This is a genomic window from Picosynechococcus sp. PCC 11901 (assembly GCF_005577135.1).
Lineage (GTDB): Bacteria > Cyanobacteriota > Cyanobacteriia > Cyanobacteriales > MRBY01 > MRBY01.
The window spans coordinates 1,488,570-1,546,240 of the sequence record NZ_CP040360.1 but is presented as its reverse complement, the minus strand read 5'-3'; the positions used below and the strand labels follow the sequence as shown (position 1 = coordinate 1,546,240).

Below are 57,671 nucleotides of genomic sequence, written 5' to 3'. Positions count from 1 at the left end.
GGGACAATAAATGGAATCGACAGCGTGGGGGATGGCCTCTAGGTATAGGTCTGGCTCGTTAAGGCCAAAAAATTTCACCGTCTGGCTGAGGTTTTGCCCCAGATCATTGAGGGTCGGGTCGTCGCCATTGACGATAATCGTGGTTTCCGGCGGGAGGGGGGCGATCGCCTGTTGCCAACGCTGACTAATGGTATCGACTTCGCCGTAACGGTCGAGTTGGTCACGGAATAAATTGAGGGCGAGGATATGGGTCGGGGAGCAGGTTTTGAGGAGGATCGGAATAATATTTTCATCCACTTCTAGGATCGCGTAGTCAATGTCGAGCTGGCCGAAAAGATTCGCGTGTTCCAGGAGGGCCGTCGTTAAACCATTGATCAAATTTGCCCCGGTAGCATTGTGGGCGAGCTTATAGCCCTGGGCCGTGAGGATTGCTTTGATTAAGAGTGAAGTCGTGGTTTTGCCATTTGTGCCCACCACTAAAATGACGCCTTTTTTCGCCTGTTGGAACAGATCCGGCAGAATCTCTGGAAAAATGCGTCGGGCGATCGCCCCCGGTAAGACACTGCCCGCACTAAGCTTGAGGCCCCGTACCACCGCTGTAATTGTTTTGCCTAAACCACAGGCGATCGCCAACCGTATACTGCGCAAAATAGCCATTCCCTTCGGCTGTCTCCCAGACTGTCTAAGTCCTTAAACATAACAGAACTTGCAGTCCCTGCCTATCTCTGGGCGAGGTCTGAATGACAACTAACCAACCGCCTGGGGTAACCCTTGCCAGCCCCCATGGGCATCCGGTGAGTGATAGGTCAAATTAGCCAGCACCGGACGATCGATTCCCGGTAAATACGCTAAATTTTCTGGCTCGAGCAACACATTCCGCAGGTCTGCCCCTTCTAATTTTGCCCCGACGAGCTTTGCTCCCCGTAGATCTGCCTCGACTAGACAGGCGAGCTTTAGATTGGCTTCGACGAGATTACTCCCCTGGAGATTCGCCTGCCGGAGATTAGCGCCATAAAGTTTCGCCCCTGAAAAATTTAGCCCTGCTAAATCCATGCCCAGCAAATTCACATCCCGTAAAAAAGCGCGGCTAAAATTGCCATGGTGTAAATTAGCGTGCTGGAGATCCGCATGGCCGAGGCGTGCTTCCTGGGCATTGACCCAAGCTAAATTTGCCTGATTTAAGTTTGCCTGGCGTAGGTTCACCCGGGCGAGATTCGCGCCGCACAGATTAGCCCGCCGGAGATTCCCACCCCGTAGATTGGTATGGTCTAGGCTGGCTCCACACAAACGCGCTTCGACCAATTGAGCGTTGACCATAAAAGCCCCGTCTAAGGTCGCTTTCGTTAAATCTGCACCAACAAGCTGGGCATCGTTTAGTTTGGCATGGGCGAGGTTTGCCCAATTTAATGCCGCCCCAGACAAATCTGCTTTTAGTAAAAATGTTCGACTCAGATTCGCACCCATGAGGTTAGCCCCTTGAAAGTTGACGCCAATTAATGCCTCACCCCGGAGATCGGCTCCCTGCAGATTAATCCCGGCAAAGTTTCGTTCCCCATGTTCGTAGGCGCGTAGTAATTGTTGAACATTCATGGATTTCGACCCACAAAACAAAAAAATAGCGCTAATTCCATGCCATGACTGGACAGAATCACGGTGATGGGCTGCTATTTCAATTCACGTTTATTCTATATCTTAAAAAATTCTTAAAAGGGAATCTCCGGGGCGATCGCCAAAAAAATTCACGAAGATTTTGGGAAACTTAATAACTTTCTCTGGGGTTGGAAATGCCTTAAAAACTGAGATCTACTGTTACATTTCTTCTTAAAGAAATATTGATTTTTCACTAAGCAAAAGTCATCAACAAGCCTTGAAAAATCGTTTTTTAGCTGGGTTTAACTGTAAAGAGATAAAGCCTTTTGTGATTTCTGGGAGGAGAATTAATCGCCCCTCCATCGGAACGTCACGCAGCATTTTTCTGAGAAAATAAATGGCAAGCGTAATATATCGCAACGGCGACTAACGCACCATTGCGATCCTGATCAGAACTAATTTAATTAATTACGAGAAAGAGTCCAGGCTTTTAAAAAGATACCCTTGACGCTTCATCTCAAAAAATCTAAGGAAGGGCAGGCTCAAATTCAATGCGTTCGGCATGGCCCCAGAAGGCTTCGAGGTTATAAAATTCCCGTTCCTGGGGCAGGAAGATGTGTACAATCACTTCGCCATAATCTTGGAGAATCCACATCCCTTCGCTTTTGCCCTCCATCCGTAGGGGCACTTTGCCATATTTTGTTTCTAATCTTTCTTCGATGGCATCGGCGATCGCCCGCACCTGAGTCCGCGAGAATCCTGTCACCACAACGAAAAAATCCGCCAGATAGGAAATTTGATCTACCTTCAAAATCGTAATATCTTCGGCTTTCCGGTCATCGGCCGCAGCCGCGATATCCCAGACTAAACGTCCATTTTCATGGGCTTCAAGGGTTTTCGGTAGAGTCATTAACGGTTCTGTTGTGAATATCAATAGAGCAAAAATAATTGTTCTTCTAGCTTACCGTGGAATCTCCCCCACAGCACCCCAGGGAGAACAAAGGCACTTTCCCTCGATTGTGCAAAATATCTTGCCGTTGATCGATCAAACTAAATATTCCTATGTTATGATGCAGCAGTTGAGAATAGTTCTTAATTGATTGGCGATCGCCTCTGGGAATTGTCTCAAGGCCCTGCCATTAGAGTCACCGTTAAACCCCCATGAATGATTCCCCCATCCTACGCGTCGAAAGTCTTTGTAAACGTTTCAGTGCCCAAGATCTACCAGCGGTCAAAGATATTCAGTTTCAACTCAAACAGGGGGAAATTCTCGGACTTTTAGGGCCTTCTGGTTGCGGTAAAACGACGTTACTGCGCTTAATTGCTGGGTTTGAACAGCCCAGCGCAGGACAAATTATTCTCAACGGCGTACCCGTTAGTACCCCAGAAAATTGCCTTCCCCCAGAGCGACGGAATACCGGGATGGTTTTCCAAGACTATGCCCTGTTCCCCCACCTCACCATCGCCGATAACATTGCCTTTGGGTTGCGCCACCGTGAACGCAAATTTTCCCGCCAGGAAATTCGCCAACGAATCCAAGAAATTTTGCATTTAGTGGGACTTGCGGGTCTAGAAAAGCGCTATCCCCACGAGCTATCTGGGGGGCAACAGCAACGGATCGCCCTCGCCCGCGCCCTGGCACCCCGTCCTTCGTTGATTTTGTTAGATGAACCCCTGAGTAATTTGGATGTGCAGGTGCGCCATCACCTCCGCCATGAGATTCGCCAAATTATTAAAGCGGCGGGAATTTCAGCGATTTTTGTCACCCACGACCAAGAAGAAGCACTGGCCATTTCGGATCGGATTGCGGTGATGCGCCAGGGAAATTTGGAGCAGTTGGGCACACCGGAGGAAATTTATACCTGCCCGGCCTCTCGGTTTGTGGCGGAATTTGTCACCCATGCGAATTTTCTACCAGCCCAGTGGATTGGTGGGGTTTGGCGCACGGAGATCGGTGAATTTAAAGTGGCGATCGCCCCCCCAGAACAGGCCGCCGAGGGAGAATTAATGGTGCGGGAGGAGGAATTGGAATTGATTCCCCAGCCAGAATCCCCAGTAATTGTGAAGGAGCGGCAATTTTTGGGCCGGGAATACCGCTATTGTCTCCAGACAGATTCGGGGAAATGTCTCCATGCCCGCATGGGAGTCAACCAATTGGTTCCCGTCGGGTCGCGGGTCAAAATTAAGATCCAATCGGCAACCCCCCAAGTATTTGCTGCGTCCTAAAAATTTGGGCTAGAGCTTAAAAGAATAAAGAATTTCCCCGTCAGGCGATCGCCGGGTCGTGCCGTTAAATTCCTTGGCCCTGGCGTCGAGATATTTTTGCGCTTCTTTGCCGGAAAGTTGGGTACTTTGGGCGAAACGAAGCACCGTCACTTCGCCATTGGTCTCACTGAGGGTTTGGTAGAAATTTTGTCGCAGCCAGTCGGAGTCAAACTTTTCTTTCCGCACTTGGCGATTTAACCGCCACAGCATAAATGAGCCTGTTCCAGTAAAGGGAACCCCGAAAATAATAAAGGCGGCGATCGCCCCTTCGCGGTCCTCCTGGGAGACATTTTCATTGACCCCTTCCACAAGACCATAGATCGCAATCGGCAGCCCCATAATTAGCAAAGACACCCCGATAAACCGTTGCACAGCACGGAACAGAAACTTCGCCCAGTGGGTTTTGGGGGGAGCGGCGAGGGGCGCTTGTCCTTGAATGTTTTGACCCAAGCCACCACTCACCACCGTTGCGGGCACTGCTGCTTCCTGCAAATTCGTTTTTTGGAGATTAATGGCTGGCTTGGCGACGGGTTGGGCAGCCCCCGTCAGGGATTGGAGAGCGGCTTTTACGGCCATGGCCGATGGATAACGACTGCGGAAATCGAAACAAATCATTCGGTCTAGGATCGCCGCAAATTCTGGGCTCACCTGGGCATCTTGACGCCAAAGAATCTCTGCAGTTTGGGGATCTTCGTAGAGCTCGTCGCCACTACGATAACCCATGGGGGGCAGCTTCCCAGTCAGGGCCTGGATAATAATCAAGCCTGTGGCGTAAATATCACTACTGAGTTTAGGTTTGCCCCGGCCTTGCTCATTGGCCATATAGCCAGGGGTGCCAATGATGGTGCCGACACGGGTTTGACCCGGAGCATTGATTTGGGTGCCTGCCAGTTCTTTCACAGCGCCGAAATCGATCAGAACAATTTTGCCGTCCTGTTTCCGCCGAATCAGGTTTGCGGGTTTAATATCCCGGTGAATCACGTTCTGGCTATGGATAAAACTGAGGGGTTCGAGGATACTTTTTAACAGGGCGATCGCATAGGCTTCACTGAGTTTTTTGCCGACGGTGATTTCCCGCTCTAGGCTGTGGCCTTCAACAAAATCCTGAACCAGGAAAAATTCTTGATTGATTTCAAAATAGGCGAGCAAGTGGGGAATTTGATCATGATCGCCCAGGCGATTGAGCAGTTGGGCTTCCGCTTCAAAAAGCCGCCGCGCTACCTTCAGGGCTTCGGGATCAGAAAAACTGGGTTTAAACTGCTTAACGACACAGGGCTTGTTGAATTGTTTGATGTCCTCGGCGATAAAAGTTTGCCCAAAGCCCCCCGCCGCCAAGGATTTGACGATGCGATAGCGGCCATCGAGTAACTGCCCAATCATAATCTCTGTAATGCTTGGCTCACACCTAAACTGATGTTCCCATTATGGAACAGGTTCGGCGAAAACATTTAGCCAATCAGGAATTGGGCGTGGTGCCGGACATGGTCAAGCATAAAAGTGGCAATGAAAAAATAGCTATGGTCATAGCCGTCTTGGTAGCGGAGGGTGATGCTGGTGGGCATGGGACAAAGGGCAAAAGGAAAACTAAATTACTGTAAACGGGATTGCTGTTGGGGATCTTGTTTGAGGTGAAGACAAGCAATAATAACTATTTGCGTTTCTGCGATGATGTAAAACAGAGCGTAGGGAAAGCGGCGGATAATTTTGCGGTGGATGTCTTTTCTAACGACAGGGTGAGCTTCGGGATAACGTTGAATTTGGGCGAGGTTCGCATCGATGATCCGGATAAATTCTGACCCAAGTCCTTTGCTCCGCTGTTCATACCAATCATAGATTGTTTCTAAGTCTTGTTCTGTTTGAGGAGTTAGAACAACAGGTCGTTTCATCGGTCTAAAATGCGCTGCTGTACTTCTGCCCAAGGGGAAACGTCTGTCGGATGGGCTTGGTATTGCTTTTGACGGCGATCGAGATCTGCTATTTGAAGTTGAGTGAGGGGAAGGTCATCTGTTGTGGTGGCAATGTCGTCCCACAGGTCTTGTACGAGTTGAATTTTTTCAGCAAGACTTAATTCTTGGATTTGTTGTTGGAGAATACTCATCGTATTTCTAGGAGAAGGATTAGGAGCGTGCAACTTCCACAATTTTACTCTGGTTGGTATTTGAGGTTGTTCATCAGCACAAAATTTGAATCCTGCCACTAATAGAGACAGCATAGCTTGTCAACCAAGCTACTCTACCACGCGGCCCCAAGGTAATTTTTGGATGGGATTGCTCTCATCGCTGGATTTAGGCTGGACTCCCCACTAGGCACGCTCAATACATTTATACATCTATTGATTTTGGCAAATCTTGGGAGCACTGGAGCCGACGCAAGCCACCCGAAAACCCCAGTACCTGTAAGAGCTACCAGGGAAATCATTGAGGCGAGTCGCCGAGCGGCAGCCCCCCGGAATGAAGTCCCAAGAACCGCCCCGCAGTACACGAAGTTTTTTATCGCTAGACGACCATGTAATGCTGTCATTCTCTTTTGCTTCCTTCGGTTTGTCCTTATAGCTCTCGTGCCAAGCATCGGCACACCACTCCCATAGGTTCCCGTGCATGTCATATAGCCCAAATTGATTCGGCTTCTTTCGTCCTACTGGATGACTTCGACAATTGTTCGAGTTAATTTCGTCCCAATAAAGACTCCCCTCTGTGTGCTTTTGCCAAATTCCTAAACTATCAAGTATTTGATCGCCACTATTGTCTCCAAACCAAGCGTAATCCCTTAGCTCTCTGTCTTCATTACCAAAACAATATTTTGTGCTGCTTCCTGCCCGACAAGCATATTCCCATTCCGCTTCACTCAGTAATCGATATCTCTTCTTCGTCTTTTTGTTAAGTTTCTTGATGAACTTTTGACAGTCATTCCACGACACAGAATCCACAGGGTAGTTATCACCATTCTTAAAATACGAAGGGTTTTCACCCATTACTGCTTGCCATTGCCCTTGGGTGACCAAGAATTTCCCCATGTAAAAGGGTTTTGGGATTGTGACTCGATGTTGTGGACTTTCCCTCCTAATCCCATCAGAACTATATTCCTTGCACAGTTTAGTGATTTCATCATACGGTGTCCCCATCATGAAGCTTCCCGCTGGGATCAATATCATTTCTAGCTTGACCCCATTACCCAAGTCCTCCGTGAAAGAAGATGGCATTGAGGGCTGATTTCTAGCAGAGGATACCTGTGGCATAGTAATCTGCTGTGGTTGATTCTTGTTTGTGTTTAAGACTGATAAAACTTCCGTTGCTGCAGCAAAGCGCTCCTTTGGACGCAGGCTCAACATTTTCAAAAGTATCTGCTCTAGTTCTTTGCTTAGAGAAATCCGATTGCGCCGACACCAATCCCCAAAGACCCATTCACAATTAGGAATGTCATAGACTTCATCTTCGATCAAGCCATTGACCTCTTGCGCAAACCTCCCCGTTAATAACCGAACTGTTGTCGCCGCTAAAGCATAGAGATCAGAAGAATAATCCACATACCCTCGCATTTGTTCTGGTGGCGCATACCCCGTAGTTCCCGCACTCGTCCCTACCTGAGTTAAAATACTGCCTACCTGCTTCGACACCCCAAAATCAATTAGTACATATTGCTGTTTTTCCGTTTGATAAATAATATTTTCCGGCTTAATGTCTCGGTGAATCACCTTTTGTTCATGGACAAATTCTAAAACCTTGAGCAGACTAGCCAAAAATTCCCGGATCTTTGCCTCAGGAAAACGCCCTTGAGACAGTACTAGATCTAGTAGATTTTTGCCTTCTATATATTCTTGAACGATATAAAGCTTGCTCTCTTCTTCAAAAAATGCCAACAGATCAGGAATTTGGGGATGTTTGCCCAACTCTTTCAACTGCTTCGATTCCCGTTTAAACAATTCTTTCGCTTTTTCGAGCACCGCACTGCCAGATGCTCCTCCCAAGTTCGGCAAAAACTGCTTAATCACGCAGGGTGTGTCCCAGGTATCCGAGTCGATCGCCAAAAATGCTCTTCCAAAACCACCTTCCCCTAAAAACTGCACCGAACGATAGCGATTTCTTAGGGTCAACCTTTTACCGCAACGCTGGCAAAATTTATGATCATAGGGATTGATAGTTTGACAATCGGGAGCTAGACACTGACTTTGGTGGTAGGTCATGGTGTAAGAACTTGCTGGGATTGGAAAACAGTGAAACTTACAGAATTTTCGTGGTGTATTCTGACAATTTTAAACAAAAAAATGCGATCATTTTAGGCGATCGCCGTGGAGATGACGGTTGAGAGTTTTAATCGCGACGGGTTGATTCTTTTCGAGATTAAAGGCGCGGTAGGTCAGCCCACAGCCGCTGGGGGTCAAGCTTGCATCGATACGATAACGGTTTTTGAGGACTTGTTGGGGGCTGACAAATGGTCATAACAACGGGAGAACACTTACACCAATCTTATAAAGTTTTGGCTTAATCAGGGTATATGAACAGTGAGTTGCTGTTTGATGTCCTCGGCGATAAAGGTTTGCCCAAAGCCTCCCGCCGCCAAGGATTTGACGATGCGATAGCGGCCATCGAGTAACTGCCCAATCATAATTTCTGTAATGCTTGGCTCACACCTAAACTGATGTTCCCATTATGGAACAGGTTCGGCGAAAACATTTAGCCAATCAGGAATTGGGCGTGGTGCCGGACATGGTCAAGCATAAAAGTGGCAATGAAAAAATAGCTGTGGTCATAGCCGTCTTGGTAGCGGAGGGTGAGGGGTTGACCGACTTTTTCACAGGCGATCGCCAATTTTTCTGTCAGTAATTGTTTCTCCAAAAAACCATCGGCGCTGCCTTGATCCACCAGGATTGGGTACTTTAAAGGGCCATTTTTTTGTAAGAGAGCCGTCGCATCATAATTTTCCCAGAGGGTTTTATCCGTACCTAAATAAGCAGTAAACGCTTTTTCTCCCCAGGGGCACTGGCTCGGCGCAACAATCGGCGCAAAGGCAGACACCGACTGGTAGAAATTAGGCTGCCGGAGGGCACAAACGAGCGCCCCGTGACCTCCCATGGAATGGCCAAAAATTCCCCGTTTCGCCGTCACGGAAAAGTTCGCTTCGATGAGTTGGGGCAGTTCCTCGATGATGTAACTGTACATTTGGTAATGGTTTGCCCAGGGCTGTTGGGTTGCATCCACATAGAAACCGGCGCCACTGCCAAGATCCCAATCTTTATCCTCGTCGGCGATGCCCGTATTGCGAGGGCTAGTATCGGGGGCCACGAGCATTAAGCCATAGTCTGCGGCATATTTTTGGGCGCCCGCCTTCGTGGTGAAATTTTCCTCAGTACAGGTCAAACCTGATAAGTAATAGAGGGTTGGTATGGGTCGAGTTTCGGCTTGGGGCGGCACAAATACCGCAAAATTCATCGGCAAACCGCACACCTCGGAATTGTGCTGGTAATACTGCACTTTGCCGCCAAAACAGAGGGTTTCTTTCGTTAAAACAAGGTTTGTCATCATTAATTTGATCGTGCTGTGGGGGCTTACTATGGTAAACCCCTACCAATTTTGAGGATCTAAAAGGTGACCACGCTGCGGATAGATTCTCCGGCGTGCATCAGGTCAAAGGCTTCGTTAATTCTTTCAAGGGGCATGGTGTGGGTAATCAGATCGTCGATGTTGATCTTGCCTTCCATGTACCAATCGACAATTTTCGGCACATCGGTGCGGCCCCTCGCGCCCCCGAAGGCTGTTCCTTTCCAGACACGCCCCGTCACCAACTGGAAGGGTCGGGTACTAATTTCTTGGCCTGCGCCTGCTACCCCAACAATAGTAGAAACCCCCCAACCTTTATGGCAGCTTTCCAACGCCTGGCGCATCACGTTGACATTGCCAATACATTCAAAGGTGTAGTCCGCACCGCCTTTTGTTAAATCCACTAAGTAGGGAACGAGATCACCCTCGACTTCCTTGGGATTGACGAAATGGGTCATGCCAAATTTTTCGGCGATCGCCTTTTTGTCGTCATTAATATCGACCCCGACAATCATATCTGCCCCCACCATGCGACAGCCTTGGATCACGTTCAGGCCAATGCCCCCCAGACCGAAGACAATTACCTTTGACCCCACTTCAACTTTCGCCGTATTGATCACCGCCCCGATCCCCGTGGTGACACCGCAGCCGATGTAGCAAACCTTATCAAAAGGGGCATCTTCGCGGATTTTTGCCAGGGAAATTTCTGGCACCACGGTGTAGTTAGCAAAGGTGGAGGTGCCCATGTAGTGAAACAGCGGCTCACCATTAATCGAAAAACGTCCGGTACCATCGGGCATCACACCCCGGCCTTGGGTAAGTCGGATTGCCTGACAGAGATTTGTTTTAAAACTGAGGCAATATTCGCACTCGCGGCATTCTGGCACATAGAGGGGAATAACGTGATCGCCCGGCTTTAGGCTTTTGACCCCAGGCCCCACTTCAACCACAACCCCAGCCCCCTCATGGCCCAGGATCGCCGGGAATAGCCCCTCTGGATCAGCCCCAGATAAAGTGTAGGCATCGGTATGACAAACCCCCGTCGCCTTGATTTCTACCAGCACTTCTCCAGCTTTGGGGGGTTCGAGTTGGACAGTTTCTACCTTGAGGGGTTCTTTTGCTGCATAGGCGATCGCCGCTTTCACATCCATGGGGTCAATCCTTAAATTTTGGTTTTAGTCGTTACTATTCTAAAGACAAATACCGGGGGGACAGATTTTTGCTAAATCTAGGGTTCATCGGCAAACATAAGGCTTTTAAAATACGAGGCGACAACATTGCGATCGCCACAGGGCCTGCACCAACAAATCTAACCGCACAGGCTTGGTAATATAATCATCCATCCCAACCTCCAAACAAGCCAAGCGATCATGCTGCATAGCATTGGCCGTCAGCGCAATAACATAGGGATGTGGCTCCAAATTTAGTTTAAGTAATGCTTTGGTGGCGTCTAAGCCGTCCATTTCAGGCATCTGAATATCCATCAAAATCACATCATAAATTTGCTTTTCAACTGCCTCTAGGACTTCTAAACCATTACTCACAATGTCCACCTGATAACCTAAATTCTTTAGGATTTTTGCGACAACCTTTTGATTCGTTAAATTATCTTCCGCCAAGAGGATCTTCAGGGGCAGTTTCGTCGCTAACTCTCGATCAAAAACAAACAAAGGATTTTGCTTTTTTTCAAGGGAGTCACTAGGTTTATTGACAATTTGAGTACAGATCATAAACTCAAATTTACTACCGACGCCCGGCTGACTCGTCACCGAAATTTTGCCGCCCATCATCCGGACAATTTCTTGACTAATGGCGAGACCCAAACCAGTCCCTTGGGTTTTAAATTTGGCTTTACCAGTTTGTTCAAAAGGCAGAAAAATTAAGTTGAGTTTATCAGGCTCGATACCAATCCCAGAGTCTTCAACTTCAAAATTGAGCAATGTATAGGTCTCACTCAAATCGGGAAAAGAATGAAGTTTTAAGCGAAAAATAATCTGGCCTTTTTCTGTAAATTTCGCCGCATTATGCAAGAGATTTAACAATACTTGCTTAAGCTTTTTTTCATCAATGCTCACCACTGCTGGCAACTTGGGGGGAAATTCACAAATAAATTCAATGGCATCGGTATTGATTTGCGCTTGAATAATGCCCTTAATCCCTTGGAGAAATTTGGGAAAATCTACTTCTTGAAAATGAAGTTCGACTCTTCCCGCTTCAATGCGAGAAATATCTAAAATGTCTTCAATGAGATGGAGTAGGTGAATCCCTGAGTCACTGATGGTTTGTAAATCTCCCCGTTCATATTCGTCTAAATTATCAGAATCTTTGAGCAGTTCCACTAACCCTAAAATGGCGTTTAAAGGGGTGCGCAACTCATGGCTCATACTAGACAGAAACCGCGTTTTGGTGCGATTCGCATTTTCTGCTGCTTGTTTGGCTTCGATGAGCTCTAAGTTTTGTTGCTCTAATAAAAAGGCATTTTCTTTCAGGATTATTTTGCTTTGTTCAAGTTGTGATGATTTTTCTTGGAGGTGGAGTTTAGATTGGCGCAAATTGTTAAAGGCTTCTTTTTTTTCTCTTAAAGTCGCCATTAAGCTCAAATTAGTCACCACGATGACCACGGTGAATAACTGCAAGCGTAGTAAAGATTCGTTAATATCTTCACTGGCAAAGGAACCCAGTCCCCGCACAGTGCCGAGTGCCGCTAACATTGTCACGAGGGAAATAAGATTTGTCGCGCCAAATTGACCAAAACGAATCACGGCCCACACCAGACAGGGAATGAGCATATATTCCAAATGGAGATCTTGAGAAAAGGAAATATAACTAATCAACAAAATAATTGTAAGTAGGCTCAGGGCCTCAACAAATCTTGTTTCAAGCAATAATTTCCAGGCAAGTTTAGCGGGCTTTTTAGAATGTTTGTTAAAAGTGAAAATTGCTTTTTGAATGAGACGATTTAAGGTTTGTGGTTGAAATAGCTCATACCAACTAATTAGGGCCGGGGTAAAAATGTAGATTCCAGAAACGTTAGAAATCCACCAAGTTAACCAAGATGCTCCAAAGTTTGCCCAAGTGACTGTATTGCCGATGGCAAGGGCAAAAACTCCGGCTGTGGCATTGATTGCCGGGGTTAAAATACCGATCAATAGAAGAAACTTGCAGAGATCGTCAAGCTTTTTGAGGGGATTTTTGCGCTGAATTTTGGTATCTAGTAAGTATTTCCCCAAGCCCATACCGCTTGTGGTGCCTAGGGCGATCGCCAATACCTGCACGATTGAAGTGAGGGCTTGATTGAGATTTCCCCCCTGAAAAAAAGCCCAAATATTCGCTAAAAAAGAGCCAAGAAATACCCCTGGCAATACTTGATAGCCATAGATAAATGTTGCTGCCAGGGCAATGCCATCGGGGGGCCATATAGGGGTAACGGATTGGGGAGTCGAAGCAACCTGGCGAGAAATTTCTGCGGTCCCGTAATAGACTAAGGCAAGCAAAATAATGAGGATAAACCGTCGGGATAGTTTCAAGGGCGGTTGCGGGAAATGGAACATGACGATCCTGATGGAGCTTGGACAGATTTTGGCAGGTGAATCACAATGGATAGCTGTAATTTAAATTGGGAAATGTCAACTGGCACAAAGAGCTCTAAGGAACTAAGTCCTACTATTCTATTATTGTCGAAAAACCACAACTACCCAAGCATACAATTTTGCTTTAGCGTGCCCTAGCTCCCTAAATTTTCTCGGACACCGTTTGCTTGTAGGCCAGGGGCAAACCTGTAACAATAAGTAGGTAATTTGGCTGCATTTGTTGAAATCCCCTATGTATCCTTCTTTTTTACCGCCTCTGGTTAATCAGCTTACGGAACTTGATGCGATTCGCCTCGCCCAGCAGCTCCAACAGGTGGCGATCGCCACTCCGCTTCAGACAAATCCCATCTTGACGAGCTTTGTCCAACAGGGCAGCGGCGACCAAGACATTCTCCTCATCCATGGCTTTGATAGCTCAGTTTTAGAATACCGCTATCTTTTACCCAAATTAGCCCAGCGGCATCCTGTTTGGGCCGTGGATTTGCTCAGTTTCGGTTTTACAGAGCGACCAGAACAGCTTCCCTTTACCCCAGAAACCATCAAAACCCACCTCTACCAGTTTTGGCAACAGCAAATTAATCGCCCGGTAGTGATTGTTGGTGCCTCCATGGGTGGGGCGGTGGCCCTCGATTTTGCCCTGAGCTACCCCGACGCGGTCAAGCAAATTGTCCTCTTAGATAGTGCTGGTCTGGCCCCAAAACCCCTCAGTCGCTTTGCGATGGTACCGCCTTTGGATCGGTGGGCTACACAATTTTTAGGGAGCATGAATATCCGCCGAAAGATTTGCCAGAGTGCCTATTTTGATAAAACAAAAGTCACAACAGATGCGGTGCTCTGTGGCGCGATGCATGTCCAGTGCGATCGCTGGCAGGAAGCTTTGATTCAATTTACAAAAGGCGGTGGCTATGGCTCTTTTTATCCCAAATTGAAGCAGATCCAGCAATCTACCTTAATTCTCTGGGGTGAACAAGACCGAATCCTTGGCACAAAAGCAGCCCGCCGCTTTCAACAAGGCTTACCCAATAGCACCCTCCACTGGATTCCCAATTGTGGCCACCTCCCCCATGTGGAGCAAACAACCCTCGTCGCCGAACACATTCTTCGCTTTTGCCAAACTTTAATCCCAATCACATCTAATCATTAGCTTGAATCCTTGAGTTGACAAGAAATATTTTTTAATGGACTCAAGATGATCAAGATGATATTTTTTGATTTTAATTAACTGGTGGAAGCCGAAATATTGTTTTTACTGTTATTAAACATTGGTAATCTCACAGTAAAAGTCGTTCCTTTATTGATTCGACTGGACACATGAATATTGCCTCCAAGGAGATCCACAAACTGTTTAACGATACTTAGCCCTAGTCCTGTACCAGGAATATTACTGGTATTACAACCCCGATGAAACGGTTCAAAAAGATATTTTCGATCTTTTAAGGCAATGCCAATCCCTTCATCTTGGACTTTGATAATTAGTATTTGTTTCCACTTTCTTAAGCTCAAAGTGATTGCGCCACTCGCGTGGGTGTAACGAATCGCATTGGCAAGTAAATTTCCTAAAATTGAGTAGAGTAAGCGTTCGTCAAGCTCAGTGATAATCGAATGGCTGGGGCAAATCAATTTAATGGGATCAGACTGACGAATAAACTCTCCTTCCTCTAATAACCGACGGCAAAATGCCACTACATCAACTTTTGTTCGGTTAACTTCTAAAACTTTGGCTTCAATCCTACCAATCACTAAAATATCGTCAATGATTTGAGTCATGCGCTCAACATTCGCATTAATACTAGAAAGATAACCTGCTTTTTCTGCTAAAGAAAGATGGGTGTCATAACGTTTCAGGGAAGAAACAGACAGGGTGATGTTATTAAGGGGATTACGAAATTCATGACAAACCATGGTGATGAAGCGTGAACGCATTTCGCTAAGTTCCCTTAGCTGTTGATTAGCCCGTTGCAACTTTTGGGTCCGCTCTTGAATTTTTTGCTCTAAATCTTCATTGGCCTGTTCAAGAATTTTTTCTGCCCAACGCCGCTGACTAATATCTTGAAATGTGACAACCGCCCCAATTAAAGTGCCATCTTCATCTTTCATGGGGGTGCTGATATATTCCACCGGAAAACTGGTGCCATCTTTGCGCCAAAATACATCGGAAATCACGCGATGGGTACTACCATCTTTGAGGGCGGCATAAATTGGGCAATCTTCACGGGGATAGGGCGAACCATCCACATGGGAATGGTGCAATACCGTATGCATTGACTTGCCGACCAACTCTGTCACTGGCCAGTCAATCATCTTGGCGGCAGCGGGATTAATAAAGGTCACATTGCCATCTAAATCAAGGCCATAAACCCCTTCGCCAACGGCATTTAAAATGAGTTGGTGCTGGCGACGGAGCTGTTTTAATTCTTGGGCAAATGGTTTAGACAAGAAACGTTATTATCCTCGACATCAGTACAGTAGAAAGTATTATGACTGACTCTATCACTCGGCTGCCGTTACCCATTGAGTCAACTCAGGCTGATGTGAATCAATGGGCTGATTACCGCTTGCAGATGATGGGAACGCTGAAAATTTTGTATTTATTCAGGGGAATTAATCAATCCGGGATGATCGAGGGGGCGATCGCCAGGGGCATCCCAAAAAAAGCGGCGCTCAGATTCGGCAATGGGTTTGTCGTTAATACTGGCTTCTCGACGACGCATTAAACCATTTTCGTCAAACTCCCAATTTTCATTGCCATAGGCGCGATACCATTGCCCTGCATCATCTTGCCATTCGTATTGAAAGCGTACCGCAATCCGGTTTTCGTCGAAGGCCCACATTTCTTTGACGAGACGATAATTTAGCTCTTTATCCCACTTGCGGCGCAGAAATTCACGGATATTTTCCCGACCTTGAAAAATTTCAGCACGGTTGCGCCAAAAACTATCTTCTGTATAGGCCATGCACACTTTATCTGGATCGCGACCATTCCACGCATTTTCTGCCATCCGCACTTTGGCGATCGCCGTTTCTCGATCAAAAGGAGGGACTAACTTTTTTGGAGTCGATGTCATATTCTCAAGTCTCAACACAAATTCTTTCGAAAAAGAGGCTGCCAGCCAATCACTAACAGCCCCATCCCATTCAAACAAACCTAATTATTTGTCGAAGCATTACCTACCATTTCTTGTAGGGCAAGAACTTACCACACATAATAATCTTGACGCGATCGCCTTTCGGATCTTCTTCACGCTCAACATCAATCGAAAAATCAATCGCACTCATAATGCCATCGCCAAACTGCTCATGAACAACCGCTTTCACCGGCATACCATAAACTTGCATGATTTCGTAAAAACGATAAATGAACGGATCAGTAGGAACCACCGGATCCAAACCCCCCTTCACCGGGCATTCAGTCAAAGGCTCAATTAAAGACTCATCCGCACCGATCGCCTCAACAATCTTTTTTGCCTCCTCAGGAGAAGCACTCGCCTGACGATAGACCACAGACGCGATCCACACTTCATCACAACCGACTTTCGCTTCCAGCTCTGCAAAAGAAATACCAGCAGCCTTCTTAGCCGCTAAAAGCTTTTCTGTAACATCAGAAATTGCCATTGTTTAAATCCTCTAAAAAATCAAAAAAATTACAACGTAAAAAATCTTCGTTAGTCGATTAACGGCTGATTCTTGCCGCCTCAACCGCACGGGTTTCGCGAGAAAGATGACTCTCCATCTCAACCTTCAGATCATGATATTCCGGATACTGATCCAGCTCCTCACGATTACGAGGACGAGGGAAAGGCACATCCAAGATTTCGTCCACACCAGCAGCCGGGCCACGGGTCATCATAATGATGCGATCAGAAAGCAATAAAGCCTCATCAATACTGTGGGTAATCATGATTACCGTTTTCCGTTCCCGCTCCCAGATGCGTTCAATCTCATCCTGCAAGAACCCACGCGTTAGCGCATCCAATGCTCCGAACGGCTCATCCATCAATAAAATTTGGGGATTAATCGCCAGAGCACGGGCAATACCGACCCGCTGTTTCATGCCACCAGAAATCTGATGGGGATGCTTTTTCTCCGCACCCGTTAGACCCACAAGCTGAATATGCTCTTTAATCGTGCGCTTAATTTGCTTTTTCGGCATATCCGGATAAACCGTTTCCACCGCAAAGTAGAGATTTTCCTCCACTGTCATCCAAGGCATCAGCGCATAACTTTGAAACACCATGCCGCGATCAGGCCCTGGCCCAGTAATCGGTACGCCATTGAGACGAATCTCACCAGAAGTGACAGGCGACAAACCCGCGATCATATCCAGTAACGTGGACTTACCACAGCCCGAAGGCCCAATAATCGACACAAAAGTGTTCGGCTCAATATCGAGGCTAATATCCTCGATCGCCACATAATCTCTCGATTTTTTACCAGTAACCTTACCCAATAAACTTTGTTTACCGTGGAAGACTTTGGTTAAATTACGAATTGAAAGTTGAGCCGTATCCGAAAAAGTATCTTCCGGCGTTAGGGGAGTTGCGTAATTCACAGGAGTAACACTCATTATTTTCGACCAAATGCAACAAATTTTTCGACAGCCGCAAAGCAACTATCCAGAATGAGACCAACTAAACCGATGATCAGAATCGCCACCAAAATGTTCGGAATATAAAGGTTATTCCACTCATTCCAGATGAAGTAGCCTAACCCAGTACCCAGCAACATTTCTGCCGCCACAATGACCAGCCAAGCAATCCCCATACTGATCCTTAAACCCGACAAGATGTTGGGTAGAGCAGCAGGAATAATCACTTTGAAAATAGTGCGAAAACTTGAAGCCCCCAGGGTTTTTGCCACATCCAAATATTCTTTACTAACATTTGCCACACCGAAAGACGTGTTGATCAAAGTTGGCCAAATACTGGAAATGAAAATAATAAAAACGCCAGTTTGCTCAGAATCGCGCAAGACATATAAACCAAGAGGTAACCACGCTAGAGGAGATACAGGTTTTAACAACTGAATGAATGGGTTAAAACCTTTTCTGGCGATTGGTGAAATACCAATCAAGATTCCGAGGGGAACAGCGACACAAGAAGCCGCAAGATAGCCGATCGCCACCCGTCGCAAACTGATTAACAAATTCCAGCCAATGCCGAGGTCGTTAGGCCCATTGTCGAAAAAAGGATTAGTCGTCCACCACCACAACTCCTTGAGAGTCAAAGAAGCAGTAGGCATATTCGCAAGGATTCCTATGCGAGCACTGATTTCCCATCCTCCTAAAAAGACAATAAGGGAAGCAACAAATAGTGCAAATGCGAGAAAATTCTCATTTTGCCAAAGGGACTCTTTCGGCCTAGCGTAAGCTGATGTTGGTAGTCGTTTACTTGTGACTGCCATAATAAAAAACCTCCTAAAAATTACACGCCATATTCATCGATTTGCTGTTGCACATAAGCCGCAGGATCAGCCGGATCGAAGGTGTCAAATTTGAGGGTCTCCTCGCGATAGATCTCAGTGGGCGGTGTCTGACCAAGCTCAGTTGCCAGTTCTCTTGCTAAATCAGTGAGGAAGACATCCGTACCAACGGTGTCATAGCCAGTCTCAGGAATAATTGTGGGAGCCAATCCGTCACCTTGGAGATCCCAACGCACAAGCTGGGAAGAAATCCAGTTTGCAAAACTCTGCCAAGGATAGGGATCAAAGCCGATTCGGTCAGGAATATCAAGGCTATTGCCATTACCATCGTCAAATTTGCCAGTGAGAACTGCTTCGACAACTTCCACAGGCTGGTTAAGGAAGGCCCGCTCGGAAATCGCTCTGGCAATTTCTGGACGATTTTCAGGGACTTGAGCGTAAGCAGCCGCTTCGATAATGGACTTGTTAAGGGCACGGAAGGTATTGGGGTTGGCGTCAATCCACTGATCACTCGCGGCAAAAGCGCAACAAGGATGACCTGGCCAAATTTCTTTAGTCAACATGTGGATAAAGCCTGCACCTTCGTACACTGCCCGCTGGTTAAACGGATCAGGCATCAAGTATGCGTCGATATCACCCGCTACCAACTGAGCAATACTATCTGGCGGGGGAACAGGACGAATTTGAACATCCACATCAGGATCAATGCCGCCCGTCGCCAGGTAGTAACGCAACAGGAGATTGTGCATTGAGTAAGGGAAGGGAACCCCAATGGTAAAGCCCCTAAAGTCGGCAGGTCCATTTACCTGCCCCTTATATTTTTCGGCAACTGTGATCGCTTGACCATTGATATTTTCGATACTCGCAAGCTTCACGCCAAATGCCTCGGAACCAAGACCTAAAGTCATCGCAATGGGCATCGGAGCCAGCATGTGATAGGCATCCAATTCGCCGGCGATCGCCGAATCTCTGACGGCCCCCCAGCTCGGCATTTTGACGACCTTGGCATTAAAACCATACTTTTCATAAAAGCCCAAAGGCTCAGACATAATAATGGGCGTCGCACAAGTGATGGGAATAAAACCAATCTGTAAATCAGTTTTCTCCAAATTACCCACTGGCGCATCTGCCGGAGCGTCTGCCGCAGGGGGCGTTGTATCCTGCCCACAACTCGCTAAACTCACAAGAGCAGCACCGACGGCCATATTCCGCAGAAATTCTCGACGGGTCTGTTGACTACTACGAATTGAGTCTGCAAAAAATAGACCAGCTTGGGGCCCAAAGGCTGCCGCAAAAGCATTTTCCATCCCGCCAGCCTGCTTACAGAGGGCCAAGATCAGCTTCTCTCGCTTTGGATCACTGCGACCAATGCGCTTCAAAAATAAAGTTTTTCTCAGTTCGTAGGCATTTACTCCTTCTGCAGCCCGCAACTGATTCTCTTTATAAATCCCCATTTTTACGAGGTCATCAACCATTTCTACAGGATCTTGGGGCATCGTCTGCATAAACTGCCAGTGATCACTCGCGCCATGGTATTTTCCACAAACATGACACAAAGACTGTAAGCTCGAGCGCCTGCCACCGAAAGAGTCGGAACCCCCTAGTCCCTGTAAAGCCTGCTGTGCTGAAATCAGAGTCATAATTTATATCTACCCAAAAATAACAACTTAAACTTTCAAAACCGCAGAATTTTGAAAGAGCCCTAAAACTCAGAAAAGTACTTTTATTTATTAAGAGTTGCGGTCTATAGTAGCAGCCACTTTCGCAATAAACATTAGATTTTTTTTTGAAAAAATGTCATTTTTTTAGGCTGTTTTTTTAACTCCCTTGATATCCTGCTTTTTTTGTTAAATCAATTACAGAAAAGTCTTTTCCGAAGATGTTATTCTCAGTTGGTTTTTGTGAAAAACTGTCCTGGCAACCCACAAGAAGACAGGCTATATTTGCTCAGAACGCCAATTTAATGGTGTTTTTCCATGGAATCGCCGGAATTGGTTGGTAAAGTAGCCAGCATCATGGTAGCCACATAATTCTGCAATTTTATGGATTGGCTTGTTTGTATTTTTCAATAGTTTGCGAGCCTGCAGCATACGCCTTGCGATAATCCACTGTTTGACTGTGTAGCCAGTTTCTTTTTGGACTAAGTTACTCAGGTAAGACGTAGAATAGCCAACTTCCTCGGCGATCGCCTTGATTTTAATGGGTTGATGGTAATGATCTTCAATAAAATCAAACGCTCGATTTAAATTGCTGGAGTAGGGAAAAGAAAAATCACGATCGATATCTGTTAATGGAAAGTCGATTTCGGCACCAGAAGAAACAACTGTTTTATTTTTTGTCGAATCTAGATGGTGATTTTCAATCGTGTCTTGTTGTCGCTTTAGTCGGACATTAATCGCGCCTAGAAATTGTTCAACCGTGCAAGGCTTGGTCAGGTAATCGTCCGCTCCGAGCTGCATACCATAGCGAAGCTCGGCCATTGTAACTTTGGCGGTGAGAAAGATAAAAGGAATTGCGGTTGTTTTAGGTGAGCGGCGTATTTTTGACAACACGAAGTAACCATCCATGTCGGGCATGAGAATGTCACACACGATCAAATTTGGTTGTTCGTTTAATGCCAGTTCGATACCATCTAAAGCATTACTTGCAGCACAGGTTTTAAAGCCTTCAAATTCTAGGCACTTAAGGAAAACATTACGGGTTTCTGCTTCATCCTCAATAATCAAAATTTTCGTCATTGCTTTCTTGTTTCCAAAAATTGATCATTTATGCTGCCAAGTAAAGCCCCCTATACCCTAGGGCTTAAAGAGCAAATTGATATTGTGTTCTTGCTTAGATGTAATCACTGCACTCAACTTAAGCTTTATTAGCCTTTAATTATGGTCAGCCTGATGTATCCCGCTATACAAAATAGGGGCGATCGCAATGATCAACTTGGAAAAATATTGTCGAATTAAGTCCCAAGGTGTTGTGTGACCGTTCGCCCTTCGCTCCTCTAATCAGCAGGCGATCGCAGTTTGGTCGTGTAACAATTAGAGTAAAGATGCCCTAGCATTTTGGATAACCTCAATGGCGATCGCCATCTATTTCTAAGGCGAATAAACTTGGCAACAACTAAGTATAAAAGTCTATGGCGATAGATAAATAAAACGATTGAGCTATGAAATAGCGAAATGTACGACCGTGGCTTTTGTGCGCTACACTACATATTAAGAATTATTACATTAATTTCGATAAGACGAGGTTTTTACCATGGCAGCTCCAGAACCCACCGTTAAGCCCAATCTTGAAGATCCGAAGTTTGGCTTCAATCTCTATTCCGAGAAGCTCAATGGCCGGGCGGCGATGATCGGGATCATCATTGCGATCGCCATCGAATTATTCACCAAAGAAGGCGTCCTGAGCTGGTTGGGGTTGATCTAAGGCCGCTGACTAATTCTTTATTTATTGAGTCCGGGTCTTCCTCGCCATTGTGGGGAAGATTTTTTTCGTTTTTAATAAGAATCCCCGGCCCCAGGGATTATCATCGCTATTTTTGTCAGTAACTGCCATGCTTCGTCTTACGGAAATCAAACTGCCCCTCGACCACAGCCCGGAGGCGATCGCCCAGGCCATTTGCCAGAAGTTGAAAATTCAGCCGGATGACTTGCTGGAATATCAGATTTTCAAACGCAGCTACGATGCCCGTAAAAAGAGCAATATTTACCTCGTCTACATCTTTGATGTGCACACCACGAAGGATCAAGCTTTGCTAAAACGCTTCAAAAAAGATCCCCACGTGCTCCCCACCCCAGACATGAGTTACAAAATGGTGGCCCAAGCACCGGCAAATTGTGCGACGCGGCCCATCGTCATTGGCATGGGGCCTTGTGGGATGTTTGCGGGATTAATGCTAGCCAAAATGGGCTTTCGGCCGATTGTGTTAGAACGGGGAAAAACCGTCAATGAGCGCACCAAAGACACCTTTAATTTCTGGAAAAAGAAGGGAGAATTTAACCCCGAATCTAATGCCCAATTTGGAGAAGGGGGCGCAGGGACATTCTCCGATGGGAAGCTCTACAGTCAAGTGCGCGATCGCCACCATTACAAACGCAAAGTCCTCGAAGAATTTGTCGCCGCCGGGGCCAATCCCGAAATCCTCTACATCGCCAAACCCCACATTGGCACCTTTAAGCTCGTCGGTATTGTCCAAAGCATCCGCAAAACCATCGAATCCCTCGGCGGCGAAATTCGTTTCCAAAGCAAGGTCAAAACCCTCGAACTAGAAAACCATCAGGTCAAGGGCGTCACCCTCGAAAATGGCGAATTTATTCCCAGTTCCCACGTGGTGCTGGCTATGGGCCACAGTGCGCGGGATACATTCCAGATGCTCCATGACCAGGGCGTTTACATTGAGCCCAAGCCCTTTTCCATTGGCTTTCGCATTGAACATCCCCAACCCCTGATCGATGAATGTCGCTACGGGGAATTTGCTGGCAATAAGATTCTCGGTGCCGCCGATTATAAGCTCGTCCACCACTGTCAAAATGGGCGCTCGGTCTATAGTTTTTGTATGTGTCCGGGGGGATTGGTGATTGGAGCCACCTCCGAGGCAGGCAAAGTCGTCACCAACGGCATGAGCCAATATTCCCGCAACGAACGCAATGCCAATGCAGGGATTGTTGTTGGCATTACTCCAGAAGAAGATTTTCCAGGACATCCCCTCGCAGGCATTGATCTCCAACGAGAATTGGAAGCCAGAGCCTTTGAACTGGGTGGCGGCGATTACAGTGCGCCGGGTCAACTGGTGGGAGATTTTCTCGCAGGTCGTTCTTCTGAGTTGTTGGGCAAAGTTAAGCCTTCCTACGCACCGGGAGTTAAGCTAACGGATCTCAGCACCGCGCTGCCGGACTACGCCATTGAAGCAATTCGGGAAGCCCTTCCTGCCTTTGACAAACAAATTAAGGGGTTTGCCATGGCTGAGGCGATGTTAACGGGGGTGGAAACGCGCACCTCTTCGCCAATTCGCATTAAACGAGGCAAAGATTACCAAAGCATCAACACCCAGGGCCTTTATCCTGCGGGGGAGGGAGCAGGCTATGCAGGGGGCATTCTTTCGGCAGCCATTGATGGGGTCAAGGTCGCGGAGGCGATCGCCTTAGATATTGTCAATGAGTAACAATTCAGCCAAATCGCGCTTTTTTTTCTAAAACATTTTCACTACACTGACACTACAACTTTTGATATTTTGCCTCATTCCGAGGACAGATATTTAGTAAAGTCTTAAATGTAAGGGGATTAGTGAAGATTATGACTCGGGCAACTAGCACGACAGAAATGGAAGTCACCAGTATTCGCCTAGAGCGCAAACTGAAAGATAAACTCAAGGAACTCGCTGGAAACCAAGGATACCAGGCCCTAATCCGCGATATTCTCTGGAACTATGTCAATCACAACTCAGGGGATTATCGACCCCAGTTTAGCGAAGCAGATATTCGGGCGACCCTTGAGGCGATCGCCCAAAAGGATGAAACCTGCGCCCTCACGGGGAAACGCATCCAAACCGGCGAAACCATGTGCCTCGGCCTCACTATTCACGGCGATTTTGTCCCCCTGAGTCCAGCTGTCGATCTGCCCAATTCCTAGGTTTAGGCCGTCCCAGTGGCGACTGCCAGATAGGTTTCTTCAAGCAAAAAAGAGCCCCGCTCGAACTTAACCGCCCAATAACCACCAGGGCGGCGATCGCCTAGGGTGCCAACCGCCCCTACCGTCAACAAATCTGCCGGACGCAACATCGGCATCGGGTCTGCGGTCTTGAGATAGGGGGGCAACTGTGTCAGCTTCACCTGGGTTCCTTGTTTAAATCCAGCCATAATTTTTCTGCTAACCCCTGTAACAACGCCACTGCAAATCTTATCAGGAAAAACAAAACCCCTCACCACTCAGGCAAGGGGGAATTTTATCTTCTCAACTTTCGGAATACAGTGACGGCTAGGCCACACTAAAGAAAATGACGAAGCCTAGCACCGCCCCAAACACAATGAGCGCATAGAACTGGACGCGGCCATTTTCAATGTATTTCAAGCCCTCACCACTCAGAAGGGTGGCGATCCCCGTGAGGTTTACGGCCCCATCGACGACGCGATAGTCCACCTCAAGGATTTGTCGGGCTAAGCGCCGGGTGCCCATCACAAAAACATTGTTGTAGATATCGTCGAAGTACCATTTGTTTAAAGACAACTGATACAACACCGGGAATTTTTCGGCCAAACGAGCCGGATCAATTTTCTGCTGGAGATACATCAGCGAGGCGATGGTAATCCCAATGAGGGCGATCCCCACAGAATTACCACCCATGATCAAAAATTCTGTCAATTCAAAACCATGCTCAGCGGCCTCTGCTGCTTCGTTGGGAGAAAAGACAAAAGCTTCAAACCGATTGCCCCAGGGAACCCCCAGCAAACCAATCAATACCGACGGAACCGCCAAAGCCATCAACGGGAAAGTCATCGTCAAAGGAGACTCGTGGGGCTTAGAGCCATGGTGGCCTTCTTCGGGGGCTTGACCTGCCGCCGTCAGGAGCTTTTCTTGCAGTTGCTGATCCGTGCCGCGAAACTCCCCTTCAAAGGTCAGGAAGTACATCCGGAACATATAAAAAGCGGTCATGCCAGCGGTGGCCCAACCAATGAACCAGAGCACAGGATTGGCCTCAAACGCCAAGCCTAAAATTTCGTCCTTCGACCAGAAACCAGCAAAAGGCGGGATCCCACAGATAGCGAGGGTGCCAATGAGAAACGTTGTGGCAGTGATGGGCATATATTTTCGCAGGCCGCCCATCAGCCGCATATCCTGGGCCAGCACAGCATTATGGCCGACGACCTCTTCCATACCATGGATGACAGAACCAGAACCCAAGAAGAGCATCGCTTTGAAGTAGGCATGGGTCATCAGGTGAAACAACCCAGCGGTGTAGCCACCGATCCCCATGGCCATCACCATATAGCCCAACTGGGACATGGTGGAATAGGCAAGACCTTTTTTGATGTCGTTTTGGGTTAAGGCAATGGTCGCCCCTAGAAAAGCGGTGGTTGCCCCCGTCCAGGCAATGACATTCATCGCCTCTGGGATCGGCTCAAATACGGGATACATCCGCGCCACGAGGAACACTCCAGCAGCAACCATGGTCGCCGCGTGGATCAAAGCGGAAATGGGGGTTGGCCCTTCCATGGCATCGGGGAGCCACACATGGAGCGGAAATTGGGCGGATTTAGCCACAGGGCCAAGGAAAACGAGTACAGCAAAGACAATGGCCAGGAGGGAGCTGATTTGCCCCGTCGAGACGAGATCCACCAGGCGATCGCCCATCAGATCAAACTCAAAACTGCCCGTGGCCCAATAGAGACCGAGCATCCCTAGCAAGAGACCAAAATCGCCGACACGGTTTGTGACAAAAGCCTTTTGGCAAGCATCGGCCGCCGCCTTGCGGTCATACCAGAAGCCAATCAGGAGGTAGGAACACATCCCCACCAATTCCCAGAAAATGTAAACCTGCACAAGGTTTGGGCTAAACACCAAGCCCAACATCGACGAGCTAAAAATGCTCAAATAAGAATAAAAACGGACATAACCCGGATCGTGGGCCATGTAACCATCGGTATAGATCATCACCAGCAAGGCCACCGTGGTTACGATCACCGACATCAAGGCACTCAGGTGATCCACGGTATAGCCCATCTGCAGATGAAAATCGCCTGCCGCCGCCCATTCTAGGGTGTAGGTAAAGGCTTCATGACCCTGAATTTGACTCCAGAGTAGCCCAAAAGAGAGGGCCATCGAAGTACCGATGAGCGACAGAACAAATACCGCATTGAGTTGCCGTAGCTTGTTCGTGAATTTGTTTAAGGAGATTAAGCCGATCCCGATAACCATTGCCCCCAACAGAGGCAGCACCGGAATCAACCATGCATATTGATAAAGCGGTTCCATTACGAATGCCTAGGATTCTTGCTTTCTAAGTTACACATCCATTGATGTCAAATTTCCCAACAAATTTTGGGTGACAGCGCACAGTTGACCAAGGGCATTTTTCGGAATTGCTTGGGGCGAGTTGCTCTGTTTGGGCTGTTCTAAATAGACACCAATGGTCAAAGAGTTTCGCCCCTCATTGTGACATATCCCCCTAAATCTTCAACGGATTACCGCCGTTTGATTATATTTTGCTATCACAATTCCCCAGCAAAGGCGATCGCCCTGTTCTAATCCATTTCAAAAAAATCTAAAGAAAATCTAAAAAGATTACCTCTATGAAGATCCCCTTACAAAGCCCCAAGAAGAATGCAACAGCCATCACAAAACCCCTAGAGAAACATCCCTAAAATGCTTTTCTAAACTTCCTTGACTCACAATCTTGCACTAACTAACTCCAAGGAACCGAGCTCGGCTAAGATCGTGTTTCCAGTGACCTTGCCATCCCAATTCTGATACATCAAAATCAGTCGCACTTCCCGCCCCATTCAGTAAAGCATGGGCAGCACAATGATAGTCTAAATGGAGTAAAGCCCTTATAATCTTGACTCTAAAGCGGGAAAAAGCGGTTTGTACCGACGATCCACCCCCTTTAAGATCAAAAAAACTGATAAATCAAAATAATTGGGAAACTGCACATAATGTACGGTATCACTAGCACAGCAAACTCTACTGGAAATCAATCCTACGCCAATCGTCTGTTTATCTACGAAGTTGTTGGTCTGGGTGGCGACGGTCGTAACGAAAACTCCCTCGTTCGTAAAAGTGGCACCACATTTATTACTGTGCCCTATGCCAGAATGAACCAGGAAATGCAACGCATTACCAAACTGGGAGGCAAAATCGTTAGTATCCGTCCCGCAGAAGATGCAGCCCAGATTGTGAGTGAAGGCCAGTCCTCCGCCCAAGCATCTGCACAATCTCCTATGGCTTCTTCAACAAAAATCGTTCACCCCAAAACCACTGACACCTCAGTTCCAGTTAATATTTATCGCCCGAAGACTCCCTTCCTCGGCAAATGTATCGAAAACTACGAGCTTGTTGACGAAGGCGGCAGCGGCACCGTGCGTCACGTAACCTTCGATATTTCCGAAGGCGATCTGCGCTACCTAGAAGGTCAAAGTATTGGGATTATTCCTCCCGGTGAAGACAAAAACGGGAAACCCCACAAGCTCAGACTCTATTCCATCGCCTCTACCCGTCATGGCGATATGGAAGACAACAAGACCGTCTCCCTCTGTGTTCGTCAACTCGAATACCAAGATCCCGAATCTGGCGAAACAGTTTATGGTGTGTGCTCCACCTATCTCTGTAATCTTCCTGTCGGCACAGATGACGTCAAGATCACTGGCCCTGTTGGCAAAGAAATGCTGCTGCCCGATGACGAAGATGCAACTGTCGTCATGCTCGCTACCGGCACTGGGATTGCACCTTTCCGGGCTTTCCTCTGGCGGATGTTCAAAGAGCAGCACGAAGACTACAAATTTAAAGGCAAGGCATGGCTCATCTTCGGTGTCCCCTACACTGCCAATATCCTTTATAAAGACGACTTCGAAAAAATGGCCGCGGAAAATCCTGACAACTTCCGCCTAACCTACGCCATTAGCCGCGAACAAAAGACCGCCGATGGTGGCAAGGTTTACGTTCAAAGCCGCGTTAGCGAATATGCTGATGAACTCTTTGAGATGATTCAAAAACCCAATACCCATGTTTATATGTGTGGTCTCAAGGGCATGCAACCCCCCATTGACGAAACCTTTACCGCCGAAGCAGAGAAGCGTGGTCTCAATTGGGAAGAAATGCGCCGCTCCATGAAAAAAGAACACCGTTGGCATGTGGAAGTTTACTAAAAACATTGCTGTGAGCTTCTGCTAGTCACACTATCGTGCAATTTCAGCAAGTTGTTAATCTCTGCCCTGGGAGCCACTACGGTTTGTCAGGGCTTTTTTGTTCAAGACAGATCCCTTGCCAAAGCAGGTTAAAACTGGAGCGCCCTCCGAGGAAATTCATCATTAATTCCCAAAGTGAAGGAGATCTTTATAAAATCGAAGGTAATAAAACTAGCAGTCGAATATGTTTGATCGAAGTCTTAATCGAGTGAACGAGCGATTAAATCGCACCCTGACTCGTAATCAATTGCTACAACAGGCCACTGATCAAACACGCTGGCAACTCCGGGTGAGTCGGGTTGTCATTTATTATTTCTACCGGGAATGGAAAGGGCAGGTGATCATTGAATCCCTGAGCCAGAGTGAATTTTCGATTTTAGGCTCGACGGGGGCCGATGATTGTTTTAATGGTGATTATGCCCAACGGTATCTCCAAGGCAGAATCCTACAAATTACAGATATTGAGGCAAGTGATTTTGACCCTTGTCACCTGGACTTTTTACGATCAATTCGGGTGCGGGCCGATCTGGTTGCGCCAATCATCGTCGATCAACGTTTGTGGGGACTGTTAGCGGCTCATCACCATGAAGTCCGGACTTGGCTAGCGGAGGAGGTGGAGTTTGTGCGACAACAGGCGCAAACCCTAGCTGGTGATTTACAACTCATGGACTAAATCCTGACCCTGGCTAAACTTGGCAGTGTGAATGTATAGGAAATCACAATGTACTAGCCAAATCTCTGCCTTTTGATGTATATGTTGGCGTAACCCTGTAAATAATTTATTTTTATGCTCTCCCTTGATTTGATGTCACATACCCTAGATGCTGAGCTATCGACGAAAGCACGGATCCTAGTAGTGGAGGACGAGGCAGTCATTCGTGACATGATTGTGATGGGTTTAGAGGAAGAAGGCTATGAGGTCTTTTTTGCGGATAATGGCCGCACAGGCTTGAATATGCTGCAAAATCCAGAATTCAATGCCCCGGATATGCCTCTGGATTTGGTGATCCTAGATATTATGCTGCCGGAAGTGAATGGCTTAGATCTATGTCGTTTTTTGAGATATCAGGGAAACACAATTCCGATTTTAGTTCTAAGTGCCAAGGCGAGTGAAACAGACCGGGTATTGGGCCTAGAGGTGGGCGCAGATGATTATTTAACCAAACCGTTTAGTCTGCGGGAGTTGGTGGCCCGGTGCCGTGCGCTGTTGCGGCGTCAGCAGTTTATCCGGAGCACGCCTAAAAATTCGGTACGTCAGTTTAAGGATATTTCTTTGTTCCCGGAGGAGTGTCGGGTGACGGTGCGGGGCGAGGAAGTGAGTTTATCGCCCAAGGAATATCGTTTATTGGAATTGTTTATGAGCTATCCGCGCCGGGTCTGGTCACGGGATCAGTTAATTGAACAGGTTTGGGGTGCTGATTTTCTAGGGGATACAAAAACGGTAGATGTGCATATCCGCTGGTTACGGGAAAAGTTAGAGTTAGATCCGAGTCAGCCAGAATATTTAATCACAGTGCGGGGCTTTGGCTATCGATTTGGTTAGGGGAAAGCGGCCATAATTCGGTACAATCAGCGATCACATTATTTCGACAGAGATGGTATGGCTCAGGCGCTCGTCATTGGCATTGGTCGTTCAGGAATTGCGGCAGCACGGCTTTTAAAGCGACAAGGTTGGGAGGTGGTCTTAGGCGATCGCCAAACGGATGAATCCCTCGTCGCAGTGCAACAGGAGCTGTCGGCCCAAGGGATTACGGTCAAACTCGGCCATACCCCCAGTTTGAAAGAAGGCGATCGCCCGGATTTAATCGTCGTCAGTCCGGGGGTGCCCTGGGATATTTCTTTTCTGAAAGAGGCGCGGGATCAAGGCATTGACACCATCGGCGAGATGGAACTAGCCTGGCGCAATTTAGACCAAAAACCCTGGGTCGGCATTACGGGCACAAATGGTAAAACCACCACTACGGCCCTGGTCGAAGCAATTTTTCAGGTAGCGGGTCGTGGTGGCCCTGCCTGCGGGAATATTGGCCATGCCGCCTGTGAGCTTGCGTTGGGAGAAGCTACCCCAGAGTGGATTGTGGCCGAAATTAGTAGCTATCAGATCGAATCTGCGCCGACCCTCTGTCCTCAAATTGGCGTGTGGACGACCTTCACACCAGACCACCTCGCCCGCCACTACACCCTCGACAATTATCACAGCATTAAAGCGTCCCTCATTGAGCGCAGTCGTCGCCAAGTCTTAAATGGGGATGATCCGTTTTTGCGATCGCAGGCAGAGCAATGGCCCGACGCCTACTGGACAAGCATCAAGGGAGCAGAACATTTACCGTGCGACCCTAAACGGGGGGTATTTATCCAGGATGCTTGGGTGAAAGCCTTTGGGGAATTGGTAATTCCGGTTTCTCTACTCAAAATGGTCGGCGACCATAATCTCCAGAATTTACTCTTGGCGATCGCCGCTGCCCGATTAGCGAATATTGACAAAGGGGCGATCGCCGAGGCTATTGCTACTTTTCCTGGGGTGCCCCATCGTCTCGAGTTCATTTGCCAGCACCAGGGGGTTGATTTTATCAACGACAGTAAAGCAACGAACTATGATGCTGCTGAGGTGGGCTTAAATGCGGCCCCTGGCCCAGTGATTCTCATTGCTGGGGGCGAACCCAAAGCTGGCAATGCCGAGGCCTGGATCGAAAAAATTAAAGAAAAGGCAGCGACGGTGCTTTTAATTGGTGAGGCAGCCCCCCAGTTTGCCCAGTTACTCCAAGAGAGCGATTACATCCAGTACGAAATCGTTGAAACCCTAGAAAAGGCGATCGCCCGCAGTGTTGCCTTAATTCCGACCTATCAACCGAAAACAGTGCTCCTCTCTCCCGCCTGTGCCAGCTTCGATCAATACCGCAGTTTCGAGCACCGGGGCGATCATTTTCGTCACCTTTGCCAAGCTCTATAGGGCCAAAACCCTTTAGCATTAAAGAGAATTGCAAGCACTTACTGGGAGCGCACTGTGAACCAAAGGCCCCTAGCCATTGATTTGTTTGCCGGATGCGGCGGAATGTCCCTGGGGCTAGAAGCGGCGGGCTTTGATGTGGTCGCAGCGGTAGAGATTGATCCCGTCCATGCCCTCGTTCACGAAGTCAATTTTCCCTATGGCGTCACCTTTTGCCGGGATATTCGTCACCTGCAATGGCCAGAAATGCGCCAAGCCATCGAACGGCGCGGCTATCCAACGGCAGACATCGATTTACTCACGGGTGGCCCTCCCTGCCAGGGATTTTCGGTGATGGGCAAACGACAATTGGGTGACCCGCGCAATCAATTGATCTTTGAATATGTCCGTCTGTTGCGGGATATTCAACCTAAATATTTCATTTTTGAAAATGTCCAGGGCCTGACTGGGCAACGCCACCAAGGGATGCTAAAACAGCTTTGCCAATCTTTAGGGGAGGCTGGTTACCATGTTTTGTCGCCCCAGGTGCTCAATGGTGCTGACTACGGCGCTCCCCAACGACGTAAACGCTTAATTCTCTTGGGATATCGTCGGGATGTTCCCCCAGTGGCCTATCCAACGCCGAGCCATGGCCCCGGCCTAGCACCCTATGTTACTGTCCACGAGGCGATCGCCGATTTAGAAACTATCCCTGTTTTTACGGACGTTGACCGGGGCATTGTCCCCCCCGAACCTTTGGGAACCTTTGGGCGATCGCTCCATGAGCAGTTTCGCCATTGCCATTCCCGCCACCTAGAACCTAATTTTCTTTGGGGCCACCTTGGTTCTCAGCATCAACCCGAAATCCAAGCCCGTTTCCGAGCCACTCCCCCTGGCAAAAAAGAAGCCATTAGTCGCCTCTTTAAGCTGGATGCCCAGGGCCTCAGTAATACTCTGCGGGCCGGCACTCCCACTGAAAAGGGCTCCTTTACGGCTCCCAGGCCGATTCATTACCAACTGCCCCGCTGCATTTCGATTCGCGAAGCCGCCCGCCTACATACCTTCCCCGATTGGTTTCAGTTTCATCGCAAGGTTTGGCATGGCTTCCGGGAAATTGGTAATGCCGTGCTGCCGCTCTTGGCCCAAAAAATTGCCCAAGAAATTATTCACACCTTAGACATTCAGCCGGATTTGCTCCCCCAAAAAACAATTCATATTACCCAAACTGATGCTTTATGGTATCCCCTTGGGCAAGCTAGTCAATATTGGGAAATTCCGCGACATTTAGTGCCACGCCGTCGCCGTCTTTCTCCACCTTAAAAACTCATAAAAATTATATTTTTTGAAACCCAATTTCTCACCTATGATAACTATATTTCTATTTAGCAGACTATCTTTTTAAGCCCCGATAACCTATTACAAGACCAATTTTGAGCTGGTAGAAACCAGTCTCTTTTTGCTGTTTAATTCTTGTTAACGCTTCTCCCCAATTACTGGTACTATGGATTCTCTCCGACTGCTGCACAGTCGATGGCTGCGATGGTTCGGCCTCAATATCTGCTTGGCGATCGCCTATGCCTGGACCGCGGAAATCAGTCTAGTTTTCACCACCCTGCCGGGAACCGTCGCTTCAGTATGGCTTCCTTCGGGATTAACATTGGGTTTAATTCTTCTTTTTGGCAATAAAATCTTACCGAGCATTGCCCTAGGTTCCCTTTGGGTTATTTCTTTTGATTTGATCGAACGGGATCCAAATATTAGTATTCAGGCTTTCTTTTGGGTCAACTTTGGTTGCATTGCTGGCAATTTAGTACAACCTCTGTTAGCCCGTTTTATCCTGAAAAAATATTCCCAGAGCCGACATTTTTTTAATCAAGTTCGGGGCGTTTTAACCTACATCACGGCTGCAACCCTTTCGCCAATGGCCTCTGCATTTATTGGTGTCACCAGTATTGTGTTTGCAGAACGTATGGAATGGGGACAGTATGGCTTAAATTGGTTTACTTGGTGGCTGGCGAGCACTTTGGCTCACTTGATTTTCACCCCGGTAATTCTCCTAGGGAAGGACTTTTTTAGCCGAAAAATCCCCTACCATGTCATCGAGATGTTGCTGATTTTAGCTGTTTTCATCAGTGTGAGCTGGAGTATTTTTATTCAAAGTTATCCCGTTGCTTACCTATTGCTGCTGATTTTAAATTGGACAGTGTTTCGCTACGGTGCTTTTGTGTCAAGCCTATTGGTCAGCATTGTTTCTATCTTGGCTATTTATACAACTGCCCATGGTTTGGGTGTCTTTGTTTTAGAGTCCCAAAATCAATCTTTATTGTTTTTACAGTCATTTATGGGGGTATTTGCCCTCAGTTCTCTGCTCCTCTCAGCGGTCGTGGAAGAACGGAGCCGCGCCCAAACTTCCCTAAAGAAAGCTCTGGATAATTCCACAAAGCTCATTTTAGAAAGAACAAAAGAATTACGTCGCAGTGAAGCACTCCTCCGGCAGACCAACCAAGAATTACAAAAATTAGTCCATTTAGACGGTTTAACTCAAATTGCCAACCGACGTTGTTTCAATCAACGGCTCACGGCGGAGTGGCATCGTCTCTACCGCGAGCAAAAACCCCTCGCTTTAATTCTCTTTGATGTGGACTACTTCAAGCGCTACAACGATTTCTATGGTCACCAACAGGGAGATGAATGTCTGATTCAAATTGCCCAAGCAGTGAAACACCTCCTCAAACGACCGGCAGATTTGGTGGCTCGCTATGGGGGAGAGGAGTTTGTGGTTGTCTTACCGAATACGACTCAGGAAGGCGCAACTATTGTCGCCAAGCGGATTCGACGAACTGTTTTAGAGCTTCAGATTGCCCACAATGCAACGGAGATAAATGAGGCAATTGTTACCGTCAGCCTTGGTGTTGTTAGTGGTATTCCCCAGGGCCAGGAAAAACCCCTAACGTTTGTGAAAAAAGCTGACCAAGCTCTCTATTTAGCCAAACAACAGGGGCGCAATCGCATTGTTGTCGCCGGGGAGTCTGAGTTTCCCCATTTGCCCTAGGCCAAGGGCATTAGGTGGCGATCGCCTTGCCCATGATCTGTTAGTCCCTAGGTTTTAAGCCCAGATTAACAGCGATTTATCCCTACGCTAGCCTGGATTAAAAGTCCATTAACCCCGTGCAAGATGATCTCAGGGAACGACCCAACCGTCTATAATGTGGGATGATTTCAACGATTTGCTTTAATTTCGAGCATTTTGTTTTGATCCAAATACCCGACATCCCCTTTGAAGTCATCCTTTTCTACAAACTCGGGAATATATGTATGGCGTACCATGAACCCCAAAAAATTTTCCGGGAGTACACACCATGCACATTACTTTTTAAAGCACCAAAATAAAAAACCTAAGGAGTTGAATCCATGAAAATTATTGTTCTGGGTGGAGATGGGTTTTGCGGCTGGCCCACAGCATTGCATCTGTCGAAAACAGGTCATGATGTTGTTATTGTTGATAACCTTTCCAGAAGAAACATTGATAACGAACTGGAAGTAACATCACTGACGCCGATTAGCCCAATGTCGGTCAGGCTCAGAGCATGGAAAGAACTCACTGGCAAAACAATTCAGTTCTTCAACTTCGATATTGCCCACGAATATGACCAGCTTCTCAAGCTATTCGTTGACTATCAACCGGATGTGGTCGTTCACTTCGCCGAACAGCGGGCCGCTCCTTATTCCATGAAGTCTCCCAAGCACAAGCGTTATACCGTCGATAACAATCTAAACGGAACCAATAACGTACTTTGTGCCATTGTGGAATCCGGCCTTGATATCCACGTGGTACACCTCGGCACCATGGGGGTTTATGGTTACGGTACCGCCGGGATGAAGATCCCCGAAGGCTACCTCGATGTTCAGGTGGTCACCGAAGAAGGCAAAGTGATCGAGAAGCAAATTCTGCACCCGGCAAATCCTGGCAGCATCTATCACATGACCAAAACCCAGGATCAACTATTTTTTGCCTACTACAACAAAAACGACCAAGTCCGCGTCACTGACTTGCACCAAGGGATTGTTTGGGGTACGAACACCGCAGAAACAGCAATGGACGAGCGGCTCATCAATCGCTTTGACTATGACGGCGACTATGGCACCGTGCTGAATCGCTTTTTGATGCAGGCAGCTGTAGGCCATCCGTTGACTGTCCATGGTACTGGCGGCCAAACCCGTGCTTTTATTCATATTCAAGATACGGTGCGTTGTGTTGAACTGGCGATCAGTAATCCTCCAGCGAAAGGGGAACGAGTCAAAATTCTCAACCAGATGACGGAAACCCACCGCGTCCGGGATCTGGCGCAGATGGTGGCGAATATCGCTGGGGCAGAAATTCAATATTTAGAAAATCCCCGGAATGAAGCAGCAGAAAACGAACTGTATGTGGATAATCAGTGTTTCCTCGATATGGGCCTAGAACCGACCAAGCTCGATAAGGGATTGATGTTAGAGGTCACAGAAATCGCGAAGAAATATGTGGATCGCTGCGATCGCTCCCGAATCCTCTGTACTTCTAAGTGGAACCAAAGTACGACCTCAGAACCCCTGAAAGTTCATGCAAAGGTCTAGATAGGTTTAATTAAATATTTGGCGTAATGGGGGGCGATCGCCCCTCTTTTTTGTTTTGACTGAATTGTTGGCTAGTACAGTGGCGAAGTGGTGAGGTGCGAAAAAGAACTGAATTTTTTAAAATTTAGAAATAAATAAAGAAGACCTCCATAGCAACCCATGGAAGTCTGGTGAAAGTAATAAAGAACTGGCGTTTTTGACCTTAGAGTTTGTTAAGGTTGATACCAGCTTCTCTAGCCATGGCATCGATGCCTTTCTTTTCAAGGGTTTTGATGGCTTTGGTGGAAAGACGTAGGCGGACAAAGCGATTGCCTTCGGGCCACCAGACTCTTTTCCACTGCAAATTAACTTCTTGTAGCTTTTTCGTCCGACGGTGGGAGTGGGACACCGCCATCGCATTATTGGCTTTCTTGCCGGTAATCTGGCACTTACGGGACATACGAAAGATCTCCTAGCAATTTTTATAATAAGTAATCCAATCTACAATCATAATGCATTAACGAAGCGAGGCCAAATTCATGCAACGCGGAAAACTGACCGCTATTATTACCGGAGCGATTTCTCTTTTGTTGGCGATCGCCTATTTACTGCTCGTCCAAATTCTAGATTTTCGCGGCGAAATGAAACCCGCGCCGATGGTGGAGATGCTCCCGACAACGATCAGCGTTTTCGCCCAGCCCCATATTGATCAAGCATTTCACTCCTAAGCATTAAAGCGATTTCCCTGGGGCGACCAAGTTGGGCCGCTAGAATGAAATTATGACAACCAATGGGCGATAGTCCTCTAGTCCTCAACTTCATCCATAGGGCGATCGCTCGGCAACTGGAGAATTTTATATGGCTTTTACTGGGGAAGAAAAATCTTCCCAAAATCCAACCATCGCAACCCCCTCAACGGACAATTCCCCGCAACAAAAACAAGAGTTTAATGCCTGGCAACTGTGGAACATGAGCATTGGCTTCCTGGGGATTCAGTTTGGTTGGGGCCTGCAGATGGCCAATATGAGCTCTATTTTTGAACATCTCGGCGCTAGTGCCCACAGTATTCCGATTCTTTGGTTGGCGGCCCCCCTAACGGGTCTTTTGGTACAACCGGTCATTGGCAATTTAAGTGATTACACTTGGACTCCCCTGGGACGCCGTCGCCCTTACATTCTCGTGGGGGCCATCTTAGCGTCCATGGCGTTAGTCCTTATGCCCCAATGTGGCAGCCTTTGGATGGCGGCGGGACTCCTGTGGATCTTAGATACCAGTGCCAATACGAGTATGGTGCCGTTTCGGGCTTTCGTTGGCGATTTACTGCCCCAGCAGCAACGGACAAAAGGGTTTGCCATGCAGAGCGTGATGGTTGGCCTAGGGGCGATCGCCGCTTCGATGTTGCCTTGGCTCCTGAGTCACTTATTTGCTGTCAATTCCACCACTGGCCCAGATCAGCAAATTCCCCAATCTGTCACCTGGTCTTTTTATATTGGTGCCGGGCTTTTTCTCACCACTGTACTGTGGACGGTGCTGACCACCTCAGAATCTCCCCCTCCGGATTTAGACCGCTTCGACCAACTCAAGGAAAAACGGGGTGGTATCCGCCAGAGTTTCAGTGAAACCTGGCAAGTGTTGGGACAAATGCCACCGACGATGTATCGACTTGCTTGGGTGCAAATTTTTACCTGGTTAGGAATTTTTTGTTTTTTTATTTACTTCCCGCCAGCGGTGGCCCGGAATATTTTTGGGGCTGTGGATATTCAGTCAACCCTCTATAACCAAGGCATTGAATGGGCAGGGCTTTGTTTTGCGGTGTTTAATGCCGTCTGTATTCCTTTCTCGTTCCTGTTACCCTGGTTAACCCGTCGCGTTGGTCGCAAAGTGATCCACATCATTTGTCTTTTGTGTGGTGGCTTTAGTCTGATTGCCCTCTTAAAAATTCAGCAACCCTGGCTGCTTTTGCCTTCGATGGTTGGTTTTGGCTTGGCCTGGGCCAGTGCCCAAGCGATCCCCTATGCCATTTTGACCTACGCTTTACCGACCCAGAGACGGGGCATTTACCAGGGCATTTTTAACTTTTTTATTGTGTTACCAGAAATCGCTGTTTCCCTGGGCTTTGGCTGGATCATGGAACATTGGCTCCAGGATAATCGACTGACTGCCGTGGTCTTGGGGGGGAGTTTTCTTGTGATTGCAGCAGCTTTGATGTTATTTGTGCCGACGGAGGCAAAACAATTAGCGGGTCTACAAACATCACCACAGAAAATGGCAGAGCCTTCGGTGGTCGATTCAACGGTTTAGGAAGCTTGGGAAATTTGGGCGATCGCCTGGTCTTGGGTCAATAGATCGAGGGCGGCTTGATATTGCAGATCCGTCTCACTCCCCATCATTGCATAGCCGATCGGCTCTTGGGGCACCACCTCATCGGGCATAATCCCCAACTTGTTAATGTCGTGGTGGAGAGGCGTCTCGTATTTCGCGACGGTGACGGCCATACCCGCCCCATCCGGCAATTCAAACAAAGATTGAATCAGCCCTTTCCCAAAGGTTTTTTCGCCCACGAGCACCGCCCGGCCATTGTCCTGGAGTGCCCCGGCTAAAATTTCACTGGCGCTAGCGGTCGATTGATTCACGAGGACAACCAGGGGCGCATCGGTGAGGGGTTGGCCAACAGCACTGTAACTTTCAAAAATCCCTTGGCGGTTGACCGTGTACACAATGGTTTCTTGATCAAGCCAGAGGCGCGCAATTTCGATGCCCGCCTGGAGTAAACCACCGGGATTATTGCGCAGATCGAGGACATAGCGGTCAGCCCCCTGTTTTTGCAACTGATTCAGGGATTTGATAATTTCTGTTTTGGCGTTGGCACTGAATTGATTGAGGCGAATGTAACCCACTTTTTCGCCATTTTTTTCGTCTAATTTGTCATAGACAGGATTTAAGGCAATGGTGTCGCGGGTCACTTTGACGGTGCGTACCGTGTCTGTTTTCGGAGATTTTACGGTGAGGGAAACGGTGCTGCCTTTTTTGCCACGCATTCTTGCCGCCGCCTCCTCAAGGCCAATATTGCGGGTGTCAATGCCATCAATGGCTAAGATTTGATCCTTGGCTTCAATGCCCGCCGCTTCTGCTGGGGAGCCAGGCAAGGGCAAAATCACTTCTAAAACATCGACTTCTGGATTGACATTGATCTGTAAACCGACCCCCGACAGTTCGCCAGAGGTACTGACTTTTAGGCTGCGGTACTGCTCTGGGCGCAATAGACGCGTGTAGGGATCATCGAGGAGGGCCAACATTTCACCCACAGCTTCATAGGCTTCGTCGCGGGTTTTGAGGGGCCGCTTCAGGAATTTTTGCCGGATGAGCCACCAATTTTGGTGGTTAAAGGTTTCATCGACGTAGGCTTGACTGACGTAACGCCAGGCCTGGAGCAGTAAATCTTGTTCGTCGGTAAAGGCGATCGCCCGCTCCATAGGCCCAAAGACCAATACCAACACCAGCAAAAGACTGCAAAGACCAGCCTGTAAACGTTTTCTCAGCATCCGTCGAGTTTTATGAAAAATACTTGATTATTTTTAACACTATAGCGAAATTAACAGCCCTTTGACGGTTTTTGAGGTTATCCTGAGGCGATCGCCATCAACAAAAATTTGCCCTGACGCCATTAGCGTCATATCCGCCAAAAAGCCCGATAATCCTGTTACTTCACCACTTGACAGAGCAAGCTGTGTTACATTTTTGTAAAGAGATTTTTCGTTTCTAATCAGGCTTCATGTTTACAAAAGAAGTTACCGACTCCAAATTATATAAGTGGTTTAACGAACGACTAGAAATCCAAGCGATCTCTGACGACATTTCTAGTAAATACGTTCCCCCCCACGTCAATATCTTCTATTGTCTGGGTGGTATTACCCTTACCTGTTTCATTATCCAGTTCGCCACTGGATTCGCAATGACCTTCTACTACAAACCCACCGTAGCAGAGGCATTTACTTCCGTTCAATACATCATGAATGAAGTGAACTTCGGGTGGTTGATCCGTTCGATCCACCGTTGGTCTGCCAGCATGATGGTCTTAATGATGATTCTCCACATTTTCCGGGTGTACCTCACCGGTGGCTTTAAGCGTCCCCGTGAGCTGACTTGGATTACTGGGGTCATCATGGCGACGATCACCGTTTCCTTCGGTGTAACTGGTTACTCCTTGCCTTGGGACCAAGTTGGTTACTGGGCAGTCAAGATTGTGTCTGGTGTACCTGCGGCGATTCCTGTCGTGGGCGACCAAATGGTTGAGTTGCTCCGGGGTGGCGCAAGCGTTGGCCAAGCAACCTTAACCCGTTTCTACAGTCTTCATACTTTTGTTTTACCTTGGTTGATTGCGGTTTTCATGTTGGCCCACTTCCTCATGATCCGTAAGCAAGGTATTTCTGGTCCTTTGTAAGGATCAGGTTTTCCGTTTGCTCAAAACAACGTTCTTGTTGAGGAGAACTTTTACTCATGTCTATCATGAAAAAGCCGGATCTTAGCGATCCAAAACTCCGGGCAAAACTGGCTCAAAACATGGGACACAATTACTATGGTGAGCCGGCTTGGCCCAATGACATTCTCTTTACCTTCCCCATCTGTATTGCGGGAACCATCGGTTTAATTACCGGCTTGGCGATTCTCGATCCAGCGATGATCGGTGAACCGGGTAATCCTTTCGCAACACCCCTGGAAATTTTGCCGGAGTGGTACCTCTACCCCGTCTTCCAAATCCTCCGGGTACTACCCAACAAACTGCTGGGTATTGCTTGTCAAGGGGCGATTCCGTTGGGTTTGATGATGGTGCCTTTCATTGAAAGCGTCAACAAATTCCAAAACCCCTTCCGTCGTCCGGTGGCGATGGCTGTTTTCCTCTTTGGGACTGCGGTCACTCTCTGGCTCGGTGCGGGTGCTTGTTTCCCTATTGATGAGTCTTTGACTTTGGGCCTGTTCTAAAACCCACGCCTAATTTTTTGGACTAATTTTATTTTTCATTTCTAAACAGATTGGCGATCGCCCCCTTTGGCTCCGGCTAAACGATGGCGATCGCCTTTTGCGTGACCCCTATCAGCATTTCCAGACGGAGAAGCGTCAAGGCTAGACCCTGTGCCATGTATCATTTAGGCTGAGAAACATTCCGTGACACGACGCCTAAGCGATATGAGCAACCAGACCTCGAAAATTACCTACACTTTTACCGACGAAGCCCCCGCACTGGCGACCTACTCCCTACTCCCCATTGTGGAGGCCTTTACGACTGCGGCCAATATTGAGGTGGAAACTAAGGATATTTCCCTCGCTGGGCGGATCATTGCAAATTTTCCGGAATATCTCACCGCCGACCAACGCCGCCCCGATGCCCTCGCTGAATTGGGTGCTCTCGCCAAAACTCCCGACGCCTACATCATCAAGCTGCCCAATATTAGTGCCTCTATTCCCCAATTGACAGCGGCGATCAAAGAATTACAAACCAAAGGCTACAACGTGCCGGATTATCCCGCAGACCCCAAGACCGAGGCAGAAAGGGAGATTAAAGCGAAATATGCGAAAGTTCTCGGTAGTGCCGTAAACCCAGTGCTGCGGGAAGGCAATAGCGATCGCCGGGTCGCCGCTGCCGTCAAAGAATATGCCCGGCACAATCCCCACAAGGTCGGGGAATGGACAAAAGACTCCAAATCCCACGTCGCCCACATGGATGAAGGAGATTTCTATGGCAGTGAACAATCGGTCGTCATTGAACAAGCGGGCACCCTGAAAATTGAACATCAAGGCACCGATGGCACCGTGACCATTCTCAAAGAAGCCATTCCCGTGCTTGCGGGTGAGGTGGTCGATGCTGCGGTGATGAGCGTCAAGGCTCTGCGTGCTTTCTATGAAAAAGAAATTGCCGCCGCTAAAGCCGAGGATATTTTATTGTCCCTGCACGTCAAAGCGACGATGATGAAGGTGTCTGACCCGATTCTTTTCGGTCACGCCGTCACCGTTTACTACAAGGACGTTTTTGCGAAATATGCCGATACTTTCCAAGCCTTAGGTGTTAGCCCCAATAACGGTTTAGGGGATGTTTACGCCAAAATTGCCAATCTTCCAACCGCAGAGAAAGCGGCGATCGCCGCGGATCTCCAAGCGGTTTATGACAAGCAACCCCGGTTGGCAATGGTCAATTCCGACAAGGGCATTACCAACCTCCATGTGCCCAGTGATGTGATCATTGATGCGTCGATGGCGGCAGCGATTCGCACCTCCGGGAAAATGTGGGGAGCCGACGGAAAACCCTACGATACCAAAGCGATGATTCCCGACCGTTGTTACGCCACCATGTACCAGGCCTGCATTGAATTCTGTCAAGAAAATGGCGCTTTTGACGTCAAAACCATGGGCAGTGTCGCCAACGTGGGACTAATGGCGAAAAAAGCCGAAGAATACGGTTCCCACGATAAAACCTTTGAAATTGCCGCCGCTGGTCAAGTGCGCGTCATTGATGGGCAGGGCAATATTCTAATGGCGCATCCCGTGGAAAAAGGAGATATCTGGCGGATGTGTCAGACCAAGGATGTGGCGATCCAAGATTGGGTGAAATTGGCCGTTAATCGCGCCCGCCTCACAGGGAATCCCACCGTATTTTGGTTAGATGAGAACCGCGCCCACGATGCCAAAATTATCGCCAAGGTTAAAGGGTATTTACCCCAGCATGATCCGAGTGGTTTGGATATTCACATTCTCCCGCCAGTGGATGCGATGAAATTTACCTGCGCCCAAATTAAAACTGGTCAGGACGTCATTTCGGTGACAGGGAATGTGCTGCGGGACTATCTAACGGATTTATTCCCCATTCTCGAACTGGGTACCAGTGCAAAGATGCTCTCGATTGTGCCGTTACTGGCTGGGGGTGGTCTGTTTGAAACGGGCGCAGGCGGTTCTGCACCGAAGCACGTCCAACAGTTCCTCGAAGAAGGCCACTTACGGTGGGATTCCCTGGGAGAATTTTTGGCGATCGCCGTTGCCCTTGAAGACCTCGCCCAGAAAACAGGCAATGACAACGCCCTAGTTTTGGCAGAGGCCCTAAACAAAGCCAACAGTCAGTACCTCAACAATGACAAATCTCCCTCCCGCAAGGTGGGCGAAATTGATAACCGGGGCAGCCATTTTTATCTGGCGATGTATTGGGCCCAAGCCTTAGCGGAACAGGACAAAAACCTCGAATTGAAGGCGAAATTTGCCCCCTTAGCCCAAGCTTTAACGGAAAACCAAGACAAGATCGTGGCGGAGTTAAATGCGGCTCAAGGTCAATCGGTTGATATTGATGGGTACTATTTTGCTAATTCTGAAAAAGCGAGTCAGGCCATGCGTCCTAGTGAAACTTTAAATCAGGCGATCGCCACCTTGATTACTGCTTAAAAACCCAATTTTTCGAGGATCGGCTTAGTGGAAACAAAATATTTTCTGAGGCCGATTTTTTGATCACTGGTTTATCTAGCAAAAAAGATATACTAGGAATAATTTTAAAGCCCACGAAAAAAGCGATGGATTTGCTCACAGTTCAAGAAGCGCAAAATAAACTCCAGCGACTCATTGATGAAATTGCTGATAGCCATCAACCGATTGTGATTTCTAGTGAACACAATAAAGCTGTGATGATTTCACAAGCTGATTGGGACGCGATCCAAGAAACCCTTTATTTAGTCAATATTCCAGGCATGAAGGCATCCATTCAAGAGGCAGCCAGAGAACCTCTAGAAGAATGCATTGCCTTGGAGAATCTGGACTGGTGAGCTGGAAAATAATCTTGTCAAAGCAAGCAGCTAAAGACGCCAAAAAAGTTGCATCTGCTGGTTTGAAACCAAAAGTTCAAAAACTTCTGGGAATTCTCCAAGAAAACCCCTATCAACCTCCCTACGAAAAATTAGTGGGCGATTTAAAAGACTATTATTCACGCCGCATCAACATTCAACATCGTCTGATTTACCAAGTTTTAGAATCCGAGAGAATGATTAAAATTTTGCGGATGTGGAGTCACTACGAATGAGCATTTGACTCTTTTCTTAAAAACCCAATTTTTCAAGGAGCGGCTTCGTAGAAACAATATGTTTGCCGAGGCCGAGTTCCTTAGGAGAAATACCCAATGCGAGAGCCACTAATTGGGGCAAATGGAGCACAGGAATCCCTAATTTCTGGCCAATAACTTTTTCGACTTCTGGTTGGCGCGAGTCTAAATTGAGATGACAGAGGGGACAGGGGGTCACAAGGCAATCTGCCCCGGCGGCGATCGCCGCTTGTAGATGTTTCCCTGCGAGACGAAACGCTTGTTCTGTGGCATAACTAGAGAGGGGCCAACCACAGCATTGGGTGCGACCATCATAGATAATTGGCGTTGCCCCAACCGCCGAGAAAACAGACTCCAGAGAATGGGGCTGGACAGGGTCATCAAAGGGAAGACTATTTTGAACCCGGAGGAGATAACAGCCATAAAAGGCGGCACATTTGAGTCCTCGGAGAGGCTTAATTACTTTTTGGGTGAGCTTATCAAGGCCATAATCTCCCACGAGCGCCCAGAGCAGATGTTTGACTTCGCTAGTGCCTCTGTAGGGTGAACAGTGGGATTCACTCAGGAGATGATTGACCTGAGAAAAATAATCTGGATTATTGTCTTTGGCTGCTTTGAGGCGTTCATCGACATGGCCGATTACCCCTTGGCAAGTGCTGCAGTGGGTTAGTAAGGGTAAATTAAGCGATTCAGCCAACGCGATGTTGCGGGCATTGACGCTATCTTCTAGGAGTTGGGATTCTTCTTTGTAGGTGCCAGAGCCACAACAGGCAGCTTGCTTGAGTTCGATTAATTCAATGTCGAGGGCTTGGGTGAGGGCCGCCGTGGAGAGGTACAGTTCCCGACAGGCTCCTTGGGCGACACAACCGGGAAAATAAGCATAGCGCAACATTTCAGCCAAACCTTAGGATCTTGGAGGATGTAGGTTCATCTTATCGTTGCTCGTTTCGTAGTCTGTGAAAATAGTTATGTTTTGTTATGTCTAATGGTCTTTCTGCTTTGAATACGGATTTGGCGATCGCCCTCCAGTGGGGACAATTCCAGGCGCGGTTTTTTGGCCAAGTGGCCCACGAATTGCGATCGCCCTTGAGCACGATCATGGGGCTGCAGCAGCTCATTTTGAGTGATTTGTGCGAAAGTCCTGCTGAAGAACGGGCCTTTATTGCCGAAAGTTATGCCGCCAGCCAAAAATTACTGGGGTTACTTGATTTGGCGATCGCTGTTTCAAAGTTAGATTATGGTCAAAGTTCGAAACAGGCGGAGTGGTTTGATCTCGAAATGCTCCTCGCAGAACTAGAAAGCCTGCTCAGCGTAAAAGCTCAGAATAATAATTTGCGCTTGACCATTGCCCATCCGGTCGGCGCTACCCTGGATATTTTTGGAGATCGCCACCACCTACACCAATTTTTCCTCACCCTCATCGACACCACCCTACAACGGGCTGAACAAGGCACAATTCACCTCAGTTACGGGCTACAGCAGCCCAATAAAATCATGTTTCAACTGACCTCAACCCAGACCACGGACTTTTGGCGTGAAACCCACGTGCCGGATTTAACCTTAGGCGATCGCCCAAGCCTCGAAGAAGTCCAACAATTAGCCCAAGCCCTTGAATTTTCTCCGGCCCTAAAGTGGCAACTGTGCAAAAAGCTGTTGGCGAGCTACGGGGGGACCCTGACCCGCCATTACCAAGACCAAACTATGCAGGTAATGGGGCAGTTTCCTCAACCGCACAGGTAATCACGCTGATCGGATGCTCGTGGTTGTGGAGCACCATGGTAGTCGTCGCATTTTCTTTAAAACCAATGCGCTCATAAAACGTCTGTTGGTGGGTGGTCATCAAATAAACCCGCTCGACTCGGCACATCCGTGGGTGGCTAATCAGGGTTTCAACCAACTTACGGCCTAGGCCCAACCCTTGATAATCCGGGTGGATCACCACATCCCACACCGTCGCCCGAAAGACGCCGTCTGAGGTTCCCCTGGTAAACCCAATCAGGCGATCGCCATCCCACACCGTCACCACCGGATCACTGTAGGCGATCGCCGTTTCTAGATCCGCCAAAGAGCGTTCCCTCGCCCAAAAGGCCGTCGCGTTAAACAACGCCTGCAACTGCACCAGATCAACCCTGGCTTTATCCACAGAAAACAAAATATTGCTGCAATCCGAAATTTTATTCATAGCCTTTTAGACGCAGAGGGAATAAAACAAAAACACCCAGGGCAACCCTTTCCTTGTCCCACGGGAATGTTCTAGGACAGGCGGATCGCGAGTGCAAAAGAACAATAGCTAAAAAAGCCACCCATTCTAATTAACCCATTAGCAATCTTAACCTGAAAAATTTGTCCATCATTGTAACCAGTTCCGCCATACATCCGGTGATGAATTGTTGATTTTTAGCTTTTTCCCCAGAAAATAGCGATTTTCCAGACTGCTGTCCAAAAATCCTTAAATCTGCCCAAATCCCGTCAGACCCTGATCCCAGCCCCGCCATACTTCCCAAGACTTTGCTAAGGAGTGATGTTAGAATTTATTGCCATAGCTAGGGGTGTCTGTCATAGGAATCAGACTGAGATAGTCCCTTAGAACCTGAGACTGGGTAATACCAGCGTAGGGAAGCTGTTAATAGAGGATTAAAACAATATGAGAGCTGATTGGGTCGCCAAACGGCAAGGTCAAAGTAACGTCTCCCAAATGCACTACGCACGCCAAGGCGTTATCACCGAAGAAATGGACTACGTGGCAAAGCGTGAGAATCTGCCCGTTGACTTGATTCGCGACGAAGTAGCCCGGGGCCGTATGATTATCCCGGCTAATATCAATCACACCAACCTCGAACCGATGTGTATCGGCATTGCTTCAAAGTGCAAAGTCAATGCAAATATCGGTGCGTCCCCCAACTCCTCCGAAATTAATGAGGAATTAGCCAAGCTACAACAGGCCGTTAAATATGGTGCGGATACTGTGATGGATCTCTCCACTGGGGGCGGCAACCTGGACGAAATTCGTACCGCCATTATCAAAGCCTCACCGGTGCCCATCGGGACTGTGCCCATTTACCAAGCCCTAGAAAGTGTCCATGGCAACATGGAAAACCTCACGGCCAATGATTTTCTGCACATCATTGAAAAGCACGCCCAGCAAGGGGTGGACTACATGACCATCCACGCTGGGATCTTGATCGAGCATCTGCCCCTCGTGAAAAACCGGATTACGGGGATTGTGTCCCGTGGTGGTGGGATTCTTGCCCGTTGGATGTTGCATCACCATAAGCAAAATCCCCTCTATACCCACTTTGACGACATTATCGAAATCTTTAAGCGTTACGATGTGTCCTTCAGCCTTGGGGATTCTCTGCGCCCTGGCTGTACCCACGATGCTTCTGATGAGGCGCAACTCGCTGAACTGAAAACCCTCGGTCAACTGACCCGTCGCGCTTGGGAACACGATGTCCAAGTGATGGTAGAAGGCCCTGGCCACGTCCCCATGGATCAGATCGAGTTCAACGTGAAAAAGCAGATGGAAGAGTGTTCTGAAGCGCCTTTCTATGTGCTCGGCCCCTTGGTGACTGATATTGCGCCTGGCTATGACCACATCACCTCGGCGATCGGGGCAGCAATGGCTGGCTGGTATGGCACGGCGATGCTCTGCTATGTCACCCCCAAAGAGCACCTCGGCCTACCTGATGCAGAGGATGTACGGAATGGCCTCATCGCCTATAAGATTGCGGCCCATGCGGCAGATATTGCCCGTCATCGTCCTGGGGCACGCGATCGCGATGATGAGTTGTCCCATGCTCGCTATAACTTCGATTGGGAGAAGCAGTTTGAGTTGTCTCTCGATCCGGAACGCGCCCGTGAGTATCACGATGAAACTCTTCCAGCAGACATCTACAAAACTGCGGAATTCTGTTCCATGTGTGGGCCAAAGTTCTGCCCGATGCAGACCAAAGTTGATGCGGATGCGTTAACGGAACTGGAAAAGTATTTAGCTAGTACTGCCGCCAAGGAAGAACTCGCCAAAGCTTAAGCCTTATTTATGGGGTGTGTTATTGCAAAATAATGCACCCTATACTCACATTTCCTGCATGAAATTCACACAATATTTTTTAACAACGAGACAACGTTCGGATCGAAGCTTAATAAAATTAGAATGGATTGAGTTCGTGATTCTAAATCCCGAAAAAGAGCAAATCCAGGAAGATGGACGTATCAAGAGATGGGCAAGAATTCATGAAATGGATAACCGGGCATTGAGGGTTATTTTACTTCAGGATGGAGAAACGATTCACAATGCCTTTTTTGATCGGAGTTTTAAAAAATGAAGATTCAATATTTTCAAGATACAGATACTCTATATTTAGAATTCAATCAAAATCCGATTGTAGAAACGAAAGATATTAACGAAAATACTCTTGTTGATTTAGATCAAGATGGCAAAGTTTGCGCAATCACTATTGAGCATGCTCAAAACCTCACAAATTTAAATGCTTTTTCCTTTGAAACTATCATGCCAAAAATGCTAGTTTCTTCGTAGAAAAAAGCATACAGGAATGAGTTTTGTGAAGACAAGTCGCATTTTTTATTATGTCAATAAAATGCAATTCATAAAAATCGTTATGTATTTATAGTAAAAAACACCGATGATATGACCGAGCAACAAAAAGACACCATCTTTTTGGATTTTTTAGCCTGTGCAAAGGGAATATTCTTAAGGTCTTTAACATTACTTGAGCCAAGTCAAAGTGATGATTTTTCTGTAATTTCTGGAAGTATTTTACTGATAGTCGCTTTAGAAAAGTTAGTAAAAAATGTGATTTATCAAGTAAGTCCTTTGATGATTTTATATCAAAAGCTAGATTTCCAGATTCTATTTAAATACAGCATTTTTCGGGCTAGTAAAGCGATAGCGAGTAAGATAAAGCTGTAATCTACCCAATCAAAATTTGCAGTGCGACCCTACTCTGTTGATTTACGCCAAAAAATTATTGACACCTATCTCGAAGGCAAACTATCACAGCGCCAAATTGCTGAGCAATTCCGGGTTGCCTACAGTTTCGTGCGTAAACTAACTAAGCAATATCGTGAAACAGGAGATATTCAACCCAAGCAGCGCCTCAAACAAACCCCCACTAAACTCAATGAGACTCAACTCATCACCCTGCAACAGCTAGTAAAGCAGCATAATGATGCAACCTTAGCCGAACTCTGTGACCTTCTCGAAGAAACCGTTGGCGTCAGGATTAGTGTGACCACAATGTTTCGGATGCTCCAAAAACTCAAGATAACCCTCAAAAAAAACACTGCATCCCGATGAGAAAGAAACAGAACGAGTACAGCAGCAACGATATGAATTTTGGCAACTGGTGCGGGAGATTTTAGTAAAAGACTTGATCTTTATTGATGAATCAGGGGTTGATTTAGCGCTGACTCGATTACGGGGTCGAGCACCCAGGGGAAAACGTGCCCATGGGAAACGTCCCAGCAAAAGGGGGAAACGAGTATCCATGATTAGTGCCATTAGTCTTGAGAAGGTACTGACCAATGTAAATCTACTGGGCAGTAGTGATGGTCTCACTTTTGAAGCTTTCATACATCGCCAGTTAGTACCTCAGTTATGGCAAGGAGCCTGTGTGATTATGGACAACTGCTCTATCCACAAGGGGAAAGCCATTAGGGACTGTATTGAAGCAGTTGGTGCAAGACTGATATTTCTTCCTCCATACTCGCCAGACTTTTCACCGATTGAGAATTGTTTCTCCAAAGTCAAAAGTATTTTACGTTCGTGGGGAGCCCGTACTTATCCAGAGCTCGCACAAGGGATTGAGGCCGCCTTCTCACAAGTATCAAGCCAAGACTTGCAGAATTGGTTTACCCATTGTTGCTACTCCGCCTCATAAGACCGAAAAACGCTGTATAATAAAGGCTGTGATTTCGCAAATCACGATACCATTTCATTTAGTGAAGCCTTAAAGAGATTACTTCAGCTTTATCCCACTTTAAACATCTACAAGAAAGATATTGAATCAATTATTCTTTACAGGAATCTTTTGGTTCACAATTTTGGTTACTTAGATATTCAAGACTTAAAGAGGAAAATTCAAATTAAAGTTGCCAACTTTACTGAAGCAATATGTCGTGAGTGCATGCAAGAAGACCCTAAGATTGTTCTTGGTGATTCTATTTGGTCAAGTTTGCTAAATAACCATAATGAGTATAAAAAAGCATCTTTTTTGGAATTAGAAGAAAGAATCAAGCACTATCAACAACTGCTTAAAATAGGAGAATCACTTTTATGTCCTCAAATATCTTATAGAAATAACCAAGAAGCTGAATCTATTGAATGTCCAGTATGTAAAAGTCAAGCTACTATTTACTCTGACGTGGAATGGGATGTAGACGTTGACCATAGAGAGGGAACTATCATGGGTGTTGATATCTTTGTTTTTCCTGTGCTTTTAGATTGTTCCTGTGGTTTTACTTTGGATAATTATGATGAAATAAGAATGGTTTTAGATGACGAATATGATGATTTTTGCGAGAGAGTTAGGAATAAAACTTTAGATATTTGAAAATCTATTTATGGATCTTATGAAGTGCGTCAATAATAGCAAATACAATTTTCATTTATCTACATTATGACAATATTTATAGGCAATAAAAATGATCTAGCAATAGGATGAGAGCGTTAATTTCAAAAGAATTTTTTTCCTGATTTTGATGATCGCCTTTTTAGGGAGTCAACGGACAACCCTGGTCACGAGTGAAGGAAACAACACTATGACGCGCATAGGGTTCTGCCTTGGAGGTCTTTAGCAATGTCAATGCGGATTTTTATGGCGCTCATTTGGGGATGGCTCGCGAAAATCGACGGCAATATAGAGGATGGCCCATTCTTGGTGCTCAATGGCATAGTCATTGATTCACACAAATTTTCTACTCTGAGTCCTTCTACCGTTTCCTCCCCAATTCCCATGGATAAAGTCGAGCTAAGCTTGTGGGCAAGTTTTTGTACCTTTGCTTTCTTTACCTATGGTTTTTCAGCGTGGTATCGTCCTCTGTCTTGGATATCTCATTGGTCTTGGTTTAACGGGATTTTGGGGGCCACTGAACCCGCAACCTTCTTTGCTGCAGTGGGGGTTATTGGTTGGGGCGATCGCCTTGGGGACAATCCTCGCAACAATTTTTCTTCCCCGTTATCTCTGGCAAGTGCCGCGCCGCTTCTGGCCGATGCTGGGATTGGTGATGCTGCTGGCTGTAGTTTATAGTCAAGGGCGTCTACCCCGTCCGGCGACCAATGGTCTCTATAGCCTCACCCAAAGTCAGCCCAGTTTATTACAAAGTCCCGTAGAAATCCAAGGGAAAATTTACCGCTCCATCACCACACAAGAGCCAGACAAACAACGGTTTTGGTTTCGGGTGCAAAATGTAAACCTAGGGCAAAATGTTGCTCCCCAAAAAGAAAATTTATATGTCACGTTAAGCGGAGATTTTTCTCAATTTAAGCTTGGCGATCGCCTCCAGTTGACAGGGCGTTTATACAAACCCCGACCGCCTCAAAATAAATTTGCCTTCAGTTTTCCAGATTACCTACGCCAAAACAATACTTTTCTGGGTTTTAGTGCTTGGGAAGCGGTATTAATTCGGCGAGAAGAGTCGCTCACAGAAATACTGCGCCAACGGATTCAACGGAGCCATCGGGAATTTTTACCAGACAAACCTGCTAGCTTGCTCAGTTCCATGGTGTTGGGACGTCAGACCACCAATTTAGACCCCGAAATTTATGATTTGTGGGTCAAAGCGGGCTTGGCCTACACCGTCGCCGCGTCTGGGTTTCATGTGTCGCTGTTGTTGGGGGTCGTGCTGTGGCTCCTGCGTGATCAAGAAGAGAAAACACAATTCTATGGCGCGGCAGGAACTTTACTCGGTTACGTGCTGCTGACGGGTTTCCAGGCTTCGATTCTCCGGGCGGCCTTAATGGGGATGGGGGGTTTAGTGGCCCTAGTGCTTGATCGTAAGGTCAAGCCCATTGGTCTTTTGCTAATGACGGCAACGGTGTTGCTCCTGATTAAACCGCTATGGCTTTGGGACTTGGGCTTTCAACTCAGTTTTTTGGCAACCTTTGGCCTGTTTACGACCCTAGAGCCGCTTCAAAAAAAGCTAGATTTTCTTCCCCCAACGGTGGCAACGGCGATCGCCATTCCTATTGCCGCCAGTATTTGGACATTACCCTTACTGGCCTACAAATTTAATGTGATCGCCACCTACTCGATCCCCACTAGCGTCGTGCTGTCACCCATTATTGGCCTGGTCAGTTTGGGCGGTATGGTCAGCGGTGCTGTCGGTCTATTCAGCCCAGAACTCGGTGGGGCGATCGCCTATGGGCTGGGTTGGCCTTTGCGAGGGATGATTTGGCTCGTGGAACAGGTTGTGGCGTTGCCTGGGAGCCAAGCGAGTGTCGCCGCGCTACCTTTGCCGCAACTGCTTGTTTTCTATGGAGTGATGCTGTTGATTTGGCGCTCTCCCTGGGCCCAAAAACGGGCCAAGCCCCTGATCAGCGGTTTGTTAATCTTTTTCATTACAGTGCTGGTTTATCGTCACTTCAATACCACTCAAGTGACGATCTTTGGCGATCGCCAAACCCCTGTAATTGTCGCTCAAGCGGGCGGTAAAACCCTGGTAATTAATGTCGGTTCCCCTGGATTTTGGGAATATACCCTCGAACCTTTTTTACGTCGCAGCGGCCTCAATCAAATTGATGGCTTGCTTTCCCTGACGCCCCCCGACCCCGCCGCCCAAACCGTTGATTTTTCCGGTGAACTGCCTATCAAACAGCGTTTTTCACTCCCCCAATCTCCAACCGATAAGGTTACAATCCTCCGCCCCCTCGAACCGAAACGCCTCGGTCCGATCCGCTTGCAACTCCTCCAGGAAGATTTGCATATTTTAGAAATTCGTCTCCAGGGCCAAGCCTTTTATTTGCTCAGTAAACAAACCGCCGACGCCGACTTTATCGCCCAGTGGAATCCGGCCATTCTCATTGCAAAGGCCGCTGATCTCGATTTCAAAATCTGGCAGACCCTCAAACCCCAAAAGGCGGTCGCCATTGGTTCTCCCCAGGGTCATTTTTTAGCGCCCAACCGCATCGTTTACTGGAGCGAAACCGACGGCACGATTCAATGGACGCCCCGCCAGGGTCTCAGCAGCCTTGCGCCCAATCTCCCCTAGGCCCAAAGCCTTTTCCTGAGCCAGTTTATGCCCCAAAGACTGTGGTAAAATAGGAGTCTATTTGACCGAAAAAATCCAGTTAAAAAACGCAAAATAATCTTCCTTAACGTCTTTTTCTCTGGTTTTTAACCTTTTTTGACCTAGCGGAGCCGAAATCCTATGACCTCCCCCCAGGAGCGCATTATTCCCACCGATTTAAGCAATGAAATGTCACGCTCGTACCTAGAGTACGCCATGAGTGTGATTGTGGGGCGGGCGTTACCCGATGCACGGGATGGCTTAAAACCCGTACACCGTCGTATTTTGTATGCGATGTATGAATTGGGTTTGACCCCAGATCGCCCTTTCCGGAAATGTGCCCGGGTCGTGGGGGAAGTCCTCGGTAAATATCACCCCCACGGGGATACAGCGGTCTATGATGCCCTGGTGCGCATGGCCCAGGATTTCTCCATGCGAGACCCGCTGATCAATGGCCACGGTAATTTTGGCTCCATTGATAACGACCCAGCGGCGGCCATGCGTTACACCGAATGTCGGCTCCAGTCCTTGGCGACCAATGCCCTGCTGCGGGATATCGAATCAGAAACCGTTGACTTTGCGGATAACTTCGATGGCTCCCAACAGGAACCCGTTGTTCTCCCTTCTCGGATTCCCCAGCTTTTGGTGAATGGTTCTTCGGGGATTGCGGTGGGGATGGCGACCAATATCCCGCCCCATAATCTTGGGGAAATTATTGATGGGGTGACGGCGCTGATCCACAATCCTGAGATCACAATCAAAGAACTAATGCAATTTGTCCCGGCCCCTGATTTTCCGACGGGGGCACAAATTCTCGGTCGTTCGGGGATTAAAGATGCTTACATGACGGGTCGGGGTTCGATCACGATGCGGGGAGTCGCCGAAATTGAAACACTCCGTCAAAATGGTCGGGAAAAAGAAGCAATTATCGTCACCCAACTGCCCTACCAGACCAACAAGGCGGCGCTGATCGAACGCATTGCCGATATGGTCAACGATAAGAAAATTGATGGCATCTCTGATATCCGCGATGAAAGCGATCGCCAAGGAATGCGGATTGTCATCGAACTCAAGCGCGATGCTTATCCCCGTGTTGTTTTAAATAATCTGTATAAACATACGCCCCTCCAGGCCAATTTTGGCGCGAATATGCTGGCCCTGGTGAACGGCGAACCCCAACTGCTCAACCTGAAGCAATTCCTCCAGGTGTTCCTGGATTTCCGGGTGGAAGTAATTACCCGGCGCACCCGCTACGAACTGCGCAAGGCCCAGGAACGGGATCACATTCTCCAGGGATTACTCATTGCCCTCGATAATCTCGATGCGGTGATTCACTTGATTCGCCAGGCAGCGGATACGGCGATCGCCCGTCAAGGGTTAATGGACGGCTACAACCTCAGCCAAGCCCAGGCCGATGCCATTTTACAAATGCAATTGCGTCGCCTCACGGCCCTAGAAGCGGACAAGATCGAAGCAGAACACCAGGATCTCTTGCTGAAGATTACGGATCTCGAAGATATCCTCGCGCGTCGGGAACGGGTCTACGCGATTATCGAAGCAGAGCTCACCGAAATTAAGACTATCCACCAGAGCGATCGCCGCACAGAATTGGTCTTGGATGACGGCGATCTCCAGGATATTGACCTAATTGCCAATGAGCAAGCGGCTATTTTGCTCACCGAACAGGGCTATATCAAACGCATGCCCGTGGCCACCTTTGACGCCCAAAACCGCGCCACTCGTGGCAAAGCCGCCACCAAAATGAAGGAAGACGATGGCGTCGACCACTTCCTCACCTGCTGCGATCACGACCATGTGCTGTTCTTTACGGAGCGCGGCGTCGTTTATTCTCTAAATGCTTACCAAATCCCCCAGAGTTCCCGCACGGCCAGAGGTTTACCGGCGATTCAACTGCTCCCCATCCCGAAGGATGAAAAAATTACAGCAATGCTGGCAGTGAGTGAGTTTACCGAGGATGAATACCTCGTCATGCTCACCCAGAACGGCTACATCAAAAAAACCGCCCTGTCTGCCTTTGCCAAAATTCGCTCGAACGGTCTAATTGCCATTTCCCTCGAAGATGGGGATGAACTCCGTTGGGTACGCCTCGCGCGACAGGAGGACAGCATCATTGTGGCCAGTAGTGAAGGAATGGCGATCCACTTCCAGGCTGACCATAATCAGCTGCGTCCCTTGGGCCGTTCTACGAGAGGCGTGCGGGCGATGAAACTCAAATCCGACGATGACAAATTGGTGAGCATGGATATTGTGTCGTCTCAAATTACGGCGGCGATCGCCGCTGCGGATACAGCAGAAGACGAAGACGATAACGAAGAAGTCACCGAAAATGTTGACCAGGGGCCTTGGGTCATCGCCGTAACCACAAAAGGCTTCGGCAAGCGGGTGCCCGTGGGACGATTCCGCCTGCAAAACCGTGCGGGGGTCGGCCTCCGGGCGATTAAATTCAAATCTAAGGCAGATCGGTTGGCTTCCCTGAGAATTGTCAATCCCGAAGATGAACTGATGCTCGTCACGGGGCGCGGCATTATGATCCGTCAGGCTGTGGAGTCGATTTCGCTCCAATCCCGCAGTGCTACGGGGGTCAGAGTACAACGCCTGGATGGGGATGATGCGATTGTGGCAGTGGCCCTAGTACCGCCCCCAGCAGAAGAAGACGGTTTAGAAACTGTGGATATTGCCGCCGAGGAAGACAATTTAGACATGGTGGAGGTCACAGCTGAGGAAGAATAACCTCTCCCAAGGGAAAACACCCTCCGCCTACGGCACCTCCCTTAAGGGATAACACACCCTCCGGCTTTCAGCCACCTCCCTCAAGGGAGGATTTTTTTGTTACTTAATGCGAGGATCGAGGAAACGGTAACTCAGATCGGCGATCGCATTAAAAATCACCACCAAGGCCGCATAGATAATCGTAATCCCCATAATTACAGGTGTATCGTTGCGGTTAATGGATTCAATAAGCAGCGCACCGATCCCTGGCACCCGAAAAATTTGCTCTGTCACCAAGGCCCCCGTCACAATGCTCGGCACATCAATGGCAATTAGGGTAACAACGGGAATCAAAGCATTGCGCAAAATATGTTTGCGGAGCACGGCAAATTCCCCCAAGCCCTTGGCATAGGCCGTCCGCACATAATCCTGGGGCAACTCTTCGAGGATTGCATTGCGCACAAACCGGGTCAAAATCGCCGTTTGGTACAACGCGAGGACGGTGATTGGCAGGATTGATTGCTGGATCTGCTGCCAAAAACTCTGAAAGTCATTGACCACCAGGGTGCTGTTGTACAGCGAGGGGAGCCACTGCAATTTCACGCTAAAGACAATGATCGCCAGCAAACCCGTGAAAAAAGTGGGTAGGGAATACCCCAAAAAAGCAAAGGTGGTGGCCAGTTGATCCAAAAGAGAGTTGCGGCGCAGGGCAGAGATAATCCCCAGGGGTAAGGCGATCGCCACACTCAAACCGTAGGCAAGACCCACCACCCAGAGGGTCGTCGGCAGGCGTTGCCAAATCAGACCCAGCACAGGACTTTTACTCGTAAAAGAATAGCCCAAATTCCCCTGGCACAGCGCCCAGAGCCATTTGACATAACGAAGATAAAAGGGCTGATCCAGACCCAGCGATCGCCGAATATTTTCCCGCACCTCTGCCGTAATTGCCGGGTTATTCGCAAATTCACTCAGGGGATCCCCCGGCGCTAAGGCCAAAATTGTGAAAATCACAAAACTAATGGCGAGCAATGTCCCCAGGGCGATCGCCAAACGTTTTAGAAGAGTGCGCATCACCATCGGCCTCCCCTCTTCCCTAGAGACAACCGACCCCCGGTTCCAGTTGCCATTCCAGGGTATCCCCCACAGCGGTGCCGTCGTGGTAGGCCGCCAAAAGCACTTCGCTGGTTTTTCCCCAGACAATATTGCCCCCGGCATCCAAGGCGATCGCCCCCAGATCCCGTTTATTTACCGTTGCTTCCTGGATTGATTTTTCCATGGCGGTTGGCAAACTTAAACCATCGGTGACCCGAATAACCACCTTCGCCGCAAGGCATTCGTCAATAATGTCTTCCCCAATGCCCGTGCAACTAACCCCAGCCACCTGGGTTGCATAATTTCCCGCAGGCATCGCCGAATCACTCACCCGACCAATCCGCTCTAAACCTTTTCCGCCCGTAGAGGTAGCCGCTGCAACCCGACCATTTTGGTCCAAAGCCACCACCCCAATGGTGCCGCGCCGCGCCATTTCATCCTCCGCAACAACCCCGGCCATACTACTGCGAAAATTTCCCTTACGTTCTTCCAGCCATTCTTCGAGGCGCAAATCGGTCAGAGGATCATGAATGGGGAGCTGTAGTACCCGCACCATTTCCGCCGCACCAACATCGGACAACACTCGATCATCTTCCGTTTGCAACGCCTGGGCCACTTCGATGGGATTTTTAATGCGGCCCACATTAATCACGCCGCTAAACCGTTGGACCGTACCATCCATCAGGGAAGCGCTCATGCGAATTTGACCATCGGACTGGAGCACCGACC

General features: G+C 47.9%; 54 protein-coding genes and 1 riboswitch (2 of these 55 cut by a window edge). Of the genes, 27 read left to right on the top strand and 27 right to left on the bottom strand.

What is annotated here, in order from left to right:
- The 3 genes from FEK30_RS08475 to rsfS form a co-directional block, all read right to left on the bottom strand.
- Nucleotides 1-657, bottom strand: partial view of a Mur ligase family protein gene (locus FEK30_RS08475; RefSeq protein WP_138072885.1) — the beginning only. Its footprint begins 669 nt before the window's first position; only the first 657 of its 1,326 coding nucleotides appear in the window; the start codon lies at nt 655-657; the stop codon falls past the left edge of the window.
- 90 nt (nt 658-747) lie between these two features.
- Nucleotides 748-1,590 carry a pentapeptide repeat-containing protein gene (locus FEK30_RS08470; protein WP_255447836.1) on the bottom strand — a complete coding sequence of 281 codons (843 nt, stop codon included), beginning with the start codon at nt 1,588-1,590 and terminating at the stop codon, nt 748-750.
- Between the two features lie 526 nt (nt 1,591-2,116).
- The gene (rsfS, locus tag FEK30_RS08465; RefSeq protein WP_045442200.1) at nt 2,117-2,500 is read right to left on the bottom strand and encodes a ribosome silencing factor; all 384 of its coding nucleotides are present in this window, start codon (nt 2,498-2,500) and stop codon (nt 2,117-2,119) included.
- A 251-nt stretch (nt 2,501-2,751) separates the two neighbouring features.
- Here rsfS and FEK30_RS08460 point away from each other — a divergent pair, with 251 nt between their 5' ends.
- Nucleotides 2,752-3,816 (top strand): ABC transporter ATP-binding protein, encoded by a 1,065-nt coding sequence (locus FEK30_RS08460; protein WP_138072881.1) that lies wholly within the window; start codon nt 2,752-2,754, stop codon nt 3,814-3,816.
- Nucleotides 3,817-3,825: 9 nt separating this feature from the next.
- On the opposite strand, the gene FEK30_RS08455 is transcribed toward FEK30_RS08460, so the two are convergent.
- The 7 genes from FEK30_RS08455 to FEK30_RS08420 form a co-directional block, all read right to left on the bottom strand.
- Nucleotides 3,826-5,235, bottom strand: a complete 1,410-nt coding sequence (locus tag FEK30_RS08455; protein ID WP_138072879.1) for a serine/threonine-protein kinase — start codon at nt 5,233-5,235, stop codon at nt 3,826-3,828.
- Between the two features lie 209 nt (nt 5,236-5,444).
- On the bottom strand, nt 5,445-5,741 hold the full coding sequence (locus tag FEK30_RS08445) for a type II toxin-antitoxin system RelE/ParE family toxin (protein ID WP_065710314.1): 297 nt from the start codon (nt 5,739-5,741) through the stop codon (nt 5,445-5,447).
- Nucleotides 5,738-5,953: an addiction module protein gene (locus FEK30_RS08440; RefSeq protein ID WP_065710313.1), complete on the bottom strand. Its 216-nt coding sequence runs from the start codon at nt 5,951-5,953 to the stop codon at nt 5,738-5,740. Before FEK30_RS08440 ends, FEK30_RS08445 begins: the two co-directional genes overlap by 4 nt.
- A 231-nt stretch (nt 5,954-6,184) precedes the next feature.
- Nucleotides 6,185-8,035, bottom strand: coding sequence for a bifunctional serine/threonine-protein kinase/formylglycine-generating enzyme family protein (locus tag FEK30_RS08435; RefSeq protein ID WP_138072877.1), 1,851 nt, complete (start codon nt 8,033-8,035; stop codon nt 6,185-6,187).
- 490 nt (nt 8,036-8,525) lie between these two features.
- On the bottom strand, nt 8,526-9,374 hold the full coding sequence (fghA, locus tag FEK30_RS08430) for an S-formylglutathione hydrolase (protein WP_315862706.1): 849 nt from the start codon (nt 9,372-9,374) through the stop codon (nt 8,526-8,528).
- 56 nt (nt 9,375-9,430) lie between these two features.
- Nucleotides 9,431-10,540 carry an S-(hydroxymethyl)glutathione dehydrogenase/class III alcohol dehydrogenase gene (locus FEK30_RS08425; RefSeq protein WP_138072875.1) on the bottom strand — a complete coding sequence of 370 codons (1,110 nt, stop codon included), beginning with the start codon at nt 10,538-10,540 and terminating at the stop codon, nt 9,431-9,433.
- A 105-nt stretch (nt 10,541-10,645) separates the two neighbouring features.
- A complete protein-coding gene (locus FEK30_RS08420; RefSeq protein WP_138072873.1) occupies nt 10,646-12,940 on the bottom strand; it encodes an MASE1 domain-containing protein in 2,295 nt (764 codons plus the stop codon).
- Nucleotides 12,941-13,211: 271 nt separating this feature from the next.
- Between FEK30_RS08420 and FEK30_RS08415 the strand changes: the two genes are divergently transcribed.
- Nucleotides 13,212-14,123 (top strand): alpha/beta fold hydrolase, encoded by a 912-nt coding sequence (locus tag FEK30_RS08415; protein ID WP_138072871.1) that lies wholly within the window; start codon nt 13,212-13,214, stop codon nt 14,121-14,123.
- A gap of 74 nt (nt 14,124-14,197) precedes the next feature.
- Here FEK30_RS08415 and FEK30_RS08410 read toward each other — a convergent pair whose 3' ends face one another.
- From FEK30_RS08410 to FEK30_RS08380, 7 genes are all read right to left on the bottom strand, one after another.
- On the bottom strand, nt 14,198-15,415 hold the full coding sequence (locus FEK30_RS08410; protein ID WP_030007550.1) for a PAS domain-containing sensor histidine kinase: 1,218 nt from the start codon (nt 15,413-15,415) through the stop codon (nt 14,198-14,200).
- A 152-nt stretch (nt 15,416-15,567) separates the two neighbouring features.
- Nucleotides 15,568-16,044 carry a nuclear transport factor 2 family protein gene (locus FEK30_RS08405; RefSeq protein WP_012306492.1) on the bottom strand — a complete coding sequence of 159 codons (477 nt, stop codon included), beginning with the start codon at nt 16,042-16,044 and terminating at the stop codon, nt 15,568-15,570.
- A 103-nt stretch (nt 16,045-16,147) separates the two neighbouring features.
- Nucleotides 16,148-16,591 (bottom strand): cyanase, encoded by a 444-nt coding sequence (cynS, locus tag FEK30_RS08400; RefSeq protein WP_138072869.1) that lies wholly within the window; start codon nt 16,589-16,591, stop codon nt 16,148-16,150.
- A 58-nt stretch (nt 16,592-16,649) separates the two neighbouring features.
- Nucleotides 16,650-17,543 (bottom strand): ABC transporter ATP-binding protein, encoded by an 894-nt coding sequence (locus tag FEK30_RS08395; RefSeq protein ID WP_012306490.1) that lies wholly within the window; start codon nt 17,541-17,543, stop codon nt 16,650-16,652.
- Nucleotides 17,543-18,379, bottom strand: coding sequence for a nitrate ABC transporter permease (ntrB, locus tag FEK30_RS08390; RefSeq protein ID WP_012306489.1), 837 nt, complete (start codon nt 18,377-18,379; stop codon nt 17,543-17,545). The genes FEK30_RS08395 and ntrB overlap by 1 nt, the downstream gene beginning before the upstream one ends.
- 20 nt (nt 18,380-18,399) lie before the next feature.
- A complete protein-coding gene (locus FEK30_RS08385; protein ID WP_315862705.1) occupies nt 18,400-19,893 on the bottom strand; it encodes an ABC transporter substrate-binding protein in 1,494 nt (497 codons plus the stop codon).
- Nucleotides 19,894-20,334: 441 nt separating this feature from the next.
- Nucleotides 20,335-21,135 carry a response regulator transcription factor gene (locus FEK30_RS08380; RefSeq protein ID WP_012306487.1) on the bottom strand — a complete coding sequence of 267 codons (801 nt, stop codon included), beginning with the start codon at nt 21,133-21,135 and terminating at the stop codon, nt 20,335-20,337.
- Nucleotides 21,136-21,649: 514 nt separating this feature from the next.
- On the opposite strand from FEK30_RS08380, the gene FEK30_RS16755 reads away from it, so the two are divergent.
- From FEK30_RS16755 to FEK30_RS08370, 3 genes are all read left to right on the top strand, one after another.
- A complete protein-coding gene (locus FEK30_RS16755; RefSeq protein ID WP_012306486.1) occupies nt 21,650-21,820 on the top strand; it encodes a hypothetical protein in 171 nt (56 codons plus the stop codon).
- A 127-nt stretch (nt 21,821-21,947) separates the two neighbouring features.
- Nucleotides 21,948-23,555, top strand: coding sequence for an NAD(P)/FAD-dependent oxidoreductase (locus FEK30_RS08375; protein ID WP_138072865.1), 1,608 nt, complete (start codon nt 21,948-21,950; stop codon nt 23,553-23,555).
- A 131-nt stretch (nt 23,556-23,686) separates the two neighbouring features.
- Nucleotides 23,687-24,022, top strand: a complete 336-nt coding sequence (locus FEK30_RS08370) for a ribbon-helix-helix domain-containing protein (protein WP_030007557.1) — start codon at nt 23,687-23,689, stop codon at nt 24,020-24,022.
- A 2-nt stretch (nt 24,023-24,024) separates the two neighbouring features.
- Here the strand turns inward: FEK30_RS08370 and sipA are convergent, their stop codons facing one another.
- From sipA to FEK30_RS17105, 3 genes are all read right to left on the bottom strand, one after another.
- Nucleotides 24,025-24,249 (bottom strand): regulatory protein SipA, encoded by a 225-nt coding sequence (gene sipA, locus FEK30_RS08365; RefSeq protein ID WP_138072861.1) that lies wholly within the window; start codon nt 24,247-24,249, stop codon nt 24,025-24,027.
- A gap of 118 nt (nt 24,250-24,367) precedes the next feature.
- Nucleotides 24,368-26,362 carry an NAD(P)H-quinone oxidoreductase subunit 5 gene (locus FEK30_RS08360; protein ID WP_138072859.1) on the bottom strand — a complete coding sequence of 665 codons (1,995 nt, stop codon included), beginning with the start codon at nt 26,360-26,362 and terminating at the stop codon, nt 24,368-24,370.
- A gap of 30 nt (nt 26,363-26,392) precedes the next feature.
- The gene (locus FEK30_RS17105) at nt 26,393-26,524 is read right to left on the bottom strand and encodes a hypothetical protein (protein WP_254903390.1); all 132 of its coding nucleotides are present in this window, start codon (nt 26,522-26,524) and stop codon (nt 26,393-26,395) included.
- A gap of 518 nt (nt 26,525-27,042) precedes the next feature.
- Between FEK30_RS17105 and cpcD/petH the strand changes: the two genes are divergently transcribed.
- From cpcD/petH to FEK30_RS08325, 7 genes are all read left to right on the top strand, one after another.
- Nucleotides 27,043-28,251, top strand: a complete 1,209-nt coding sequence (gene cpcD/petH / locus FEK30_RS08355) for a bifunctional rod-capping linker CpcD/ferredoxin--NADP reductase PetH (RefSeq protein ID WP_012306481.1) — start codon at nt 27,043-27,045, stop codon at nt 28,249-28,251.
- A gap of 247 nt (nt 28,252-28,498) precedes the next feature.
- Complete coding sequence (locus FEK30_RS08350; RefSeq protein ID WP_232321479.1) at nt 28,499-28,963, top strand: GAF domain-containing protein; 465 nt, start codon at nt 28,499-28,501, stop codon at nt 28,961-28,963.
- Between the two features lie 114 nt (nt 28,964-29,077).
- Entirely contained in the window at nt 29,078-29,833 is a 756-nt protein-coding gene (locus tag FEK30_RS08345) for a response regulator transcription factor (RefSeq protein ID WP_012306479.1), read from the top strand.
- 57 nt (nt 29,834-29,890) lie between these two features.
- Nucleotides 29,891-31,237 (top strand): UDP-N-acetylmuramoyl-L-alanine--D-glutamate ligase, encoded by a 1,347-nt coding sequence (gene murD / locus FEK30_RS08340; RefSeq protein ID WP_138072857.1) that lies wholly within the window; start codon nt 29,891-29,893, stop codon nt 31,235-31,237.
- A gap of 54 nt (nt 31,238-31,291) precedes the next feature.
- Complete coding sequence (locus FEK30_RS08335) at nt 31,292-32,533, top strand: DNA cytosine methyltransferase (RefSeq protein ID WP_138072855.1); 1,242 nt, start codon at nt 31,292-31,294, stop codon at nt 32,531-32,533.
- A 181-nt stretch (nt 32,534-32,714) separates the two neighbouring features.
- Nucleotides 32,715-34,265, top strand: coding sequence for a sensor domain-containing diguanylate cyclase (locus FEK30_RS08330; protein WP_138072853.1), 1,551 nt, complete (start codon nt 32,715-32,717; stop codon nt 34,263-34,265).
- A gap of 359 nt (nt 34,266-34,624) precedes the next feature.
- A complete protein-coding gene (locus tag FEK30_RS08325; protein WP_065710302.1) occupies nt 34,625-35,827 on the top strand; it encodes an NAD-dependent epimerase/dehydratase family protein in 1,203 nt (400 codons plus the stop codon).
- Nucleotides 35,828-36,029: 202 nt separating this feature from the next.
- On the opposite strand, the gene rpmB is transcribed toward FEK30_RS08325, so the two are convergent.
- A complete protein-coding gene (gene rpmB, locus FEK30_RS08320; RefSeq protein WP_012306474.1) occupies nt 36,030-36,266 on the bottom strand; it encodes a 50S ribosomal protein L28 in 237 nt (78 codons plus the stop codon).
- Between the two features lie 79 nt (nt 36,267-36,345).
- On the opposite strand from rpmB, the gene FEK30_RS08315 reads away from it, so the two are divergent.
- Both FEK30_RS08315 and FEK30_RS08310 read left to right on the top strand, forming a co-directional pair.
- Nucleotides 36,346-36,534, top strand: a complete 189-nt coding sequence (locus FEK30_RS08315) for a hypothetical protein (protein WP_062432939.1) — start codon at nt 36,346-36,348, stop codon at nt 36,532-36,534.
- Nucleotides 36,535-36,664: 130 nt separating this feature from the next.
- On the top strand, nt 36,665-38,107 hold the full coding sequence (locus tag FEK30_RS08310; protein ID WP_138072851.1) for an MFS transporter: 1,443 nt from the start codon (nt 36,665-36,667) through the stop codon (nt 38,105-38,107).
- Here the strand turns inward: FEK30_RS08310 and ctpA are convergent.
- A complete protein-coding gene (ctpA, locus tag FEK30_RS08305; RefSeq protein WP_181445684.1) occupies nt 38,104-39,348 on the bottom strand; it encodes a carboxyl-terminal processing protease CtpA in 1,245 nt (414 codons plus the stop codon). The genes FEK30_RS08310 and ctpA overlap by 4 nt on opposite strands.
- A gap of 230 nt (nt 39,349-39,578) precedes the next feature.
- On the opposite strand from ctpA, the gene petB reads away from it, so the two are divergent.
- Nucleotides 39,579-40,247, top strand: coding sequence for a cytochrome b6 (gene petB, locus FEK30_RS08300; protein WP_012306470.1), 669 nt, complete (start codon nt 39,579-39,581; stop codon nt 40,245-40,247).
- 56 nt (nt 40,248-40,303) lie between these two features.
- Nucleotides 40,304-40,786, top strand: coding sequence for a cytochrome b6-f complex subunit IV (gene petD / locus FEK30_RS08295; RefSeq protein ID WP_012306469.1), 483 nt, complete (start codon nt 40,304-40,306; stop codon nt 40,784-40,786).
- A gap of 41 nt (nt 40,787-40,827) precedes the next feature.
- Here the strand turns inward: petD and FEK30_RS17100 are convergent, their stop codons facing one another.
- Nucleotides 40,828-40,950: a hypothetical protein gene (locus tag FEK30_RS17100; protein ID WP_255448006.1), complete on the bottom strand. Its 123-nt coding sequence runs from the start codon at nt 40,948-40,950 to the stop codon at nt 40,828-40,830.
- A 19-nt stretch (nt 40,951-40,969) separates the two neighbouring features.
- Between FEK30_RS17100 and FEK30_RS08290 the strand changes: the two genes are divergently transcribed.
- Genes FEK30_RS08290 through FEK30_RS08280 form a run of 3 tightly spaced genes read left to right on the top strand, consistent with a single transcriptional unit; the run spans nt 40,970 to nt 43,856 of the window.
- The gene (locus FEK30_RS08290) at nt 40,970-43,228 is read left to right on the top strand and encodes an NADP-dependent isocitrate dehydrogenase (protein WP_255448005.1); all 2,259 of its coding nucleotides are present in this window, start codon (nt 40,970-40,972) and stop codon (nt 43,226-43,228) included.
- Nucleotides 43,229-43,287: 59 nt separating this feature from the next.
- Complete coding sequence (locus FEK30_RS08285) at nt 43,288-43,602, top strand: type II toxin-antitoxin system Phd/YefM family antitoxin (RefSeq protein WP_012306465.1); 315 nt, start codon at nt 43,288-43,290, stop codon at nt 43,600-43,602.
- The gene (locus tag FEK30_RS08280; protein WP_315862716.1) at nt 43,596-43,856 is read left to right on the top strand and encodes a Txe/YoeB family addiction module toxin; all 261 of its coding nucleotides are present in this window, start codon (nt 43,596-43,598) and stop codon (nt 43,854-43,856) included. Before FEK30_RS08285 ends, FEK30_RS08280 begins: the two co-directional genes overlap by 7 nt.
- A 16-nt stretch (nt 43,857-43,872) precedes the next feature.
- Here the strand turns inward: FEK30_RS08280 and FEK30_RS08275 are convergent, their stop codons facing one another.
- Nucleotides 43,873-44,766 carry a CoB--CoM heterodisulfide reductase iron-sulfur subunit B family protein gene (locus FEK30_RS08275; protein ID WP_065716105.1) on the bottom strand — a complete coding sequence of 298 codons (894 nt, stop codon included), beginning with the start codon at nt 44,764-44,766 and terminating at the stop codon, nt 43,873-43,875.
- Between the two features lie 86 nt (nt 44,767-44,852).
- Here FEK30_RS08275 and FEK30_RS08270 point away from each other — a divergent pair, with 86 nt between their 5' ends.
- Nucleotides 44,853-45,614, top strand: coding sequence for a histidine kinase dimerization/phospho-acceptor domain-containing protein (locus FEK30_RS08270; RefSeq protein ID WP_138072847.1), 762 nt, complete (start codon nt 44,853-44,855; stop codon nt 45,612-45,614).
- Here the strand turns inward: FEK30_RS08270 and FEK30_RS08265 are convergent.
- Nucleotides 45,574-46,047, bottom strand: a complete 474-nt coding sequence (locus FEK30_RS08265; RefSeq protein ID WP_315862041.1) for a GNAT family N-acetyltransferase — start codon at nt 46,045-46,047, stop codon at nt 45,574-45,576. The two genes, FEK30_RS08270 and FEK30_RS08265, sit on opposite strands and share 41 nt — an antisense overlap.
- Before the next feature lie 362 nt (nt 46,048-46,409).
- Nucleotides 46,410-46,509, top strand: a riboswitch (TPP riboswitch).
- A gap of 9 nt (nt 46,510-46,518) precedes the next feature.
- On the opposite strand from FEK30_RS08265, the gene thiC reads away from it, so the two are divergent.
- The 7 genes from thiC to gyrA all read left to right on the top strand — a co-directional run bounded on the left by thiC (nt 46,519) and on the right by gyrA (nt 55,871).
- Entirely contained in the window at nt 46,519-47,904 is a 1,386-nt protein-coding gene (thiC, locus tag FEK30_RS08260; protein WP_012306459.1) for a phosphomethylpyrimidine synthase, read from the top strand.
- 291 nt (nt 47,905-48,195) lie between these two features.
- On the top strand, nt 48,196-48,411 hold the full coding sequence (locus FEK30_RS08250; protein WP_138072843.1) for a DUF2283 domain-containing protein: 216 nt from the start codon (nt 48,196-48,198) through the stop codon (nt 48,409-48,411).
- A gap of 111 nt (nt 48,412-48,522) precedes the next feature.
- The gene (locus FEK30_RS08245) at nt 48,523-48,804 is read left to right on the top strand and encodes a hypothetical protein (RefSeq protein ID WP_138072841.1); all 282 of its coding nucleotides are present in this window, start codon (nt 48,523-48,525) and stop codon (nt 48,802-48,804) included.
- A gap of 21 nt (nt 48,805-48,825) precedes the next feature.
- A protein-coding gene (locus FEK30_RS08240; RefSeq protein WP_138071064.1) for an IS630 family transposase occupies nt 48,826-49,774 on the top strand; the annotation gives its coding sequence in 2 pieces (ribosomal slippage) (nt 48,826-49,166 and nt 49,165-49,774; 951 coding nt in all).
- Between the two features lie 150 nt (nt 49,775-49,924).
- Entirely contained in the window at nt 49,925-50,446 is a 522-nt protein-coding gene (locus tag FEK30_RS08235) for a hypothetical protein (protein ID WP_138072839.1), read from the top strand.
- A 460-nt stretch (nt 50,447-50,906) separates the two neighbouring features.
- On the top strand, nt 50,907-53,102 hold the full coding sequence (locus FEK30_RS08230) for a ComEC/Rec2 family competence protein (RefSeq protein WP_138072837.1): 2,196 nt from the start codon (nt 50,907-50,909) through the stop codon (nt 53,100-53,102).
- A 159-nt stretch (nt 53,103-53,261) separates the two neighbouring features.
- A complete protein-coding gene (gene gyrA / locus FEK30_RS08225; RefSeq protein WP_030007580.1) occupies nt 53,262-55,871 on the top strand; it encodes a DNA gyrase subunit A in 2,610 nt (869 codons plus the stop codon).
- A gap of 99 nt (nt 55,872-55,970) precedes the next feature.
- Here the strand turns inward: gyrA and FEK30_RS08220 are convergent, their stop codons facing one another.
- Nucleotides 55,971-56,924 (bottom strand): ABC transporter permease, encoded by a 954-nt coding sequence (locus tag FEK30_RS08220; protein WP_030007581.1) that lies wholly within the window; start codon nt 56,922-56,924, stop codon nt 55,971-55,973.
- Between the two features lie 19 nt (nt 56,925-56,943).
- Nucleotides 56,944-57,671: the 3' portion of an isoaspartyl peptidase/L-asparaginase gene (locus tag FEK30_RS08215; RefSeq protein WP_138072835.1), read on the bottom strand. 205 nt of this gene lie beyond the right edge of the window; 728 of the gene's 933 nt are visible here — the last part of the coding sequence; its start codon lies off the right edge, out of view — the gene reads right to left on this strand; the stop codon is at nt 56,944-56,946.

Coding starts and splice junctions, on each gene's coding strand:
- gyrA (WP_030007580.1), top strand. CDS start 53,262: ATGACCTCCCCCCAGGAGCGCATTATTCCCACCGATTTAAGCAATGAA.
- FEK30_RS17100 (WP_255448006.1), bottom strand. CDS start 40,950: ATGATACATGGCACAGGGTCTAGCCTTGACGCTTCTCCGTCTGGAAAT.
- FEK30_RS08380 (WP_012306487.1), bottom strand. CDS start 21,135: ATGACGAAAATTTTGATTATTGAGGATGAAGCAGAAACCCGTAATGTT.
- FEK30_RS08385 (WP_315862705.1), bottom strand. CDS start 19,893: ATGCCCCAAGATCCTGTAGAAATGGTTGATGACCTCGTAAAAATGGGG.
- FEK30_RS08445 (WP_065710314.1), bottom strand. CDS start 5,741: ATGAAACGACCTGTTGTTCTAACTCCTCAAACAGAACAAGACTTAGAA.
- FEK30_RS08360 (WP_138072859.1), bottom strand. CDS start 26,362: ATGGAACCGCTTTATCAATATGCATGGTTGATTCCGGTGCTGCCTCTG.
- FEK30_RS08375 (WP_138072865.1), top strand. CDS start 21,948: ATGCTTCGTCTTACGGAAATCAAACTGCCCCTCGACCACAGCCCGGAG.
- FEK30_RS08440 (WP_065710313.1), bottom strand. CDS start 5,953: ATGAGTATTCTCCAACAACAAATCCAAGAATTAAGTCTTGCTGAAAAA.
- cpcD/petH (WP_012306481.1), top strand. CDS start 27,043: ATGTACGGTATCACTAGCACAGCAAACTCTACTGGAAATCAATCCTAC.
- FEK30_RS08330 (WP_138072853.1), top strand. CDS start 32,715: ATGGATTCTCTCCGACTGCTGCACAGTCGATGGCTGCGATGGTTCGGC.
- FEK30_RS08395 (WP_012306490.1), bottom strand. CDS start 17,543: ATGAGTGTTACTCCTGTGAATTACGCAACTCCCCTAACGCCGGAAGAT.
- FEK30_RS08370 (WP_030007557.1), top strand. CDS start 23,687: ATGACTCGGGCAACTAGCACGACAGAAATGGAAGTCACCAGTATTCGC.
- petD (WP_012306469.1), top strand. CDS start 40,304: ATGTCTATCATGAAAAAGCCGGATCTTAGCGATCCAAAACTCCGGGCA.
- murD (WP_138072857.1), top strand. CDS start 29,891: ATGGCTCAGGCGCTCGTCATTGGCATTGGTCGTTCAGGAATTGCGGCA.
- fghA (WP_315862706.1), bottom strand. CDS start 9,374: ATGATGACAAACCTTGTTTTAACGAAAGAAACCCTCTGTTTTGGCGGC.
- FEK30_RS08230 (WP_138072837.1), top strand. CDS start 50,907: ATGGTTTTTCAGCGTGGTATCGTCCTCTGTCTTGGATATCTCATTGGT.
- rpmB (WP_012306474.1), bottom strand. CDS start 36,266: ATGTCCCGTAAGTGCCAGATTACCGGCAAGAAAGCCAATAATGCGATG.
- FEK30_RS08250 (WP_138072843.1), top strand. CDS start 48,196: ATGAAGATTCAATATTTTCAAGATACAGATACTCTATATTTAGAATTC.
- sipA (WP_138072861.1), bottom strand. CDS start 24,249: ATGGCTGGATTTAAACAAGGAACCCAGGTGAAGCTGACACAGTTGCCC.
- FEK30_RS16755 (WP_012306486.1), top strand. CDS start 21,650: ATGGCAGCTCCAGAACCCACCGTTAAGCCCAATCTTGAAGATCCGAAG.
- ntrB (WP_012306489.1), bottom strand. CDS start 18,379: ATGGCAGTCACAAGTAAACGACTACCAACATCAGCTTACGCTAGGCCG.
- FEK30_RS08270 (WP_138072847.1), top strand. CDS start 44,853: ATGTCTAATGGTCTTTCTGCTTTGAATACGGATTTGGCGATCGCCCTC.
- FEK30_RS08425 (WP_138072875.1), bottom strand. CDS start 10,540: ATGGATGTGAAAGCGGCGATCGCCTATGCAGCAAAAGAACCCCTCAAG.
- FEK30_RS08245 (WP_138072841.1), top strand. CDS start 48,523: ATGACCGAGCAACAAAAAGACACCATCTTTTTGGATTTTTTAGCCTGT.
- FEK30_RS08275 (WP_065716105.1), bottom strand. CDS start 44,766: ATGTTGCGCTATGCTTATTTTCCCGGTTGTGTCGCCCAAGGAGCCTGT.
- FEK30_RS08420 (WP_138072873.1), bottom strand. CDS start 12,940: ATGTTCCATTTCCCGCAACCGCCCTTGAAACTATCCCGACGGTTTATC.
- FEK30_RS08345 (WP_012306479.1), top strand. CDS start 29,078: ATGCTCTCCCTTGATTTGATGTCACATACCCTAGATGCTGAGCTATCG.
- FEK30_RS08435 (WP_138072877.1), bottom strand. CDS start 8,035: ATGACCTACCACCAAAGTCAGTGTCTAGCTCCCGATTGTCAAACTATC.
- thiC (WP_012306459.1), top strand. CDS start 46,519: ATGAGAGCTGATTGGGTCGCCAAACGGCAAGGTCAAAGTAACGTCTCC.
- FEK30_RS08325 (WP_065710302.1), top strand. CDS start 34,625: ATGAAAATTATTGTTCTGGGTGGAGATGGGTTTTGCGGCTGGCCCACA.
- FEK30_RS08460 (WP_138072881.1), top strand. CDS start 2,752: ATGAATGATTCCCCCATCCTACGCGTCGAAAGTCTTTGTAAACGTTTC.
- rsfS (WP_045442200.1), bottom strand. CDS start 2,500: ATGACTCTACCGAAAACCCTTGAAGCCCATGAAAATGGACGTTTAGTC.
- ctpA (WP_181445684.1), bottom strand. CDS start 39,348: ATGCTGAGAAAACGTTTACAGGCTGGTCTTTGCAGTCTTTTGCTGGTG.
- FEK30_RS08315 (WP_062432939.1), top strand. CDS start 36,346: ATGCAACGCGGAAAACTGACCGCTATTATTACCGGAGCGATTTCTCTT.
- FEK30_RS08415 (WP_138072871.1), top strand. CDS start 13,212: ATGTATCCTTCTTTTTTACCGCCTCTGGTTAATCAGCTTACGGAACTT.
- FEK30_RS08310 (WP_138072851.1), top strand. CDS start 36,665: ATGGCTTTTACTGGGGAAGAAAAATCTTCCCAAAATCCAACCATCGCA.
- cynS (WP_138072869.1), bottom strand. CDS start 16,591: ATGGCAATTTCTGATGTTACAGAAAAGCTTTTAGCGGCTAAGAAGGCT.
- FEK30_RS08470 (WP_255447836.1), bottom strand. CDS start 1,590: ATGAATGTTCAACAATTACTACGCGCCTACGAACATGGGGAACGAAAC.
- petB (WP_012306470.1), top strand. CDS start 39,579: ATGTTTACAAAAGAAGTTACCGACTCCAAATTATATAAGTGGTTTAAC.
- FEK30_RS08455 (WP_138072879.1), bottom strand. CDS start 5,235: ATGATTGGGCAGTTACTCGATGGCCGCTATCGCATCGTCAAATCCTTG.
- FEK30_RS08405 (WP_012306492.1), bottom strand. CDS start 16,044: ATGACATCGACTCCAAAAAAGTTAGTCCCTCCTTTTGATCGAGAAACG.